We start from the raw sequence: 57,671 nt of genomic DNA, 5'->3' as shown, positions 1-57,671 counted from the left end.
TCAAGTACAAATGTTTACAATACGCTTTTTTGGGAAGTTCTTACACGCATTCAGCGATTGAATCTCTAGTTTACTTTCGCCATTTTAAGCTCTATAAAAAGCTTGTCTTTCATTTTCTAGGAAGAACTTTATCTTTTTTTAACCTAGTTCAATCGTCCTTTCCTATTCTTTATTAAAAAGCGGCGACAAAAATAGAAAATAACATAAATGGCACTTCGTGGGGCGGTCGAATGAGTTATCCACAAAGTTTTATAAATCATTCAGGTATATTTAATGGGAATGACTGCTAAAAATTGTATAAGTTAGTAAGAAATTAATAACTGCGAGCATCCTTGAAGATTATTTAAGAAATAATAGTAAAAAATTATTCCTTTATATAAACAACCTCCACTCTAACTTTAGAGTGGAGGTTGTTTATATAGAAGTTTCTATGAATAATGAAGAACGCTTCATTAGAAAGCAAATAATATCTTTAATAAATTAACTATTTATCTTTTTTGGGGGTGGAAAAGATGAGGGATATACCGATTTTGTAAGAAAGTCAAAAGAAAAGCGACAGGAAAAACGATGAAGAAACGTAAAAGCCAAGAGTCTCTTTCGACAAAGAGATTAAAATATATAATAGGAAAGAGATGCCAATAATATAATTCCAAAGAGTGTTGGGATAACCAATTGATACCAGGAGTTTTCTCAAGTAATTTTCTAATTGTTTGGAAACTAGTCAATTGAAAAAGAAGCAAAGAACCAGCCAAACCGTAACTTATAAAATAGATTGTAGGGGGATATTTGTTATCTTCGATCGAAGGGAGTGTCTGATAAGTTGCTATAATAAAAAATAGAATGGAAAAACAAATGAGCAAAATGGAGTTTTCTTTGTTATTTTGTCGTACTGCCCACATTCCTACAAGTGCTGCCAAAAAATAGCCAAATGAGATCGCCCCATATTGTTCAAAGATCGCTTGCTCCGTACCAGATAGTAGAGTAACTAGTGCGTTCAGACCGTTTTGTAATAATAGAAATAATCCAATTACTCCTAGCTGTGGCAACAAATGTGTTGTTTTTTTGGCCAGCCAATATAAAAAGGGGGATAAAATAGCGATAATAAAAAATACGCGGATAATCCAAATATATCCAATTCCCCAAATTAAAGAATAAGAAGTAAATATTGTTCTCAAAGAGAAAGGAAAAGGTTGGTCAACAATTGAAGTGAAACCAAATAAGACAAGAAAAAACAATGTTAAAAAGATCCAGACCGGAATAATCAAGCGCAAAAATCGCTCTTTTAAATAAGAAAAATAGGGCTTGGGTTTCTTTTTTCGTTCCGTACTTAAATAATAGGAAGCACCAAGAATAAACGTCATTAAAATGACATCAAAATTACGTAACTCATAAAGCCACTGCGGAGGTCTAGTGTGAGCGTACATGATTAATAAAATAGCTAATGCTCGCAGCGTATCAATTCTTACATCTCTTTTCATTGAACCCCCCTTAAAAAACAACTTGTATGATTAATATTTCCTTTAAGTATAGGAAATATTTTATTATTTTAAGTAGAAATTATCAAAATAGTTTCTAAATAAGGCGTCTAATACGATATGCAAGGCGGTAAATAAGTTATATTCCGCTGAAGGATCTTGAGAGATCCCTTCTAACTGACTGGCTTGATAATATAAATTATTCGAAGACAACGTAGATAAATGATTTTTTGATAAAGGTGTGACTGAAACAATTTTTACTTTTTTTAATTTCAAAAGTTGGGAAATTTCAGTCACATCTTTTCCTTCGCCACTATAAGAAATAATGATGATTAAATCTTCTTTCTGGACTTTTTGTGATACCCAACGCAGTTCAGTAACGGAGGGGATTATCGTCATATAGATTCCTACCGCTATAAAATTTCGCACAAATAGTTCTGCTGTATTACGCTCTCCCCAATCTGTACCGAAAACAAAAATAGTTTTTGCTTCAGCGATTAACCGACTAATAGGCAATAGATTAGCCTCATCCGTTAGGTTAATCGTTTTTTCAATATCAGATTGTAGAAGATGCCAGCTTTTGTTCTTATTTGCTTTTAGTTCATTCACTTCTTGTTTTAAAAAGAATTTGAATTCATTGAAACCGCTAAAACCTAATTTTTGTGAAAGACGTGTAACACTAGCAGGAGAAGTAAATGTATGCTTTGCTAGTTCTGCTGCTTGCATATTGATTACCTTGCTTTTAGACGAAATAAGATATTCTAATAGTACATATTCTGTATTGGAAAAACTATCTACTTGGTTGATTCGTTCTTCTAACCGCATAAGAAAGATCCTTTCTGAAATCACTTTCATTTTACGAAAATAAAATCATAAAATCAAATAAAAATTGAAATGAATGAAAATGCTTGGTAACCCTTACATATTCTTTTATCATGAAAGTGATCATAAAAGAAAGGACGGGGAAAGTATGAAAAAAGAGCATTTACAGGTTGTTATTGCTGGAGGAGGGAGCACATATACACCAGGGATTGTACAGGCAATGATTTCGAGTAGAGAACAATTTCCATTTTCTTCATTAATACTTTATGATATTGATGAATCGCGTAATGACGATATGTTTGAAATTATTAATTATATGTTAAAAAAAGAAAAATTAGCCGATAAAGTAAAACTTTCGCAAACTTCCGATCCAAAAAAAGCATTTACTGGCGCAGATTTTATCTTCTCACAATTACGAGTTGGCGGTATGAAGATGCGTGAGTTGGATGAAAAAATTCCAATGAAATATGGTCTTGTAGGACAGGAGACGTGCGGTTTAGGAGGTTTTTCTTACGGTTTACGTTCGATTAAAGGTTTGTTAGAGATTGTCTCTTACGTGGATCACTACGCCCCAGATGCCTGGTTGTTAAATTATACGAATCCAGAAACACTAGTATCAGAAGCTGTAAGGCGCGCTTTTCCGGAGGTCAAAATGTTAAACGCTTGTGATATGACGATCTCTATTGAAGAAACGATTGCGACAAATTATGGTTATGATCGCAAAAATTGGATACCAATGTATTACGGATTGAATCACTTTGGTTGGTATAGCTCAATTTATGATAAGTCCGTTGAGCGTGATATTTTGCCAGAAATCCTTGAACGTTTGGAAAACGAACGATTGCATGTTGCTGATTTTAATGCGGGCGATGATACTTGGCAAGAAGCTTGGGATATGATGCGATTAATGACCCAAAATTTTCCAGGATACCTGCCTAACAATTATTTAGAGTATTATTTGTATCCGAATCGTACAATTGAATACACAGATCCTAGTTACACGCGAGCGAATATTGTCATGGACGGTCGTGAAAAAAAGACAAAAGAGATGGCTCGTAAAGTGCGTGAACAAGAAAAAGGCGAAATTTTAGATTTTAATTTTGGTGAGCATGGACAATATATTATGGATATGGCAGTTTCTATTTTAAACGATAATCATGATCGGTTCATGTTAATTGTTCCTAACAAAGGAGCGATTCCCAATTTGCGGGAGGATGCGATGGTAGAAGTTCCAGCTTATGTTGGTCGTACTGGCGCTGAGCCTATTTCTTTCCGTTTTGGCATCAATGATTTTCATAAAGGATTGATGGAAGCTCAAAATGCCTCGGAAAAATTACTCGTAGATGCTTATTTTGAACATTCTTATCCAAAAGCATTGCAAGCGTTCACCCTAAATCAAACCGTATATTCAGCTGATCCAGCAAAACAAATTTTGGATGATTTTATTGAAGCAAATGGTGACTACTGGCCAGAATTGAATTGATGATGAGATGGAGGTAATGAAATGAGTAACTTTAAGAAATTTTCAATCACTGTCATTATTGGCATTATAGCGTTATTAACGGAGTTTGGTTTTAATCAGCCGAGAATCGCTTTTATTATTATTGCTTTAGCAGGCGGTGTTATGACCGTTTCAATGTTTATTGGTATGATTCAGACTCTACGTTCAGGTAAATACGGCGTGGATTTATTAGCCATTACAGCCATTATCGCTACATTATTAGTTGGCGAATACTGGGCAAGTTTGGTTGTATTGATTATGTTAACTGGTGGAGATAGCTTAGAAGATTATGCAAGCCGTTCAGCAAGTCGTGAATTACGTTCCTTATTGGAAAATGCTCCAGAAATTGCTCATCGCCTCAAAGATGGACAAATTGAAGATTTGAATGTAGATGAGGTTTCCATCGGAGATTTACTTTTGATCAAACCAGGAGAAGTTGTACCGATTGATGGGACAGTAGTTAAAGGAGATACTTTTGTCGATGAATCTTCTTTAACAGGAGAATCACAACTCATTGAAAAAACGATAAACGATTCATTGATGTCTGGGACGATTATTAAAGATACGTCCTTACAAATAAAAGTAACTAAAAAAGCAAATGACAGTCAGTATCAAACTTTAGTCAAATTAGTAAGAGAATCTGAACAAAAACCAGCGCATTTTGTGAGATTAGCGGATCGCTACGCGGTGCCATTTACTATCGTTGCTTATGTCATAGGAGGTATTGCTTGGGCATGGTCACAAGATCCGGTGCGCTTTGCTGAAGTCCTTGTCGTTGCTTCTCCTTGTCCTCTAATTTTAGCAGCGCCAGTTGCTTTGGTAGCAGGGATGAGTCGTTCTAGTAGAAATGGCATTGTAGTAAAAACTGGAACTACTATTGAAAAATTAGCTAAAGCACGAACAATCGCTTTTGATAAAACGGGTACATTAACAAAAGGTGAACTCGCAGTCAATACAATTCAATTTGACGATGGACGTTTTTCCGAAAACGACTTACTCCAACTTGTAGCTAGTGCTGAGCAAGAATCTACTCATATTTTAGCACGTTCGTTAGTGGCTGAAGCTAAACAACGTCGCTTAACTTTATTGCCTGTTTCCCATCTAAAAGAATTTACTGGACAAGGAATTGAAGCTGTTATCAACCAACAAACATTACGAGTTGGCAATGCGAAATTTATAGAGGTAAACTCAACTGAATTAACGGAAGATACGACCGTTTATTTTTCATTAAATGGAAGTTACCTTGGTTATATTACTTTTGAAGATATTTTACGTTCAGAAGCCAAAGCGACTGTAGAGCAACTTCATCGTTTAAACATTGCTAAAACCGTCATGTTAACAGGCGATCACGCCCATATTGCTAATCAAATAGCCGAAAAAACACACATTTCAGAGTCGTACCCGGAATGTTTACCGGAAGATAAAATTCAAATATTAAAAAAATTAGAAGAAAAAGATCGTCCCGTCATTATGGTAGGTGATGGCGTCAACGACGCGCCCGCATTGGCGGTGGCAGATATTGGAATTGCTATGGGTGCTCATGGTGCAACCGCAGCAAGTGAAAGTGCAGACGCTGTTATTTTAAAAGATGACCTCAGCCGCGTTTCAGAAGCTGTTCGCTTGTCCCAAGATACAATGAAAGTGGCGCAACAGTCGGTATTAATTGGTATCTTTATTTGTATAGCTTTAATGTTAATCGCCGCAACTGGTGTTATTCCAGCACTAATTGGTGCAGCTTTGCAAGAAGTTGTTGACACTGTTTCGATTTTATCTGCTTTAAGAGCACGAAGATAATTTTATTTAGTTTATACGAACTACCTGATAATAAAAGGAATTAATGAAGTCATTTCTATTTTGATAATAGGGATGGCTTTTTTATTTTATGTGTAGATAATGTGCTTATAACAGTAATAAATTTTTGTTATTAAAATAAATTGTAGCGCTTACTTTTTTGCCAAAAAATGTGGCAAAGATCTCTACTAACATTTATCTGTGTTTCCCCCTATAATTTATATATACAAGGAGAGAGTGATATGAAAGATCGAACAGCTAGATTGTTAAGTGAGCTAGTTTTTGCGGAATTTCCAATCAGTATGAAAGCGCTTAGTGAACAATTTCAATTAAGTGCTCGTACTATGAGAAATGAAATTAACGAAGTGAATGATTATTTACAGCAACAGAAACTTCCGCTAGTTCATTCACTCAGAGGAAAGGGGATGAAGTTAGAACTTAATAGAAAGGAAAAAGAACAAGTGTATGTTCTTTTAGATGCAGATAAAAAAATGAAGTTTTAAGACGAGAAGAAAGAATTCTGGATTTGATATTAGCGATTGCTTTAAGTAAAGATAAAATTTTTTTATTTCATAAAGAAGAAGAATATCAAGTTTCAAAAAGCACTGTAGATGAAGACATGCGGCGAATTCGCGAGTTATTAAAAGGCTATGGCATTCGTGTTTTAAGTGTTCCTAAAGAAGGACTGATTTTAGAAGGAAAAGAAAAAAGCGTCCGTACTATGATTTACTCGATCGTTAATAAAGCAATTGGTTCTGTATCATTAACTGAGCAATATAAAAATCAATCGATAAAACAAAAAATTATTTTTGACTATATACCTATAAATATGATTTCTGAAGTTGATCGTATCTATGACTCATGTATTTCTGCCAGTGAAGATAATTACTATCGTAAGAACTTAGTTATTTTTACTAGTATTTGTATTACCCGTTTCCTTAACAAGAAAAAGATAGAGACACGAACTTGGCTAAAAAGAAACGTTTATATTAGCGAATCAATCGAAAACTTTGTAGAAACAGTTTTTAGCCATTTTGGTATTACTGATGCTTTAAATGAATTTAGTTATTTATCGTTTATATTGGAAACTCTTAACCAGCAAGATATGAATACTTCTATTGACTGGGTCCAAGCTCAATTATTGTCTATACAATTAATACAGCATGTTGAAAAACAGACACATATTCCCTTTAGTAGAAAAGAAGAAGCATTACAAGAAGGTCTGTATCAACATATTGCTGGGTTGCTCAACCGTATTAGATATGATGTACAGTTTGCTAACCCTTTAAAAGAAAATATTCAAAAAAATTATGATGTCATATATCGTGCAGTCCAAAGTTTTGCACCAATTATTAATCAATTAACAGGTAAAAAAATATCACAGGATGAATTAAGCTTTTTAGTGATACATTTTTCTACTTCGTTAAGTGAACTTAACCAAGAAGTAACTTATTATTATCGTGCAGTTGTCATTTGTAACCACGGAATGGCTACAGGAAAACTGTTATCTGAAAATCTTAAAGAACTATTCAATATTGAAGTGCTAGCTGTACTAAGTTCACGCGAAATTGGATTAATTGAGAAACTGGATGTTGATTTGATTTTTTCTACTCTGCCACTAAGAGAATTAAAAAAACCGTTATTAGTTTTAGAACCAATAATAAAAGAAGATAGTAAAGAACTGATCCGTGATTTTTTACAGCAAAATAAAGAACATCGCAGGATTAATAGTAATTATCAAGACATGACTCATGTTTTTCACTCACTATTACAAGTTGTAGATAAACAAGTAGGAAAAGTAAGCAAAGAAGCTTATGAAGAATTAACTGATGTATTTAAAAAAAACCAATTTTCAGTCAATAAGAGGGAGTTGCAGCCTATGATTCAAGACATTTTAGAAGATGAACACATTATTTTACAAGCTGACGCAAATGATTGGCAGGATCTAATTCAAATTGTTTCTCAACCATTAATTAAAGACGAAACTATCACACAACAGTATGTACAGGCGATGATTCAGTCAGTGAATGATTTTGGGCCTTATATTGTGATTGGTAAGCATTTAGCTTTGGCGCATGCTCGACCAGAAGATGGAGCGAATAAATTAGGGTTAAGCGTAGCTACAGTTAAAGATCCAGTTCGTTTTGGGAATACCGAAAATGACCCAGTAAAAATCATTTTTTGTTTATCTGCTATAGATTCATTCTCTCATCTTAATATTATGAAGTACCTTGTACAGTTGATTAATGATGAGGAAAAAACAAAACAGTTAGATGAAGTAACCACCATCGAAGATTTCAAAAAAATACTACTCAACGGTTAAAAGGAGAAAAAGTTATGTATAACAGCGTTATTTTTGATATGGATGGCGTATTAATCGACAGTGAACGATTTTATTTTGATCGTCGTATGAAATATTTTGATTCGATCCAAATGGAGCCAGCTTCTAGAGATATAGAAGATTATGTAGGCTCAACAGAAGAAGATACTTGGCAAAAATTAGTTCAAGATGAACAATTACGAAAAGAGCTAAGAAGAGAATATGTGCTATTTCGACAAGAAAATCCAATTGATTTGCAACAAGCACTAAGGACAGAAGCCCCACGAGTAATACAAGAATTAAAAAAAAGGGGGAAAAAGATTGCTATTGCTTCTTCTTCAAAAAGAAAAGATATTGAGCAAATGGTAGAGCAATGTGGTCTAGGAGTTTTTATAGATTTTTTGATTAGTGGGGAAGAACTACAAGAGAGCAAGCCTCATCCCGAGATTTATCAAATTAGTGCCAAGAAACTTGGAGGTAGAGCGATGGCTGTAGAAGATTCATTCGTCGGTATTGCCTCGGCAAAAGCTGCTGGACTTTATACTGTCGCGTTGAAACAAGACTATGACATCGATCAAAGTAAAGCCGACTGTCAAATACCTTCACTGTCAGCACTGTTGACTATTGTATAAAGATGCCTCCTTAGTATGATATGGGCTGTTAAGAACAGATTAAAAAATTTGCGTTAGGCTAAGAATTGAAATAACCGCCATTATGTACTATCGTAAATAAGGGAAATTATAAAAATAAAGAACTTATTTTTCGAGGAGATGTAGTGTTGGATATTCGTATTATTGGTTTAGGAAAAATGGGATTAAATTTGGCTTATAACTTGTTAGATCATGGTTATAAAGTTTCTGGTTTTGATCAAAATAGTGGAATAAAAAACGAATTTGAAGAAAATGGTGGACAGTTTTACTCAAGTTTTGACGCCTTAATGGAGGATAAAAAACGGTCTTCAGTTATTTGGCTCATGCTACCAGCAGGTGAAATTACCAATAACCAAGTTACTTCCTGTGTTCAGGCAATGAACCAAGGTGATATTTTAGTTGATGGCGGAAATTCTAAATTTACTGATAGCCAAAAAAATGGTGAGAAAGCCAAAGAACAAGGCGTTTATTTCTTTGACGTAGGCACCTCTGGCGGAACTTCTGGCGCTCGTGAAGGTGCTTGTATGATGATCGGCGGAGATGCAGAAAAGTTTGAAGAGATTCGCCCCTTATTTGAAGCTCTTTGTGTAAAAGACGGCTATTTTTATTGTGGACCAGTCGGCAGTGGTCATTATTTAAAAATGATTCATAATGGTATTGAATATGGTATGATGCAAGCCATTGGTGAAGGATTTAATCTCATTCATCATGGAGAATACGATTACGATTTAGCAGGAGTTGCCAAGGTATTTAATAATGGTTCTGTGATCCGTAGCTGGTTGATGGGTCTGACTGAAGACTTATTACAAGAAGATCCCGACCTTAAAGATATTGAAGGCGTGATCCCATCTTCAGGTGAAGGCAAATGGACAGCTGAAGAAATGCTACGACAAGAATTATCGGCTCCTGTAATTACACAGGCTTTACTGGCTAGATATGCTAGTGTTGATGAAGAAAAATATGGCGAAAAGGTTGTTGCTTCTTTAAGAAACCAATTTGGTGGACATAAAGTTTCGAAGAAGTAATATAAAAAGTGTAAGTAAAAGTATGTAAGGTGTGAAAATTTTTCATACTAGATGATAGAATATGTATTAAGCAAATTTCTGATATAATAAAAATCTATGAACTTTAGGAGAAATTATGAATACTTTTATATTTGATATGGACGGCGTAATCGTTGATTCTGAGTATACTTATTTTAACTCAAAATCAGATATCCTTCATGAAGAAGGGCATGATGTTCCTGATAGTTATCATTATCAATTTATGGGGACAACCCCTAATTTTATGTGGCAAGGCATGAAAGATGAATTTGATTTGCCCAAAGCAGTAAATGAATATGTTATGGAAATGAATAGGCGCCGTGAAGAAATTATTCAAAAAGATGGTGTGCAGCTGATCGCCAATGTAAAAGATTTGATCAAGCGCTTGTATCAAGCTGGTTTTAAATTAGGGGTAGCCTCTGCTTCGCGTAAAGAAGAAATCATTTATAATTTGCGGGAATTAGGATTGGACGCTTACTTCAGTCAAGCTGTCAGTGCGGAAGAAGTCGCTCATTCAAAACCGGAGCCTGATGTTTTTTTGCACACTGCAGATTTACTTGGTGCTGTTTCTGATGATTGCGTTGTGATTGAAGATACGAAAAATGGGTCACGCGCTGCTAAAGCAGCTGGCATGTATTGCATTGGATTTGCCAATCCGGATTATCCAAAGCAAGACTTGTCTTGTGCAGATAAGGTTGTAACAGACTTTCGCGAGATTGATGAGAAACAATTTCAATGAAAATAAATAGTAAAATAGCAATCTATCATCTGAAAATGCCATTTGGATGATAGATTGCTATTTTTTTATCAGAAAACGATCTGTAACTTAAATCATTACTTAGTGTTATTTTTTATTTCTTTAAAATTGAAAAATAGGTTCAATATAATGGCTGTTAAAGAACCTGCTAGAATACCACTGCCAAAAATATTTTGTACAACTGCAGGAAAGTTGGCGTAAAAGTTTGGATAGACAGAAGGTAACATACAAACACCAACACTTAGACCAATAATTAACATATTTTGATTACCTTCAAAACTTACTTGTTTCAAAATATTAATCCCACTGCCAATAATAATACCGAAAATAGCAAAGCCAAGTCCACCTAATACTGGATCTGGAATAGCCGAAATTAAAGCAGAAAATTTTGGAATAAAACCGATGAAAACAAGCATGAAACCAGCAGTCGCAATAGCAAACCGACTTTTGACTTTGGACAGATCTAAAATACCGACGTTTTGCACAAAGGCTGTGGGTTGTACACCGTTAAATAAACCAGATATAAATGTCGTAATCCCTAAAGATTGTAAAACGCGTCGAAATTGGCTTTCTGTCATCTCTTTATCTACAATATTATGAATTCCCATCGCTGTACCGGAAATTTCCACCATACCTAAAATAATGGCTATTAAAAAGGATAGTGTAGCGGTCATGTCAAATTTAGGAAGCCCATAGTGAAAAGGCAAATTGAGTCCAAACCAAGGAGCTTCTTGCACTGGTGAAAAATCTACCATACCTAAAGATAACGCCAATAGTGTACCGAAAATAAGAGAAATGAGAATAGTTAAGTTTCCTAATAAGCCTTTAAAGTATTTACTGATAATGACATGAAAAATAAAAATTGCTAAAGCCATCAGTAAGGTTTTATAATCTATACTTTCAGTTAGGTTATAGGCTTTATCGCCCATTAACCAATGAAAAGTATTTGGTAATAAAGAAACACCAAGGACAATTAAGTTTGTTCCAACAACTACAGGTGGGAAAAAACGTTGAAGTTTAATCCAAAAGGGAGCAGCTAAAAAACAAAGAATTGCTACAATCATGGTTGAACCAGCGATGATTTGAAAACCTGTTTCAATATTAGGAGCATCATTTAATGTCGTACTTGCAATAGGGACTACGGCAAAATTTGCGCCCATGACCATTGGGATTTTAGGGCTTGTCTTAGGGATAATATTTAAAGCCATTAATAAACTAGAAAGACCTGCGCCAAAGATGACCGCGTTAATAAAAAAACGGGTTTGTTCTGGAGATAAACCGACATTTGTGGCTATTAATAAAGGGACAGGTATAGCGGCTAAAACAGCAATTACTGTATGCTGCAGGCCTAAAAGCAAGTTTTGTCTTAAGGGAAGTTTCTCGTCAACTTCTGGTAACTGATCATTTTGATTCACGTATTCTCGCTCCTTTGTATAAAATTAGAAACAGCAAAGATAAATTGCTTACTGTTGTTAAAAGACGAACTTACGCTTTCATTTTATGTTTTATATCAAGTGATTTTCAATAGAAATTTTACTTTAACTTAGAAAATCTAAAAGAATGTTTGTCTTTGAGGCGCTAACATTTGTGTATAACTTCTTTTGTTGAAATATATCATCGTTTCTCATTTTCTATGGGGTATTTATTTAAATAGAACGTTACTTTTTATTATCTATGTGCTATTTACATTTATACAACATAGTTTTCCAATTCTTATGTTGTATTTATTATAATACAACATAAGTTTCGTTTTTCTTTGTTCTATCGATCTCATAAATTTATCAAAATTATGTTCTAAATTCGCTTTTAGGCCATAACTTTACTTAATGAGCGTTCTGAAAATAAACTCAAGACCTTATTTGCAATGTTAATATACTATGAAAAATCTTTTACAGTGGCATCTCAAATCAATATCTATTACAATAAGAGAAATGAGGCTGTTTATGTTTTTGTTGGTAAAAAAAGAAGTTGTTCGTTCAAATGCTAGGAAATTGTAGGAAAGGATTATCCATGGTATGTATGTAGGTGTAGATATTGGCGGTAGTTCAATTAAAATTGGATTATTAGATGAAGATGGCGCAATGAAGGATAAGAAAAATTTTCCTACGCCTAAAACTAAAGAAGAAATTTTAGACGATATTGTTCAAATTATTTCTGATTATAAAACAAAGTATGCGATAAAAGCTGTAGGTATGTCTGTCCCAGGTGTAGTTGAAGAAGATGGTTATTTAACGACTGCTGGTGCTATTAAGTGTTTATATGGGATTAATATTAAAGAAGAAATGGCTAAACGCACAGGGATATTTGTGCATGTAGAAAATGATGCAAATGCAGCTTCAATTGCGGAAAAATGGGGCGGTGCAGCTCAAGACGTTGCGCACTATCTTAGTTTAGTGGTTGGTACAGGTATTGGCGGATGTCTAGTTGTTAATAATGAGATTTATCGTGGTGCCCATGCGCGGGCAGGTGAATTTGGTTGGATGCTTTTAGATGATAATCAAGATGATTTGAATTTAAGTACGATGAATTTACAAGCAGCTACCATCATTGGTTTATTGCGAATTTATAATTTAAAATCTGGTGAGAAAATCGATGATGCTCGTGTGATCTATGATCGTGCTGAAGATGGTGAATATTTAGCACAAACCGTATTAGCTAAATTTCATCGCAAACTAGCGCAAGGTATTTTAAATGTTGCAGTTGTATTTGATCCTGCAATGGTTGTCATTGGCGGCGGAATTAGCGCTAATAAAACCTTTTTAAAAGAGTTGCAGATGGCTTATAAACAACTACAAAATGAACATAGTGCACTGGTAGATATGGATTTTCCTGAAATTGTTCCGGCAAAATTCGAAAATGAAGCGGGAATTATCGGTGCCGTTTATAGTTTGAAAATCACTTTAAATAAAGAAGAGAAATAGTTAAGATAAATGTTTTATTAAAGGAGAGGCTCATATTGGAAAAGATTGCAGCTTCATTGATGTGTGCGGATATGTTAAATATTCAAAAAGAACTAGACTACTTAGAACAAGCAGGTTGTGACTTATTACATCTAGATGTCATGGATGGTGTATTTGTTGATAATTTAGCATTAGGCCCTGAGTGGATGACAAGCGTGCAAAAGAAAACATCTTTACCTTTTGATATTCATTTAGCGACTGAAATGCCAGAAAAATTTGTTGAAATGTTTCGTTTTTTACAGCCTGAAACGATTTCTTTTCATGTTGAAACAGCAGCTCACCCAGTTCTTTTAATCAAACGATTGAAAAGTTATGGCATTAAGCCTTCACTAGCATTAAATCCAGCGACTCCTTTGGAAGATATTCTACCTTATATTGATGAAGTAGATCAGATTCTGCTAATGACGGTTCCCACTGGCTTTGCGGGACAAAACTTTCATCAAGAAACATTGGAAAAATTACGTGAGCTAAAAAATATTTTAGCTCAAAGAAACATCCAGCCGTTAATCGAAGTAGATGGCAATATAAATACACAAACGATTTCTTGGATGAAAGAAGCTATGCCAGATGTTTTTGTGCTGGGAACATCGGCCTTATTTCAAGGTGATGATGCGAATAGTTATCAAAAACGTATTCAAGCAGTTCGCCAGGCGATTAACACTTATAGATAAGTTTATTAACATAAGCGTGCGTGTTTAAAAGAAGACAAAAATGAAAGAATCAATGTGATAATAAAAAGCGTTGACGTAATAAAACGAGGTCAACGCTTTTTATTTATTCTAATGATTCTTTAACATCATCTAACATCTGAGTATAGGCAATAGGTCCGTTATAAAGCCAGCTGCTATCTGGACCAAATTCAAATAGCTGATCATTTTCTACTGCAGGAATATTATTCCACAAAGGATCGTCAAACATTTCAGCACTTTCATCGCTATTGACCAAGAAAAGGTAATCAGCATCCAATTGTGACAAGCTTTCTAAAGAAACTTGCGTCCAGTCAGCTTCGGCATCTTCAGAAATTTCTTGTGTTAATTCGGGCACTTCAAAGCCTAAATCTTCGTATAATAATCTTCCGCTTGACCGGTCTTTGGCCACCATAAACGCTGAGTTATTGGTAACCCAAATTACGGCTACAGAGTTTCCGTCAATTTCATTTTGCAGTTGGTCTTGTGCTTTTGTTACCTCTTCTTGGTAATTTGTTTCGACTTTTTCTGCTTGTTCTTTTTTATCAAATACTTGGCCTAAATCTTCCAGACGCTCTTCCCAGGATATGTCTTCACCATTTTTTACAACATAGGTGGGAGCAATTTTTTCATACTCTTCATACTTGCCGCCTTCGACAGTAGCATCTGATTCAATAAGTAATAAGTCCGGTTCAAAGTTTAAGACATCTTCATAAGGTAAATCAAAATTAATTGTCGGAATATCTTTTAAATCATCTTGCAGATACTCTTGAATTTGACCTTCTCCGACTGTCCATTGAGCGACTGGTTGTTCATCCAAAGCGATTAAGTAATCTTCTAAATAAGGAGCGATGATTCTTTCTGCTTGATCAGGAATTTCGACCTCGTTATCCTGCGCATCGGTTAAAGTTCGAGTTTGAGTTTCAGCATTAGTGTCAGAGTCGGTTGATGAGTTCGAATTTTCACAAGAAACTAAAAAAACAGCAAATAAACATAGCATAGTAAATGGTAGAACCCTTTTTATCATAATTTTTCTCCTTTTTTACAAATGATAACCGTTATCAGTTAATATTATCACAAATCATCTATTAGAAGTCAACAAAGTTTTAGTTAAAGCAAAAATTTTTTTGCTCAAAGGTTGACGAAGTCACTAGAAAAAGAGATAATTGAGAAGAGTTATCACTAGAAAGAAAAGAGTGGGGTTTATGACAAAATTAGCGACAAATAGCATTTACTGTGGCTATGAAAAGCAGATAGTTTTGAAAGATATAAGTTTAGAAATTCCTGATAAAAAAATCACAAGCATGATCGGTCCTAATGGAAGTGGAAAAACAACGCTGCTTAAGACATTGGCACGAATTTTATTGCCTGAAAATGGAAGCGTCCACATCAATGGAGAAGATATCAATACGCTAAATACTAAATCTGTGGCGAAAAAAATCGCTTCTTTATCGCAAAAAAACAATGTAATCAATGGATTGAGTGTCGCAGAAATCGTTGCTTATGGACGTTTCCCTTATCAGAAGAGTTTTGCTGGTTTGCAAAAAGAAGATCACGAATTGATTCAATGGGCACTGGAAGTAACCGGCTTGTTGGAATTAAAACAACGAACATTAAATACTTTATCAGGAGGACAACAGCAACGTGTTTGGATTGCTATGGCCTTGGCTCAAGATACAGATATTCTAATTTTAGATGAACCTATTTCTTCTTTGGATCCTGCCCATCAGTTGGAAATCCTTTATCTATTAGAAGATATTAATCGACAAGGTAAAACGATTCTAATGACGATTCATGATTTAAATCATGCGGCGCAATTTTCCGATTATATTATAGGGCTAAAACAAGGTCAGCTAATATTAAAAGGGGAACCGCAAGAAGTGTTCACAGCAGAACGTTTATTAGAACTGTTTGATATTCAGCCAGAAGTTGTGCTTTCAAAGAAAAATCAAAAGCCATTTATTCTTTCTTATGATTTAGTGAGGAGTTGATCATGAAGAAAAACTGGTTTTTCTTTTTACTAATCATTTTATTGATTATAGCAACAGTATCTTCTTTAAAATATGGTGCTATTGAAAATTCTTGGCAAGAAGTAAGAGATTCTTTTTTACGATTTGATACAACTAATCAAACGCATCAATTAATATATTATTTACGCTTTCCGCGTACAATTGCCTCCTTAGCTGTAGGAGCGGCTTTTGCCGCTTCAGGAGCTTTAATGCAAGGAATTACGCATAACCCTATCGCCGATTCGGGACTTTTAGGGATTAATGCTGGCGCTGGTTTGGGCCTTGCTCTGGCTTTTGCTTTTTCAACTACACCCACACCCTTTGTAACTATTCTGTCTTCTTTTATTGGCGCTGCAATCGTATTAGCTGTAATTTATGCAGCATCAAATCGAAGTATTTTCGCGCGCTCGCCTATTTATATGGTACTTTTAGGCGCTGCGATCGGATCGTTTTTTACAGCTTTAAGTCAAAGTATCCGTTTGTTGTTTAACTTAAATCAAGAGATCACTTTCTGGTTTGTAGGAGGTAGTGGAAATGTTACCTGGCCACAGCTTAAAGTGGCTCTTCCTGTAATATTAGTGGGCCTTATCGGTTCTTGGCTGATCACTAAGCAAGTGACTTTACTAGAGATGGGAGATGAAACAGCTGTTTCTTTAGGGAAAAAACCACAAAGAATTCGCGAAAAGAGTATGCTTTGTGTGTTGTTACTAGCAGGTACTGCTGTTTCTTTAGTGGGGACGATCAGCTTTTTAGGTTTGATTGTTCCTCATGTCGTACGCTTTTTTGTGGGTCATGATTACCGTTTTGTTATTCCTGCTGCTACTTTATTTGGTGCTCTATTTTTTGTTGTAGCTGATATAGGCTCTCGTCTGTTTACTCCACCTTTAGAAACTCCGGTAGGCGTCATCATTACATTAATTGGCGTGCCATTATTATTGATTCAAATCAGGAGGGGCAATGTATGAAAAAAGGAGCTTTTTGGCTACTATTGGGCATTTTATTAGTTACTGGGCTAATTTTAAGCCTTATTATTGGTACGATTCCTTTATCTTTTAAAGAACTTTTAGCCGTGTTAGCAAATCAGGGAACACCAGCTCATCAGTTAGTTGTCCTAGATTTTCGTCTGCCTCGTACACTGGTTTCTATTTTGGCTGGCGCTGGACTGGCGGCTTCAGGTTATTTATTTCAAGGAGTTACTCATAACGATTTAGCCGATCCGGGGATTTTAGGGATCAACGCTGGTGCTGGTTTGACTGTTTTACTTTATCTAGGCTTTTTTACAAGCCAAACATCAAGTCATTTATTACCGCTGATTGCTTGTTTAGGTAGTTTTCTCGCTGCTTTTCTAGTTTATTTTTGTGGCAAGCAAAAAGAAAAATTTGATCCAAATCGTTTATTACTAGCTGGAATAGCAGTTAATGCAGGTATTTCAGCTTTAACATTAATTGGTACTGTTCGTATTTCACAAGATAGTTATCGCTTTGTAACTTCCTGGTTAGCAGGAACGATTTGGGGAACAACTTGGAACCATGTTCTTATGATTTTTCCTGCTTTGCTTATTTTATTACCCTTTATTTTATTTCAAGGAAAAAGTTTAGAAGTGATCAGCTTGGGAGATGAGGAAGCTATCGCTTTAGGCGTTCCTTTGAAGAAAAAACAACTTTTTTATCTTATTAGCGCGGTGATTTTAGCAGCAGTCAGCGTGTCTGTTGCCGGAAGTATTAGTTTTATTGGTCTAATTGCACCTCACTTAGCAAAAAATATTGTGAATCGAAAAAATAATCATGCTCTTCTCATGTCGGTTTTTATAGGCAGTTTGCTTTTATTATACAGTGATATTTTAGGACGTGTTATTTTAACTAATGGAGAAATGGCGGCTGGTATTATTGTATCGATTATCGGTGCTCCTTATTTTATTTTCCGTTTATTAAAAAAGAATCAAGTAAGTATAAATTAAAAGAGCAGCGGGATTGCCGCTGCTTTTTTAATTATGTGTGCCAGGCATGGCATTTATCTAGCTAGTGAAAGTCTAGTCACGGGTAGTTACCGCCAAGTGTAGCGAGCCACAAGCCGAAATCAGCGATGATGGGGTGAAGGAAGTGGTGGCGCAAATCTCTTGAACCTACGCACAGGAACTTGATGAGGCTAAATGGGGGATAAGGCTGCATATCAAGCCGAAGTCCAAAAGGTAAACGTAAAACCAAGACAGTAAATCAAGAGGTTGTGGAGAGAAAGATAAGTGTCTTACCCTGGGAGATCTTACGGACGTTTGCGAACGGTCGAAAAAGGTTTGTCGTAAGAAGTCAGCCGAGGCCATAGTAGCTATGATATTACATGTAGTGAAGGGCTGAATGTTTGTATAGTGTGAATCGCTAGAAGAAAATATCCAAGCAGTCCGGAAACGAGGATACCCTAGAACGGTAGAACGTAACTATCGATGGGAAAAGTAGTGAGGACGATCTTGGATCCATCTACACCTAGAGGAGGAACAGCGCATGAGATTCATTGAAAAGATCACGAGCCAGCAAAACATGAGACAAGCCATCGAGCAGGTCAAAAAGAATAAAGGCGCTCCGGGTGTTGATAAAATGACAGTCGACGAACTTGACCATTATTTCTATCAACACGGACATTCCCTTGTTCAAGAGATTCGATCGATGACTTACCGTCCGAAAACAGTCAAACGAGTTTATATCCCTAAGCCCGATGGAAAACAAAGACCTTTAGGGATTCCAAGTGTCGTGGACCGTGTGGTACAACAAGCAACCGCGCAACAGCTGAGTCGCATTTTCGATGTTCACTTCAGTGAAAGCAGTTATGGTTTTCGTCCCAATCGAAGTGCACATCAAGCGATTGAAAAAGTTCTTGATTACTTGAATGAAGGTTATGAATGGCTCATTGATATGGACATTGAGAAATATTTTGATACGGTTCATCATGATAAATTAATCTCGACCCTTAGAGAACGGGTCAAAGATAGAGAAACGCTTCACTTAATACGTGTTTTCTTAAAAGCAGGGATTATGGAAAATGGCTTTGTTCGTCCGAATGAAACGGGCGTTCCGCAAGGCGGACCTTTAAGTCCCATTTTAGCGAATATTTATCTGGACAAATTGGATAAAGAACTAGAAGCAAGAGGACTCTATTTTGTCCGTTATGCGGATGATACGGATATCTTTGTCAAAAGTGAGCGGGCAGCCAATCGTGTAATGAAATCTATTACGAGTTGGATTGAAAGAAAGCTTTTCTTACGAGTGAACGTCACAAAAACCAAGGTGGTACGACCGACACAGAGTCAATTTTTAGGGTTTACCTTCTGGAAGAACCAGAAGGGTTGGCAGTGTAAACCGAGCAAAGTCAGTAAAACAAAGCTCTATGATAAAACGAAAGCCATCCTTAAAAGAAAACAGGCTGTGTCACGACCCTTAGCGGTGACATTCACGAAACTCAACCAAACGATAAGAGGCTGGATCAATTACTACCGTATCGGGAATATGAAAACCTATCTAGCAAAGTTTGGGCAATGGTTACGACATAAAGTCCGAGTGATCATCATAAAGCAATGGAAACTGCCACAACGAATCTATACGAATCTACAACAATTAAACCGATTATTCAAATGCCATTTTACCAAAGAAAATATTTATAAGGTGGCAAATTCGAGATTAGGTTGGTATAGGAAATGTGGCATGGACGTCGTCAATTTTACCCTAAGTCCGAAAGTTTTAGCCATAAAGAAAAAGGATCGACCTGGATTGGTCAATCCTTTAAATTACTATCTTAATCAAGCGTGAAAACAATACAAATGGAGCGCCGTATACGAGAACCGTACGTACGGTGCGACGGGAGGGGCGGAAATCTTATTTCCCCTCTACCCTATTCTTAGCTGGTCGAAAATGAATGATGCAAGCAATAATTATGATTAAAAGTAAAGTTAGTAGAATAAACATCGCCACTTGCGCGCCTATAGTCGTGCCTAGCTGGTAATCAGCGTTATTCTCTTGAAAGATATTAATAACGCTTGCCACGATAGAAGTAGCGACTGCACCGGAAAATTGTTGTAAGGTGTTAAAAAGTGTATTTCCATCTCCATACTCTTCTTGTGTTAAAAGATTCATACCGCTTGTCATCATATTACTATAAGCAAAACCAAGGCCAATCATATAAAAGACATGACCAGCTACAAAGCCTGCTAAACTAGGTTGTTTTAAAAGTAGTGTTAAAGCAATCCAACCGATGGCAGCTAATATTAATCCGATTAATATAGGCTTTTTAGCCCCGTATTTATCTAAAACTCTTCCAGAAACAGGGGCCAAAATGGCACCAACTGTGGCCCCTGGTAACATCACTAAACCAGCGATAAAGGCGTTTTCTTCAGAGACGATCTGTACAAAGTTTGGCAACACAAAAGAAATACCTAAAAGTAAGAACTGACAAACAAGAAATCCACATAAAAATAGGACAAAAGCTTTGTCTTTTAACACATCAATTTTTACTAAAGGAAAAGGGGACTTGACGCTACGTTGTAAGAAAATCACTAAACCAATCATTCCTATGAATAGCGGGAATAAACTTTTGATACTTCCCATCTGATTGAGAAAGACTAGTAATCCACTAAATAATAAAGCAATACCCAAAAGACTGGTAATATCAAGTTTGCTATTTTTTTCTACGCTTATCTCTGGAATAGCATATAAGCCTAAGACAAGAGAAAGAAGTAAAATAGGAATTAAAAATAAAAAGATATAATGCCAAGAAAGAACTGAAGTTAACAACCCGCCATATGTAGGTCCGACTGCTGGTGCAATGGAAGTTGTTAGCATACCGACACCCATCATCCCGCCTCTTTTTTCTAAAGGAGTAAATGTTAAAATAATATGAAACATTAGCGGTAAAGCGATACCTGTACTAATCCCTTGCAAAATGCGTCCTAAAAGTAAAACGAAGAATGTTGGAGAAATAAAGTCGGTTATAAGTCCAGCGATGAAAAAGAAATTTGCGATCATAAATAATTTTCGAATGGAGAAGTTTTTAATTAAATAATTCGAAAAAGGGACCATAATAGAAATAACCAGTAGATAAATAGTTGTCACCCATTGGACCATCGAAGTTGAAATATTAAACTCTGAGGTTAGAGTGGGAAAGGTGACATTCATCGCTGTTTCAATCAACACCCCCGAAAATGACATGATACCAGCTGCTAGAACGGCCGGTAATAAATGAATTTTTACTTTTTCCATTGTGCGTATGCTCCTTTAAAATCATTAAAAAAGAGACTGCTTCTAAATCAATAGAAACCGCCTCTTTTTCGACACGGGAAGTCCCGTGTTATCTGTACGATTAGTTCAAAAATATTATAAAAGGGTTTTTGATTTGGGTCAAGATAAAATATTAATGCATCAATTGATCTGCATTATCGGGATATTGGTGGGCTAAACGGCTGGCACCAGAAGCAGCGATTGCTCCTACGATATCATCCAAGAAGGTATGAATACGCGGTCCCTCGTGATCATTTAACATTTGTAAAATTCCCGGTTTTACTTTATCAATATAACCGTAGTTGGTAAATCCGATCGATCCATACACATTGACAATAGAAAGTGCCAGAATTTCATCAATACCATAAAGTCCTTCATCTTGAGCAACAATTTCTTGTAAAGGTTGCAACAATTTATCTTCTTCGGCCAGAATATCTAATTGAATGCCGGTTAAAATCGCGTTGTGCACTTCTCTTTTCGATAAGACCGAGTCGACACTATCTACACAATTTTCTAGTGATAGCCCAGGAATATAATCTTTTTGTAAATACATGACTAGTTTAGCAATATCGATAACGGAAACGCCGCGTTCTTTTAATAATTGTCGTGCTTTTTCTTCCAATGTTTTTGTTTCTAATACCATAAATGAACCTCCTGATTATCTTTGTTGAAAAAGACTTGTTGAATGCATAGGCTGTGTTCGATTTTTAGGGTCAATATAGTGGAGTGCGTTATTGACTGCTGTAGGGGCTTCCCCAAAGCCGGTTGCAATTAAATCTACTTTTCCATCGTAGGAAGTAATATCGCCGCAGCAATAGATACCATCTTGTGAACTTTTCATATCAGAATTTACCGGAATACCGCGACGGTTACTGGTGATTTTCCAATCTTTTAAGTCCAAGTTGGTGGAAAAACCATAATTGACGATTAAGTAATCGATGGCTAAATCAACTGTCTCCTCGCTTTTAGCTACTTGTAAGTGTAGACTATCTAAATTCTTATCACCTGATACGCCTCTAATGATGTAAGGCGTTAAAATTTGTACAGATGAATTTTTTAACTGTTGCATACTATGCTCATGCGCTCGGAAATTTCCTCTACGATGAATAATAGAAACTTCTTTAGCGATGGGCTCTAACATCAATGCCCAATCGACGGCTGAATCGCCTCCACCTGCGACAGCAACTTTTTTACCGGCATATTTCATAAGGTCGGTAATAAAATAATCGATACCGTTATTTTCAAAGCTTTCAGCTTGTTCTAACTTTAACTTTCGCGGTTGAAAAGAGCCATTACCTAAAGCTAAAATCACAGCTTTTGAATAATGTGTACGTTGATTGGTAACAATTTCAATAAAATCCTCTTGATAATTGAGGTTTATCACTTCTTCTTCCAAACAATAACGGTGATTAAACATTGTTAGTTGCTTTTCCAAATTTTGTGCTAATTCATCCGCTTTTATTTTCGGAAATCCAGGAATATCATAAATATATTTTTCTGGATACAGGGTGGTTAATTGACCGCCTAGTTGTGGCAGTGTGTCGATAATTTTAGTTTTCGCATTGCGCATGCCTGCATAAAAAGCAGCAAACATTCCCGCAGGACCAGCGCCTACGATCGTAATATCATATATGTCCATTTTCTGGCCCCCTTTATATAGAACTCTCTGGATTTTTTAATGCAGTTAGATGTATTATAACAAAGAAATGAAGAGCTGGCATTCCTATTTTTTTCTGCTATGATAAAAGAGTAAGAAGTTAATTATTAACAAGGAGGAATTTTTTTGACTGAATTTCCACAAATGAATTTAGCAAAACAGGAAGGTCCCCAGGCGATTATTCAAACCAATTTAGGGACCATTAAATTGCAACTATTTGATAAACAAGCACCAAAAACAGTAAAGAATTTTATCGAATTGGCAAAAAAAGAATATTATGATGGCGTCATCTTTCATCGGATCATCCCCGATTTCATGATTCAAGGCGGCGATCCAACAGGAAGTGGCGCTGGCGGACAAAGTATCTATGGTGAAAACTTTGAAGATGAATTTAGTAGTGAATTGTTCAACTTACAAGGCGCTTTATCGATGGCTAATGCTGGCCCTAACACTAATGGCAGTCAATTTTTTATCGTAACAAATAAAAATCTTCCTGAGAACATGATATCTCAAATGCAAGAAGCAGGCTATCCTTTAGAGATTGTGGAAGCATACAAAAATGGCGGGACACCTTGGCTAGATTTTCGTCATACAGTCTTTGGACAAGTGATTGAAGGTATGGATATCGTTGACACTATTGAAAAAGTGCCAACAGGCTCGCAAGATCGTCCAGTAGATGATGTGATTATTGATAGTATCGAAATAAAAGATTAAAAATAAGACGTATAGTGCAAAACTCTATCAGAATTTGCACTATACGTCTTATTTTATTTAAAAGCCGTAGCGATCCTTTGTAAACCTTCTTTTAAAGTAGCGCGAGGACAGGCAAGATTGATCCGCATATGTTGTGAACCTTTTGGACCGTAAGAAATTCCCGGATTTAATACTACTTTTGCTTCATTGATAAATTTTTCTTCTAGTTGTTTGTCTGTTAAGTGGTAAGCAGAAAAATCTAACCACATAAGATAAGTGGCTTCTGGTTTACTTACTTTCACATTAGGTAGTTCATTTTGGAAAAAGTTGTAGGTAGTATTGATATTTTCTTTTAAGTAGACTAATAGGTCATCTAACCAATCTTTACCACCTTCATAAGCTGCTTGTGTACCAATGACACCAAAAGTATTGATATCGTCCTGGCAGTTTTTCTTTTGAAAACTTGCAAAAGCTTGTCTTAATTTTTCGTTTTTGATAAACACCATCGAATTTTTAATACCTGCGAGGTTAAAGGTTTTTGTAGCTGCGGTTAATACGATAGAGAAATCCTTAAATGAAGGGTCCGCATTTTGAAAGGTCGTAAACGTTTCTGGCTGATAGACAATATCTTGATGAATTTCGTCGCTTACCACTATAACATTGTATTTTTTACAAAGCTTACCGACAGCTTGCAATTCTTCTTTGCTCCAAACACGACCGCCAGGATTATGTGGGTTACATAAAATAAATAAACGAATATTTTCTTTTTGAAACAATTTCTCCATTTCCTCTAAGTTCATGGTAAATTTATCGTCTGTGTTTAATTTACTACGAACCAGCTTGCGGTCGTTTTCTTCAACTACTTGAGCAAAAGGTGGATAAACCGGGTCATGGATTAAAACTGCCTCTTTAGGTTTAGTATAAGCTTGTACACTAAGCGCAAGACTGGGGACAACACCGCTATTTAACAAGATCTCTTCTTTTTTTATAGTGAAATTGTGGCGGTTTTTTTGCCAGTTAATAATTGCTTCATACAAAGAATCTGGGACTATTGAATAACCGAATACGCCTTGCTCCAGATAATTTTTAAAGGCTTTCTGAACCGCTTCAGGCGCCTTGAAGTCCATATCGGCTACCCACATAGGTAATAGATCCTTTTGTTTATAGTTTGCTTCTATAGTATCCCATTTCACGCTTTGTGTTTTTTTACGGTCAACAATCTGATCAAATCGACTCATATTTTTCCTCCTCAATAAGTATTGTAGTCAATACTTCATTTTTCTTCTATTTCCTAGTATAATAAAATTTGCGAAAAGAGGGAATAAAATGGACTATAAAATTGGAGAAATTTTAGAAGGAACAATTACTGGTATACAAACTTACGGTGCTTTTGTTTCTTTGGATGATCATACCCAAGGGTTGATTCATATATCAGAAATCCAGTCAGGTTTTACTAAAGATATACGAGAAGTGGTTCAAGTTGGCGAAAAAGTGAGAGTACAGATTATCGACATAGACGAATATACGCAAAAAATTAGTCTTTCAAAGCGTACACTTGAGTCTCAATTTGTTCGTCCGCCTTATCACAAAAAACGTTATTTTACGAACAAAAATAAAGATATTGGATTTCAATCAATAGAAGAATGTTTACCTGAGTGGACTGATGAAGCGATGGATATGCTTTTATCTGGTAAGACTTCACAAAGTAAATAACTTCATGTTAAAATATACGATACTGTTAAAAAGGATAACTAGCCGAGGTGAAAGATTTGAGTAATAAAAAAGTTGCTGGTACGGTGATTCTTCATTTAGAGGATGGATCAAAGAAGTTCTTAATAAGAACAACAGAAGACAGATTTACTTTGGCATTTACAGACTTTTCTGATGAGCAAACAGGTTTAGCAAACATTCTTCATCTTTTAAAAGAAGAGGTAACACTTGATATTAAAAATATTCGATTAGTTGAACTGACAAATGGACAAGCGCAAGATGCTAATGTTCCTTTATTTGTTTTTGAAACTCAAGAAAATCAACAGCAAAGAGAACTGCCTAACCAATACTATTGGGCAGAGGCACAAACCTTTCGTGAAATTATCCAAGATATGGATATCGAAGGAATGCCTTTCTTTTAATTAAAATCGATAAAGAAAAGTCATTATTCTTTATTGCTTTCAAGATTCATTCGTGATAAATTAGTTGAGGTCAATTATTCGACAGATATTATATATAAGTTAAAAAAGTTATTGACGTTATTTTAGTGAAGTGCTAAGATATTTAAGTCGTTGATTTTTGAATGAATCAAATTTATGAAATTAACGAAAGTTAAAAAAAGATATTGACAAACACTTGTCGAATTGATAAGATATAAAAGTTGCTACGGCAACAAGCAGTAGACCTTTGAAAACTGAACAAAGCAAGCAAACGAACCAATGTGTCGGGCGCTTCTTTGAAAGAAGAAGCAACCAAGCAATAAACGCGAACAACACGCGAGCAAAAAGTTGAAGAGCTAAGTACGATCAACGGTGTTGATCGATCAAATTCAAGATGAGAGTTTGATCCTGGCTCAGGACGAACGCTGGCGGCGTGCCTAATACATGCAAGTCGAACGCTGCTTAAGAAGAAACTTCGGTTTTTTCTTAAGTGGAGTGGCGGACGGGTGAGTAACACGTGGGGAACCTATCCATCAGCGGGGGATAACACTTGGAAACAGGTGCTAATACCGCATACGGCTTTTTTTCACCTGAAAGAAAGCTCAAAGGCGCTTTACAGCGTCACTGATGGCTGGTCCCGCGGTGCATTAGCCAGTTGGTGAGGTAACGGCTCACCAAAGCAACGATGCATAGCCGACCTGAGAGGGTGATCGGCCACACTGGGACTGAGACACGGCCCAGACTCCTACGGGAGGCAGCAGTAGGGAATCTTCGGCAATGGACGCAAGTCTGACCGAGCAACGCCGCGTGAGTGAAGAAGGTTTTCGGATCGTAAAGCTCTGTTGTCAGCAAAGAACAGGAGAAAGAGGAAATGCTTTTTCCATGACGGTAGCTGACCAGAAAGCCACGGCTAACTACGTGCCAGCAGCCGCGGTAATACGTAGGTGGCAAGCGTTGTCCGGATTTATTGGGCGTAAAGCGAGCGCAGGCGGTGATTTAAGTCTGATGTGAAAGCCCCCAGCTCAACTGGGGAGGGTCATTGGAAACTGGATCACTTGAGTGCAGAAGAGGAGAGTGGAATTCCATGTGTAGCGGTGAAATGCGTAGATATATGGAGGAACACCAGTGGCGAAGGCGGCTCTCTGGTCTGTAACTGACGCTGAGGCTCGAAAGCGTGGGTAGCAAACAGGATTAGATACCCTGGTAGTCCACGCCGTAAACGATGAGTGCTAAGTGTTGGAGGGTTTCCGCCCTTCAGTGCTGCAGTTAACGCATTAAGCACTCCGCCTGGGGAGTACGACCGCAAGGTTGAAACTCAAAGGAATTGACGGGGGCCCGCACAAGCGGTGGAGCATGTGGTTTAATTCGAAGCAACGCGAAGAACCTTACCAGGTCTTGACATCCTTTGACCGCCCTAGAGATAGGGTTTCCCCTTCGGGGCAAAGTGACAGGTGGTGCATGGTTGTCGTCAGCTCGTGTCGTGAGATGTTGGGTTAAGTCCCGTAACGAGCGCAACCCTTATTGTTAGTTGCCAGCATTGAGTTGGGCACTCTAGCAAGACTGCCGGTGACAAACCGGAGGAAGGCGGGGATGACGTCAAATCATCATGCCCCTTATGACCTGGGCTACACACGTGCTACAATGGGAAGTACAACGAGCAAGCCAAGCCGCAAGGCCTAGCGAATCTCTGAAAGCTTCTCTCAGTTCGGATTGCAGGCTGCAACTCGCCTGCATGAAGCCGGAATCGCTAGTAATCGCGGATCAGCATGCCGCGGTGAATCCGTTCCCGGGCCTTGTACACACCGCCCGTCACACCACGAGAGTTTGTAACACCCAAAGTCGGTGCGGCAACCCTTAGGGGAGCCAGCCGCCTAAGGTGGGACGAATGATTGGGGTGAAGTCGTAACAAGGTAGCCGTATCGGAAGGTGCGGCTGGATCACCTCCTTTCTAAGGAAAAACACGGAAGGTCGACACATCGTTTGCGCTTTGTTCAGTTTTGAGAGGTTTACTCTCAATATTTGGTTCTTTGAAAACTGGATAGAAAAACAACAATCAACACCAACCGAGAATCCGCGTTGAACACGTTTTTTAACGAAGTTTACGCACATGTTCGAAGGGCTTTGATCGCTCAAAGCAAGAACCTTCGAGAAACCCTTGACCGCAAGGTCAAGTCAGGTTAAGTAAGAAAGGGCGCACGGCGGATGCCTTGGCACTAGGAGCCGATGAAGGACGGGACCAACACCGATATGCTCTGGGGAGCTGTAAGTAAGCTAGGATCCAGAGATTTCCGAATGGGGAAACCTCGCATTTTTCATCGAATGCGGCTTGTGCTGTGAATAGATAGCAGGCAAGCGGAAGACGCAGTGAACTGAAACATCTTAGTAGCTGCAGGAAGAAAAAGAAAAATCGATTCCCTGAGTAGCGGCGAGCGAAACGGGAACAGCCCAAACCAGGATGCTTGCATTCTGGGGTTGTAGGACGTTTATGAACGGATGGGAATGTTAGCCGAAGGCTTTGGGAAAAGCCGCCGGAGCGGGTAAGAGCCCCGTAGGCGAAAACAATCAAGTCCGTAAACGGATCCTGAGTACGACGGGACACGCGAAATGCCGTCGGAAACCGGGAGGACCATCTCCCAAGGCTAAATACTCCCTAGTGACCGATAGTGAACCAGTACCGTGAGGGAAAGGTGAAAAGCACCCCGGAAGGGGAGTGAAAGAGAACCTGAAACCGTGTGCTTACAAGGAGTTAGAGCCCGTTAATGGGTGATAGCGTGCCTTTTGCAGAATGAACCGGCGAGTTGCGCTGGCTGGCGAGGTTAAGTCTGAAAAGACGGAGCCGCAGCGAAAGCGAGTCTGAAATGGGCGTTGAGTCAGACGGCGCAGACCCGAAACCAGGTGATCTACCCATGTCCAGGTTGAAGGTGCGGTAAAACGCACTGGAGGACCGAACCCACGTACGTTGAAAAGTGCGGGGATGAGATGTGGGTAGCGGAGAAATTCCAAACGAACTTGGAGATAGCTGGTTCTCTCCGAAATAGCTTTAGGGCTAGCGTCAAGGAAGCAATGATGGAGGTAGAGCACTGTTTGGACGAGGGGCCCGTCTTGGGTTACCGAATCCAGATAAACTCCGAATGCCATTGATTGACCCTTGGCAGTCAGACGGTGAGTGATAAGATCCATCGTCGAAAGGGAAACAGCCCAGACCACCAGCTAAGGCCCCTAAATGTATGTTAAGTGGAAAAGGAGGTGGGGTTGCTTAGACAACTAGGATGTTGGCTTAGAAGCAGCCATCATTGAAAGAGTGCGTAATAGCTCACTAGTCGAGTGACCCTGCGCCGAAAATGTACCGGGGCTAAACATACTGCCGAAGCTGTGGAAAACACCTTAGGTGTTTTGGTAGGAGAGCGTTCTAAGGGCGGTGAAGGTCGACTGAGAAGACGGCTGGAGCGCTTAGAAGTGAGAATGCCGGTATGAGTAGCGAAAGACAGGTGAGAATCCTGTCCACCGTAAGACGAAGGTTTCCTGGGGAAGGCTCGTCCGCCCAGGGTTAGTCGGGACCTAAGCTGAGGCCGAAAGGCGTAAGCGATGGCCAACAGGTTGATATTCCTGTACCTGTTATCTTCATTTGAGTGATGGAGGGACGCAGGAGGCAAAAGAAAGCAGACGAATGGAAAGGTCTGTCCAAGCAGTAAATCGGAGAAAGAGTCAAAGGCTTTTTCTTGTCAACGACAAGCTGTGACGGGGAGGGAAATTTAAGTACCGAAGTTCTGGCGTCACACTGCCAAGAAAAACTTCTAGCAAGAAGGTAATGGCCCGTACCGCAAACCGACACAGGTCGTCGAGGAGAGTATCCTCAGGTGAGCGAGCGAACTCTCGTTAAGGAACTCGGCAAAATGACCCCGTAACTTCGGGAGAAGGGGTGCTGCTCTAACGAGCAGCCGCAGTGAATAGGCCCAAGCGACTGTTTATCAAAAACACAGGTCTCTGCAAAATCGTAAGATGACGTATAGGGGCTGACGCCTGCCCGGTGCTGGAAGGTTAAGAGGAGTGCTTAGCGTAAGCGAAGGTACGAATTGAAGCCCAGTAAACGGCGGCCGTAACTATAACGGTCCTAAGGTAGCGAAATTCCTTGTCGGGTAAGTTCCGACCCGCACGAAAGGCGCAACGATTTGGGCACTGTCTCAACGAGAGACTCGGTGAAATTTTAGTACCTGTGAAAATGCAGGTTACCCGCGACAGGACGGAAAGACCCCATGGAGCTTTACTGTAATTTGATATTGGGTGTCTGTGATGCATGTACAGCATAGGTAGGAGCCGTAGAATTCGGGACGCGAGTCTCGAAGGAGGCATCCGTGGGATACTACCCTTGCATTATGGCCACTCTAACCCGCGCCACTGATCGTGGCGGGAGACAGTGTCAGATGGGCAGTTTGACTGGGGCGGTCGCCTCCTAAAAAGTAACGGAGGCGCCCCAAGGTTCCCTCAGAATGGTTGGAAATCATTCAAAGAGTGTAAAGGCAGAAGGGAGCTTGACTGTGAGAGCAACAACTCGAGCAGGGACGAAAGTCGGGCTTAGTGATCCGGTGGTTCCGCATGGAAGGGCCATCGCTCAACGGATAAAAGCTACCCTGGGGATAACAGGCTTATCTCCCCCAAGAGTCCACATCGACGGGGAGGTTTGGCACCTCGATGTCGGCTCGTCGCATCCTGGGGCTGTAGTCGGTCCCAAGGGTTGGGCTGTTCGCCCATTAAAGCGGCACGCGAGCTGGGTTCAGAACGTCGTGAGACAGTTCGGTCCCTATCCGTCGCGGGCGTAGGAAATTTGCGAGGCGCTGTCCTTAGTACGAGAGGACCGGGATGGACCTACCGCTGGTGGACCAGTTGTCGTGCCAACGGCATCGCTGGGTAGCTAAGTAGGGCAGGAATAAACGCTGAAAGCATCTAAGCGTGAAGTCCCCCTCAAGATGAGATTTCCCCTTTCTAAAAGAAAGTAAGATCCCTGAGAGAAGATCAGGTAGATAGGTTCGAAGTGGAAGACCCGCGAGGGTTGGAGCGGACGAATACTAATCGATCGAGGACTTAACCACAAAGGTTTGTGGATTTTCGGTTCATTGAAGTTGTTTTTCATCCAGTTTTGAGGGAACCAAAAGGTTCACTCAACGTCAAGTTGTGTGGTGATGATGGCAAGAAGGAGACACCTGTTCCCATGCCGAACACAGTCGTTAAGCTTCTTAGCGCCAATTGTAGTGAGGGGCTTCCCCTTGTGAGAGTAGGACATCGCCACGCATTATTCCGGCATAGCTCAGTTGGTAGTAGCGCATGACTGTTAATCATGATGTCGTAGGTTCGAGTCCTACTGCCGGAGTTCTCTAATGAGAATATTATTTGAAGAGTTTGGGCTTCTTTGAGCTTGGAGAGTTGTCCGAGAGGCCGAAGGAGCATGATTGGAAATCATGTAGATGGTATTCACTGTCTCAAGGGTTCGAATCCCTTACTCTCCGTAACCAAGTTTGGTCCGTTGGTCAAGAGGTTAAGACACCGCCCTTTCACGGCGGTATCACGGGTTCGAATCCCGTACGGACCATTGACTGATAGTTGGAGGTTTAGCTCAGCTGGGAGAGCATCTGCCTTACAAGCAGAGGGTCATAGGTTCGAGCCCTATAACCTCCATACGGTCTGGTAGTTCAGCTGGTTAGAATGCCTGCCTGTCACGCAGGAGGTCGCGGGTTCGAGTCCCGTCCAGACCGTTGTTTTTAGTTTTACAGTGTTGGATCGATAGCTCAGTCGGTAGAGCAACGGATTGAAGCTCCGTGTGTCGGCAGTTCGATTCTGTCTCGATCCATTATGGAGGAGTAGCGAAGTGGCTAAACGCGGCGGACTGTAAATCCGTTCCTTCGGGTTCAAAGGTTCGAATCCTTTCTCCTCCATTTATAGGGACATAGTTCAATGGTAGAACAACGGTCTCCAAAACCGTCGATGCGGGTTCAATCCCTGCTGTCCCTGCCATGGCGAATATGGCGAAGTGGTTAACGCACCGGATTGTGGCTCCGGCACGCGTGGGTTCGATCCCCACTATTCGCCCTTAGTATTATTGGGATATAGCCAAGCGGTAAGGCAATGGACTTTGACTCCATCATGCGCTGGTTCGAATCCAGCTATCCCAGTTGGTTTGCCTATTGAAAAATGGAATTTTTAATAGTATGATGGCGGTATAGCCAAGTGGTAAGGCAGAGGTCTGCAAAACCTTTATCACCGGTTCAAATCCGGTTACCGCCTTAGTACTAATAGTATTTTGCCGGCGTGGCGGAATTGGCAGACGCGCTGGACTCAAAATCCAGTGCCCGTTAAGGGCGTGTCGGTTCGACCCCGACCGCCGGTATAAAAATTAAGCGACAAACATTGAATTATCCGTGTTTGTCGCTTTTTTGTATCCAATTTTATTATTTAATATACCATAAATTTATTTTAAAATGATTTTTCCGATTAACTCGTTCAAACCGACTTTTTTATCATCGATCAAGTCTAGTGATTCAATTAAATTCGGCAAGAGTGTAATAAAGAGAATATCTGTCGTTTTCTTTTTTGTAAGAATATAGTTTAAGTCTATCTCTGTTAGTAGATCACCGGCTTTGACATTTTGGTTTAATTTGACCGTATTATGAAAACCGTGTCCATTTAAATCAATGGTATCAATTCCTATATGAATTAAATATTCGATCTTATTTTCATCTTGAATACCAATAGCATGTTTAGTCGGAAACAAACTTACAATTTTACCATCAACTGGTGAGTAAACATTACCTTCAAAAGGCGTAACCGCAAAGCCATCCCCTAAAGTTTTATTAGAATAAACACTATCATCTACTTCCTCGATATATTTTAATTTTCCTTTTGCCAAAGGATAGAGAGGGATCGTAGTATTTTTCGTTTTATTATCATTTAGTTCTTTTCGGGTAATACTTTTGAACATTAAGCTTATAGGGCTTTTATTCGTTTCAAATAATCCAACAATGTTTATTGAAATACTTGGTTCTAGGCTATTAAATGTTCGTTTTTTATTTATATGATAAAAGATGAGACAAAACAAAATAGACAAAATTGTTCCTAAAAAGACGAAAGAGAATAAATTTTTATGATTCTTTTCTATTACTTCCCAAGAAAGCTGCAAACTTAATAAATAACTAGACAAAAGAAAAACAATACTATATTTTAACTGCTTAACGTGTGAAATAGTTGCTGTCCTGGTCTGAGGAAAACGTTTGTCTTTCATACTAACTCACCTTTCTCATAAATTTTAATCAAGTAATTTACTTATCATCTTTATTATAATTTAGCATAAATGGTTTCTAACGTAAAATATTTAGTTTCGTACGAAAATAGTTGTTTTTCTTTTAAAAACAAAAAGATGATTTACAAAATATCATAAAATAATTTTAAATGAAATTTGTGATACAATGATTTTAAACAAAAGATTAAATAAAAATGGGGTGGGCAAATGCAGTCATTTATTTTCGACTTTAATGGTACATTGTTTAGTGATTCGTCCTTACATGAACGGGCTTGGCAAGAATTTATTTTTGAACTTATAGGGCGTAAATTTTCTAAAGAAGAATTCGATCAAATTCATGGGCGTACCAATCATTTGAATATGGAGGCAATTTTAGGAGAGAAACTTTCGAAAGAAAAAGCAAATCAACTGTCAGAAAAAAAGGAAGCGATTTATCGTGATTTAGTTTTAAAAGAGCAACAAACCCAGTTAATTGAAGGTGTCACTGACTACCTTGATTTTTTAAAGAATAAGCAACAACTAATGAATATTGCGACAGTTTCACCTAAAGTAAATTTAGATTTTTATTTTGAATTATTTCAATTAGATCGATGGTTTGACTATCATCATGTGGTTTATAATGATGGAACACTAGCAAGTAAACCAGCTCCTGATTTTTACATTCAAGCAGCCCTGAATGTAGGCGCTGATCCTAGACAGATGGTGATCTTTGAAGATTCACCCATTGGTTTACAAGGCGCTTATAATGCACAGGCTAATAAAATTATTGCGGTGGCCACAGGCAATAACCACAAGAAATTAGAAGGAACAGGGCTGGTCGATTTTGTTATCGACGATTTTACTGAAGCTCGTATTAGAGAGATATAAAAAGACGAGTAAATAAATATATTTACTACATGGATAACGATTACAAGGAATGAAAATAATGAAACCGCATAATCCTGAAATCGATAAAGTCATTGTGCTTGTGTCCATGGAAATATTGAAACTTCGTTGTCTCTTTTTCAATTAGCTCAAATTGCTGCTTATAGACCCTATCATTTTTCTCGTATTTTTAAGCAGCAGGCAGGTCTGCCCCTTATGTCACTTCTTTCAAAATACAAAAAGCAAAGGAACTATTATTAACGGAGGTAAAAATATTATATAGTTTTATTGTTTAGATAGGCTTGATTTGCAAAACTACCCTCATTGTGATTATCATATTATAGTAGAACATTATTTACTATAAGGAGATAATATTAGATGGCACTAGACAAAGAGGATATTTTATCTGCAATTAAAAATGAAACAGAATTATTTTGGTTAAATGAGGAATTATTACCAATAAAAGAGGCAAATCAAAAAACAAAATATTCTTTTGATGATATTCAAGATGCGGAAGCACGTTTACAACGTTTTTCCAGTTTTATAAGAAAGGCATATCCTGAAACTGAAGAGGCGTCTGGCATTATTGAGTCAACGATAAGCGAAATACCCAACATGCGAAAATTCTTAGATGAAAAGTATCAAAATAAACTTAAAGGTTCTTTTTATTTAAAACGAGATGATCAATTACCCATTTCTGGTACTGTTAAAGCCAGAGGGGCGATATATGAGGTTTTGAAACATGCTGAAAAGCTGGCTTTAGAACACGGCATGTTGACTAGCACAAAAGAAGACTATTCTGTATTTGCTAGCCCAGAGTTCCAAAACTTTTTCTCTAATTATAATTTAACTGTAGGAACCACAGGGAATTTAGGAATTAGTGTTGGTACAATGGGAAGAAAGTTAGGCTTTGATGTAACTGTTCATATGTCTATAGAAGCAAAAGAATGGAAAAAACAATATTTACGTAATTTAGGCGTAAACGTTATTGAACATGAATCGAATTTTTCTTTAGCTGTTAATAAAGGACGTGCGCTTTCAGAAGCCGATCCTAAAAGCTATTTTGTGGATGATGAAAATTCTGAAACTTTGTTTTTGGGCTATACAGTTGGTGGCTATCGCATGAAAAATCAGCTTAATCAAAATGGAATTACAGTAGACAAAGAGCATCCGCTATTCGTTTATTTGCCTTGTGGTATCGGCGGTGCTCCTAGTGGAGTGACATTCGGTCTTAAACAAGCTTTTGGTGATAATGTTCATTGTATCTTTGCAGAACCTACTAAAATGCCAAGTATGTTGATTGGTTTGGCTTCTCATCGATTTAATAACGTTTCTGTAGAAGATATCGGTTTAGGCGGAATTACAGTAGCTGATGGTTTGGCTGTGCCAAGAACTTCTGCCCTTGTTTCTCAATTGATTCGCTATTACTTTAGTGCTGGTTACACGCTTCAAGATGAAACGTTTAAACGGTTATTGTGGAACCTATATAATACAGAATCTATTTTCTTAGAACCAGCGGCTGTTGCGGGAGTTGCAGGGCCTTATGCTTTGATGCTAACAAAAGCAGGGCAAAATTATATTAAGGCACACGACCTGCAAGACAAATTAGATAATGCTACCCATATTGCATGGGCAACAGGCGGTTCGATGGTTCCGGCAGATTATAGAGAAGAATTTATTGCAGAAGGAAAACAAGCAGAAAAAAATCAACCGAGTCCAGTAAGATAAAGCCATTAAACCTATATTTTAGAAAAAGCGCTAGTTCAGCTGAATTAGCGCTTTTTCTATCTTACAAGACATGAGATGTTGTGTTCTTTCATAATTTTTCTAAAGTAATCCAAGTCCTCAGTATGAAGCTGCGGGATACCTTGCATTTCATATTTACGATTTAAATTTTCATATTTTTTCTGCCCAAATTGATGAAAAGGTAATAGTTCTATATTTTCAACGCCCATTTGCTTAAACAAACGGGCAAATTGTCGGGCATCTTCCAAACTATCATTAAAGTGAGGGATGACAGGTATACGTACTGTTAGGTCCTTTTGTTTTTCTAAAGCTAAAGCTAGATTTTTTAAGATTAGTTTGTTGGTCGTACCAATGCCTTGGCGATGCTTATTAGGATCGTAATGCTTTACATCAAAATACAAAGTATCTACTTGTGCAATAAATTTTTCAAAAATGTGAGGATTAGCTTGACCTGTGGTTTCTGAAGCTGTATGGATTCCCTTAGCTTTTAACTGTTTTAACAGTTCAGTAGCAAATGCGGCCTGATACAATACTTCCCCTCCTGAAAGAGTGACGCCACCACCAGATTCTTCATAAAAAGGAAGGTCTTTCATGACTTCTTCTATGATTTCATCAATTGTTTTATATTCACCAACAGTGGTGTATGTTTTTTGCTGCTCATCCCACATTTTTTCTACCTTACCACTTTGTGATTCAGGGTTAGCACACCAGTAGCAACGTAAAGGACAGCCCTTGAAAAAGACCACTGTACGAATGCCCGGGCCATCATGGATACTGAACTTTTGAATATTAAAAATACAGGCCTGTGGTGGTGTTTTTGTTGTCATATAAATCCCCTTCTTTTTTTATCAAGTTTATAATATCACAAAAACTAACATACGTAAAATATAAATGTTACGAATGAAACCATTGTATAGAAAAATTGTTAGGTATTTATAAATATGGTATTCTTAATAAAATAAAAGTGAGGGATAGAGATGTCTCGAGAAGAAGAAATTATTGCCATTGTAAGTGAAAATAAAAAAATAGAAGTTAACGAATTAGCTGATCAATTAGAGGTATCACGGGTTACGGTCCGTAAAGATTTGGATAAATTAGAAGAAAGAGGGATTCTTCATCGACAACATGGTTTTGCTGTATTAAATAGTCAGGATGATATCAACTACCGTTTAGCAATTAATTATGATTTAAAAAGAAAAATTGCTAAAGAAGCAGCAAAATTGGTGAAAGATGGCGAAACCGTAATGATTGAATCTGGTTCAACTTGTACGTTGTTAGCAGAAGAATTAGCTTATCGTAAAAATGATGTAACAATTATTACTAACTCTAATTTTATCGCTTCTTATATTAGAAAAGCTGAAGCGGTTAAAGTATTATTGATTGGCGGGGAATATCAAAAAGATTCGCAAGTGAATGTAGGACCACTGGTAAAAAAAGTAATCAGTGAATTTCACGTTGATAAGTTATTTGTGGGAATTGATGGCTTTGATGAAAAAAGAGGGTTCACTGGCAGCGATGTAACCCGTTCTGATACAGCCAATACTTTGATGAATTCTGCTAACCACACGATTGTCTTAACTGATTCAAGTAAGTTTTTGCAAGTAGGCGTTGTCTCGGAATTTGCATTTGATAAAATTTCGATGGTATATACAGATAATCGTATAGAAAAAGAAATAATAAGATTTTTAGAAAAGCAAGCAATCCAAGTTATTACTGTCTAGTTAATTCAAAGGGCTGTGTTCAGCTCTTTTTTTTAAGGTTATTTTTGAGTTTTGTGAAGAAATATGCTATATTTATTACGAAAGAAAGTTAAATGGTTTCAAATGAAAAAAGGAGAATCAATATGGTGATTCAAACAACAGAAAAAGTAACTGGTGAGTCGCAGCATTTTGGATTATTGTCAAATCGTATGAATGAATATCGCGAATCTGTGTTAGAAAAGAAGCCTTATATTTGTGCAGAAAGAGCTTTGTTAGCAACTGAAGCTTATAAGAAGAATCAGAACCAGCCAAATGTTTTAAAACGTGCTTTGATGCTGCAAAATATTTTAGATAAAATGTCTATTTATATTGAAGATCAAACGTTAATCGTCGGTAATCAAGCAGGTTCAAACAGAGATGCACCGATTTTTCCGGAATACACATTAGATTTTGTTGTGAATGAATTAGATACATTTGAAAAAAGAGATGGTGACGTATTCTATATTACAGAAAAAACCAAAGAACAAATCCGTTCTATCGCGCCTTTTTGGGAAAATAATAATTTACGTGCCAGAGCAGGTGCATTGCTACCTGATGAAGTTGGTGTATTTATGGAAACTGGATTTTTTGGTATGGAAGGAAAAATGAATTCTGGAGATGCTCACTTAGCGGTTGATTACCAGCAATTACTTGAAGTTGGCTTGAAAGGCTATGAAATACGAACATTAAAGGCTAAAGCGGCATTAGACTTAACTGAACCAGAAAGTATCGACAAATATCATTTTTATGACGCGATTTTAATTGTCATTGATGCTGTGAAAAATTTCGCAAGGCGTTATGCGAAATTGGCAGAAGCAATGGCAGAAACAGCTGATACAAAACGGGGCGCAGAATTACTTGAAATAAGCCGCATCTGTAACAAAGTACCTTATGAGCCAGCTGAAACTTTTACCGAAGCCATACAAGCTACTTGGTTTATCCAGTTGATTTTACAAATTGAATCCAATGGTCATTCTTTGTCTTACGGACGTTTCGATCAGTACATGTACCCTTATTTGAAAGCGGATTTAGATAAAGGTACTATGACTGAAGATAAAGCGGTTGAGCTATTGACTAATTTATGGATAAAAACCTTAACGATTAATAAAGTACGTAGTCAATCACATACTTATAGTAGCGCCGGAAGTCCTTTGTATCAGAATGTTACAGTTGGCGGCCAAACAAGGGATAAAAAAGACGCGGTTAATAAACTATCATTTTTAGTTTTACGTAGTGTAGCTCAAACCAAATTAACACAACCTAATTTGACTGTACGTTATCATGCAGCCTTGAATAAAGACTTTATGAATGAAGCAATTGAAGTGATGAAGCTAGGTTTTGGTATGCCTGCTTTTAATAGCGATGAGGTGATCATTCCGTCATTTATTAAATATGGCGTAGCAGAAGAAGATGCTTACGATTATAGTGCTATTGGTTGTGTAGAAACGGCTGTTCCAGGGAAGTGGGGCTATCGTTGCACGGGGATGAGTTATATGAACTTTCCTAAGATTTTAATGATCGCCATGAACGATGGAATCGATCCCGTATCAAACCGACGTTTTACCAAAGGGCATGGCTATTTCAAAAATATGAAAACTTTTCCCGAATTAGAAGATTCTTGGGATAAAACTGTGCGCGAATTAACACGGATGAGTGTTATCGTCGAAAATGCGATCGATTTAGGTATTGAAAGAGAAGTCCCCGACATTTTATGTTCTACTTTGACAGAGGATTGTATTGGTAGGGGTAAGACGATTAAAGCAGGTGGAGCTGTTTATGACTTTATCTCAGGGCTACAAGTAGGTATTGCTAATTTAGCAGACGCATTAGCGGCCATTAAAAAGCTCGTTTTTGAAGAAGGAAAAGTGTCTCAAGATGAACTTTGGCAAGCTTTGATGACAAACTGGGAAAGCAAACGAAGTCAAGAAATCCAACAAATGATTCTTCGCGAAGTGCCTAAGTATGGAAATGATAATGATTATACTGATCAATTAGCGTCTAAAGCTTATGATAGCTATATTGATGAGATCAAAAAATATCCGAATACACGTTATGGACGTGGTCCTATTGGAGGAATTCGTTATTCGGGGACTTCGTCGATTTCAGCAAATGTGGGTCAAGGACGCGGGACAATGGCTACACCTGATGGGCGTAAGGCTTGGACGCCTTTAGCAGAAGGGTGCTCGCCTTCACATAATATGGATCAAAACGGCCCCACCGCTGTGCTAAAAAGTGTATCTAAACTACCGACAGAAGATATTGTGGGCGGTGTTTTATTAAACCAAAAAGTAAATCCACAAACATTGGTTAAAGAAGAAGACAAGCAAAAATTAATTATGTTGATACGAACGTTTTTTAATAAATTAAATGGCTACCATATTCAATATAATGTTGTATCTAGAAAAACATTGGTTGACGCGCAAAAACATCCAGAAAAACACCGCGATTTAATTGTGCGGGTAGCAGGTTATTCTGCATTCTTCAATGTGTTATCAAAAGCAACACAAGATGATATTATTGAACGAACCGAACATGCAGTATAAAAGCTTCAATGAGGGCAGCCAAAGATAGGTTGTCCTTATTTTTTGTTTAAAAATTGATTTATTGTGTTTTTAAGGTTAGAAATGTTGTTCGTTCCAATGAAAAAGAAGGAAAGTGTAGACTTTTTTCATTTAAGAAAGATCGCTGCTTTTTGTGAAATTCTCCTTATTTATGTATAAAAATGTTAGAATAAGGATAAGAAGATTAGTCCATAACGAGACATTTGCTAAGGATCATTAGTGATGTAAGAAGAAAGGAGGCAACGATATGTCAGAAAAACGATTTGAAGAAGTTTATAAGCAAGGAAAATTAACGGCGGAAAAAATTATACGTGATAATGAAACAGGCGTTTTGTATTTAGTCTATCAAGAAGGATATGGTATGGGACTGACTGTTATGGTTGATAAAGATGGAAAACCATTAGTGGATGAGTCTTTTACAGAAGAATGAAAGGATTAATAATTGTCAGTTTTAAATACTGCTAAGAGATTTTACGAACGTTTTGAAAAAACGCTTTGTGAAATCTCTTTTTTTATTTGACTATTGAGTTTAACGCTGCGTAATACCTTACAGTTTTAGATAAGAAATTCTTATTTATAATCAAAATAAAAGAGGGCGGTAGCGATGAAATTTTTAGTAGAAGATACGATTAAACAATATGAACAGTTGTTTTCTATGAATAGTGATAGAGATAGACAGAATTACTTTCGATATTCCATGATGAAACCATTTGAAAAAATGTGGGGAACAATTAATGTTCCTTTAGAGGCGAAAGAACTGAATGGATATGATGTAATCATGGCGACTAATATGTTGGGTTATCTTGATGTATCGGAAACTGGCACAGGGAAGAAAGCCTTAGAGAAGCTAAAAGAAATACAAGTGCTTGAAACAGCCAATAATACATTGGAGGATTGTATTTATTTTATGAAAGAAAATAATTTAAGTATAAATGCTGATAAATTAAGACTTGGAATGTATATAGCCGATCCAAAGAAACTTGAATTACAAAAAAACTATTGTGGATTTGGTGGCATTCCGGGGTTTATACAGGTGTCTATTTATCCCAATTCCTATAATATCCCTAAAATTCCTGCTGTCATTGCCCATGAGTTTAACCATAATATTCGCTTTTCTTATTTTGACTGGAATCATGGCGATGTAACCGTTGGTGACTATATAATTATAGAAGGATTAGCAGAGTCATTTGCTAAAGAGCTTTATGGAGCAGAGTTTTTAGGGCCTTGGGTCACCTCCTTTGATAAAGAAGATTTAGACTATTCTATTGAGGTAATAAAAGATGCATTAGATGTTAAAGGATTTGCGGAAGTTAGTAGCTATATGTTTGGTGATAAAATTTCAGTAAAACAAGGCTATAAACCTGTAGGGTTATCACCCTTTGCTGGTTATGCTGTAGGGTTTCAAGCTGTACAATCTTTTATGAAAGAAAACAATATAGGGATTGCAGAAGCAAGCTTGTTGGAAACAAAAGAAATAATGAATCATTGTGGAGTGTTTATCAAATAAAAATGTAATTATAGAAGACAAATAGAAAAACGACTTTGTTCCTAAAATGAAGGGAGCTAAGTCGTTTCTTTCTTTAAAATAAAAATTATTCGACTTTAGCAAAACTTGCCGTTGCGTCGATTTCTATTTTAAATTGCTCATTAATTAGTCCAGCTACAACGACCAATGTCACTGCTGGTTTTATTTCACCAAAGATTTCAGTCACTACAGACCGTACATCAGGTAGGTAGGAAGCATCAGTAATGTAAACATTCACTTTTACTAGATTCGTTAAGTCAAGATTATGTTCTGCAATAAGTGAATTAATCTTCTGTAGTACAATATGTGTTTGATCTTGAATACTATCTGGAATATTATTATTTTCTTCAGGGGTTTGTCCGGAAATAAATAAAAATGGCGCGTTAGAAACTAAAGAATTCGTATAAATGGGCATAGTAATAACCTCCTCCTATAATAAAGTTAGTATAGCATGAATTTGTTCATTTTTTTCATGTTCTATTGACAATTCCACTTATCTCCTGTAATTTTCAGAAAAATATAAAAATTCTGCGAAGAGAAAAGTAGATTTGAAAAACATTTAGAGAGATCTTGGTTGGTGAAAAAGATTTGTTGGAAGAGTTGAAAATGGTCTCTGAGAAGAACTGTTGATAAGTAAGCAGTTTCGGGTTAAGTCCACCTGTTAACAAAGGACACCGATAGTAGCAGGTTTGTCGGCATAAGAGAAGGAAACTTCTAAAAAAAGGTGGTACCACGATTATTCGTCCTTTTATCAGTATTTCATTGCTGGTAAAAGGACTTTTTTTATCTAAAAAAAGGAGGAGATGGAATGAAAAAGGGATGGAAAAAGGTAGTCACAAGTTTTTTAACAATTGGAGCAGTAACTTTATTAGGTGCTTGCGGATCAGGAAGTGATTCTGAAGAGTCACAAACAGTTAGGTTAGGTGTTGTAGGTGAAAATAATGAACCCTGGGAATACGTACAGGATGAACTCAAAGAAAATGAAAATATTGATTTAGAAATTGTTACCTTTACAGATTATCGTGGTCCGATTACAGCTTTAGAAGACGGTTCAATTGACCTACACTCTTCTTTAACGGAAATTTTTATGGATGAAGTAAATGAAGAAGGAGGTTTTAATAATACAACTATCGCTTATACAACGTTGAACCCATTAGGTATTTTTTCTGATAAAATGGATGATGTAGAAGATTTAGAAGATGGGGCGACTGTAGCGATTCCTAACGATGTTTCCAATGAGAGCCGAGCGTTATTATTGTTACAAGAAGCAGACTTAATTGAAGTGGATGAAGAAAAAGGGAATATGCCGACGGTAAACGATATTACGGCTAACCCTAAAAATTTACAGTTTGAAGAGCTGGATGCAAATCAGACCATTCGTTCATTAGGAGATGTAGATATCGCTTGTGTCAACAATAATGTTGCAGTAGATGCGGGTTTTACGCCAACAGAAGAAGCTATTTTCTTGGAACCTGTCGCAGAATCTTCTCAACCTTATTATAACGTAATCGCAGCACGGGAAGATGAAACAGACAATCAAGTATATCAGACGATCGTAGATTATTACCAAACCGAAGAAGTTAAAGAAGTGATTGCAGATACAACGGATGGTTCAAGTATACCTGTTTGGTAAGTTAAGATTAACTGTGATTGAATTAGCAAAGTAATTGAACACTATCTTATTAATAGCAAAGCAAGCCTAGCGCTTATTAAGTGTAGCTTGCTTTGTTTTAATATTTATATTTTTCCCATCGCTAAAGTTTGATTGATTAAACAAAAAAATTAGCATAATGCTCTTTTAAATAGCTAGTTAGGTTCTCAGCTGAAATTTCTTTGATTTCGTTTACGAACTGTTCAGTAATTATTTTTCTTTGAAAGTTATAAGAAAAGTTTAGTTTTGCTAAGTATTCAATGTCTTCTGAATGAAAGTAATAATTTACCTTAATGTTTGAGAAACCATTTTCGTCTAAAATAGTAGAGATCCGGTTGGAAAAAGTAATTAAATTATCGTACTTTAAATTTTTCAATTGGTAGATTTCATTAATATTCAAAATAGCTATTACTTTGGTGTCAAAAAAATAAACCAATTGTTGAGAAAAGAAATTTCCCTTTTCTTTGGCCGAATTTGTAATAACGACAACTTTTTTTAGATTTCTACCAGCAATTTTGTTTTTTAATACATGATTTCTAAAAAGTAAGGTTAACGTACTGAGCTGATATTGGTCTAGTTTGATACCCCTTGGCAGATACTCTTGGTAACAATAGTCCACTAGCTGGTATAAAAAAGAAAATTCTTTTTTTACGTCGTCCAATTTATTGTCATAAAAGTCATAATCTAAAAAATTGCGTACAAGACATTTGTACAAATACTGTTCAATCTCTTGATCTAGTTCTTCCCGAGAATAAAAGGTAGTAATAATACGCTCTTCAACATATTGTACAAATTGTTTACGTATACTAATGACAAGTTCATCTTTTGGATAAAAGTTTTCTCCATTGTTATCTAGACTTGCTAAGACATTACTAAAGGAAAAGTTTTCTTCAGCTTGGTTAAATAAAGAAAAAGTTTGAATTTTTACTGGAGACGCATGTTTTTTTGTAATAAAATAATTATTTTCGGTTCTATGTAGGCTGATGAAATAATAGACATACAGAAATTTCATTGAAGTATAATTAAAAGATAATTGATACTCACGTAATAAGTTATTTAAACGCTGTTTATTGCTGTCTTTTTTTAAGAGATTTTTTGCATATTGATATATAAGTTGCTGAACTGGATTGTTTGCTTGCCGAGAAATAATCTGATTCTCTTCGTTAAGTTCAATAACCTGGCTTAGAATTTGTGCAGTTTTTATGCGTAAAGTAAGCTCGTCACCAACGATAGTGACTCCTTTTCCTCTTAAAGAAAGAAGAGATAATTGACCTTTTTCAAGTTCTTTTGAAAAAGTCGCACGGTCCTTTTTCTTTGTTGATTGACTAATTTCAAGAGTTTGGTAAAGCTTTGTTAAATTGGCTTTATTATCGATCATAGTAATAATGTATAATAGTTCGAGACGTTCTTTCCAAGCGGGAGAAAAATCATTAATGGACAAACCTTGAATAAAAGAAACAAACGCATCATAACTCATTTGGTTTATTATTTTTGATTCGGTTACTACAAATTGTAAAGACGGTTGAAGACATTCGTTTAAGGAGTGAACTGTTCGACAAATAGTAGCAACAGAGCGCCCTGTTTTAATGGACAATTGATTAAGGGTTATTTGTTGGGCTTCTTGAATTCGATTTCCTAAATATAATGCAAAAGAACTAACTGTCATAAAATCAACTCCTGAGTTTAGTATAGCATTTTTTGCAAGTAGCTAATGGTTCCTTATTGAAACGCAGGAAAGACAAAAACGAACCTTGTAGCGAAAGCGATTTCTAACTAAACTGAAGTTATCATAAATTAGAAGGAAATGGAAGTGAAGGAGAAAATGAAAGACGGAATACAAAAATTTGGCCGTTCTTTATTGTTACCTATTGGTGTAATGGCACCTATTGGTATGGTAATGGGGTTAACGGGTGCTTTAACCCAAAGCTATATGATCGAAAATGTTTCGTGGTTAGGGAATTCAACAGTTCAAGCTATTTTAAATAGTTTACAGTCTATCACGGGCGTAATATTTGATAACATCCCTTTACTGTTTGCGATGGGGGTCGCCTATGGGATGTCAAAAGTTGACAAAGGGATTGCTGTGTTTTCCTCTGTTTTAGGTTATGTTACTTTACTGATTGTGGTCAATGTATACTTAACGTTAACAGGAGCCTTAGTAGATGAACAATCAATGGCTGAAGCAGGACAAGGTATTGTATTAGGAATCCAAACGCTTAAGTTGGATGCAGCTGGAGGTATTATTGCTGGTTTAGTTGCCGCTTATTGTACGGATAAATTCTATAAAACAGAGCTTCCTTTAGCTTTTGCCTTTTTTGGAGGCAAGAAGTTCCCTCCAATGGCTACGTTCTTCTTTATGATTCCGATTGGGCTAATTGTTCCAATTATATGGGGGTTGTTTACTAGGTTCTTACTGTTTATCTCTCCAGTATTTCTAAATGATGTATTTGGTGTAGGTGCTTATTGGTTTGCTCATAGAGCTTTGATTCCATTTGGTCTTCATCATGTTTTAGCTTCTATCGTACGTTTTACCGAAGCTGGTGGCGTATATATGATTGATGGTCAACAATATATCGGAATTTTGAATGCGACAAATAAAGTATTATTTGATTTAGGTCCTGACAACCCTGCTTGGAGGATGGCGCCCGACTTGTTCAAATATCTAGCTAGTGGGCAAATGTTAACTACTTTGTTTCGCGTACCAGCGATTGGTTTGGCCATGTATCATACGGCATTTAAAGACAATAAAAAACTTGCCAAAGGTGCCATATTAACGGTCGTGTTAACCGCATTTCTAGGTAATATTACAGAACCTTTAGAGTTTTCTTTCTTATTTATTGCACCACAGCTATTTATTGTTTACGCTGTATTATGTGGTGTAATGACGATTCCACTTAACTTTTTAAATGTAGGTATCGGCTACATTCGAGGCTCCATTTTTGATTTTGGTATCTTTGGTTTAATGTATGAAAACACCAATTGGTTAAATTTAGTTCTACTTGGATTAGTTAACTTCGTGGTCTTTTATTTTGTTTTTAAATATGCGATTAGGAAATTTAATTTAGAAACATTAGGTCGTGAAAAAGGGTTAAAAAGTAATACATTATTAGCAGAGAAAAAGTATGATGAAGTGGCTGGTGTTGTTCTTGCTGGTCTAGGTGGGAAAGAAAATATTAAAAATATCGATAATTGTGTCTCTCGCTTAAGAATTGACTTAAAAGATCAAGATCAAGTGGATGTAGAAGCGGTAAAAGGATCTGGCGCATCCGGAGTCTTTTTTCCACAAAAAAATCATATTCATATTGTATTTGGTCCTTATGTAGAATTCGTTAGAAATGCTGTCGACGATGAAATGAAAAAAGAATAGGTGAAAAGATGAGTGCATTGTATGATTCAAAAAGTAAAACACTTGATGATAGAGGAATTAGGAAACTGCTAAATAGTCGTGCGAAATACCAATCTTGGTTAGATATAGAAGCAGCTTTAGCACAAGCACAGGGCGAATTAGCAGTTATCCCTGAAGAAGAAGCAAAAAAAATTGTTAAACGAGCTAAAGTAGAAAACTTAGATTTCGAAAAAATGGATGAAATTTATCAAAAGGTAGGACATGGATTTGTGCCCTTTTTAAAAGTTTTTGTACTAGCATGTGGTAAAGAAACAGGGAAATATATCCATTTCGGCGCAACAACGCAAAATATCCAACAAACGGCGCAAAACTTGACCGCTAAAAAGGTACACGAAAGGTTTTTATCTTTTGTCAAAGATATTTTAGCAAACTTAGCAGACTTAGCTGAAAAAGAAGCAGATACTGTAGTGCCAGGAAGAACCCATGGAAAACATGCCATTCCGATTACTTACGGTTATAAAGTCGCGACTTGGATTTCTGAATTATTGATGTCTTTAGAACGTATGCAAGAGGTAGAAAAAAGAATTTTCACTACCATGATGGGCGGAGCTGTAGGTGCATTTAATTCCACTGGAGAAGTTGGTATACAGGTACAAAATAAAGTAGCAGAACTTCTAGGTATGCCTGCAATGGAAATTCCTTCAAGAAATATTAGTTCTCAAAAAATTGAATATATTAATTGTTTAGCTTTGTTGGCAAATAATCTCCACAAAATTGCAGAAGAAGTATTTCAAACTTCTATTGAAGAATTTGCGGAAGTTTCTGAAGGTTTTAGTAAAGGGACTGTTGGAAGCAGTACAATGCCACACAAAATTAATCCTAAGTTATCTAAAGGGATTATCGCGAACGCACAAAAGTTATACAGTTTAACTTCAGCAGGTTACGCTTCTGCTGCGCGGCCTTTTGAAGCAGATAGTACGAGTAATATGTTATTTGATGGGCTGATAACAGAATCATTAGAGTTAATGACAGAAATATTAATGCGTGCGGAAGAATTAACTCGTACTTTGACGGTTAATAGAAAGCAAATGTTGCAAAATGCCAATATTAACCAAGGAATAGATAATAGCGAATATATTATGATGTACTTTGCTAATCGAATCGGAAAAGACCAAGCACATGAATTAATTTATGAATTAGCTATTGAAGCAGAAACGTCAGAGAAAAGCTATCGGGAAGTTTTGTTAGCCAATCAAACCGTTCGCCAGTCTTTTACAGAAGAAGAATTATTAGAAATGCTAAAACCCGAAAACTACGTCGGTCTTTCAGCAAAGTTAGCTCATGATATGGCAGAAAAATGTCAATCCGTTGTTGCTACATTAGAATAACAAAAAAAGGACCGAAAGATAAATATAAACAAATTTTATCTTCCGGCCCTTTTTTTGATTTGTTATAAGCTAAAAGAACAATTTACTACACTAAAATTCACTCAACTCGAAAAGAAAAAAATGTCTTCCGGAAATTTCTCTCTTTCGTTTTCTCCTAATTTCCTATCTGTAACGATCATATCTATTTCTTCATAAGGAATGAAAGTATATAGCCCTTCTTGTAATACTTTTGAACTATCACATAAGATAATATTCTTTTTACTATGATCTGCAATTGCTTTTTTGATTTCCAATTCTTGATAGGAACGAATCGTAGGACCAGTTTCTGAAAAACCGTCACACCCAATAAAGGCGACGTCTACATTTAATGAACTGATGGCATTTAATGCCCAATTTCCCACATAAGAATTACTTTTTTTTCGGTAAGAACCGCCGGTAAGGAGAACTTGGTTTTCAGAATTAGACAAAACTTGCGCAATACGCAAAGAATTGGTAATAATTGTTAGATCGCTTCTCATGATAAGCAATTTGGCTAATTGTAAGACAGTGGTACTTGTATCTAGAAAGACAGCTGAATTTTCAGGAATAAATTTCAATGCGGCCTCGGCTAAATGAATTTTTTCTGTCAGTTGTTGGTTTTCTTTTGTAGTAAATTCATTTTCGAAAAACGTATTCGCTAAAGTGACATAGCCATGCTTTTTAGAAATAATATTTTTTTTATGTAAAAAATGAACATCTTTACGAATCGTTTCAGTAGTAACACCAAATTCATCAGCTAAAGCGTTTATACCTACTTTATTTTTTGTAATGACTTCATGTAAAATACGATTTTTCCTTTCATCACTTGTTAGTTTCATCGTTACATCCCTCACTTTTATTCCAGTATAACATATTTGTTTTTGGTTTATTCAGGTGAAAAGCAATTTTTTTCTTGGAAATACTTGTAAAAACAAATTCAACTGTTTATAATTTGAAATAGAAACGAAATCAAACAGAAAGGATTTGTTTTCTATGGAAAAACAAATTTTAAAAGTGCTTCCCTTTTTTGAAGCAAGAATTTGGGGCGGCAGACGTATATTGGAAACATTTAATTACGAAACAGATGTGTTTCCAGTGGGAGAGGTTTACAATGTTGTTGCTTTGCCTAATGGAGCGGATTGTCCGGTTGAAGGAACGGACATGACGTTATCGGCACTTTATAAGGATTATCCTGATTGGTTTAACTGTGATACTGAACAGTTACCTATTCGAGTTAATCTTTTAGATCCTTTAGCAGATTTATCGGTGCAATTACATCCAGATGATACGTATGCCTTACAATATGACAATTCCCGCGGAAAACCAGAAGCATGGGTTATTTTGGATACACCAGAAGATGGGAAGATCGAATTTGGTCATCACGCAAAAACAAAAGAAGAATTTGCTTATTTAGCTCATAACAAAAAATGGGGAGATTTGCTGAAATACTTACCAGCCAAAAAAGATCATTTTATTGATATTCCTGCTGGTACTTTACACGCTATCGGACGCGATGTTTTAACTTATAATATTTCAAGAAATGCAGATTTAACTTATCGGCTATTTGATTATGACCGTGTAGAACCAACAACAGATCAAAAACGTGAGCTACACATTGATAAAGTGGTTGATAATGTGCTTGTACCCGTTACATCACAAGGATTTGTTTGGTATGATTCTTATTTAAAAGATGGTTGTGAAATTACCGATTACTGGGACGAACAGGGACTTTATACATTAAGTAGGACAAAAGTGCAAGAACAAGGATATTATGAAATTGACCGTTTTGCTTTTATTACTATTGTTGAAGGTAAGGGGGAAATTAGTGGCACAAAGGTAAAAAAGGGAGAAACTATTCTTGTGCCAGAAGGGCTCGGTGAATTAAAAATCACTGGAAATATTGATGCTTTTATTGCTAGTTATAAAAATGAAGAAAAGGAGGTCAAATAAAATGAATTCGGTAGATACTGCTTATCAAGCAGCAATAGAACTTGCTGATACACTAAAACGTATGAATAAAAGCCAAATAGAAGAACTCACTACAGTTATTCGTAAAAGTAATCGTATTTTTGTTGCAGGCGCAGGCAGATCATTATTAATGTTAAAAGGTTTTGCAATGCGTCTTATGCATATTGGGTTTGAAGTATATGTAGTAGGAGATGTGACAACACCAGCTTTTCTTTCAGGAGACTTATTACTTTTAGCAAGTGCTTCAGGAGAAACAAATTCATTGATTTCTAATGCCTCAAAAGCGAAAGATTTCGATGGTATGGTTACTACACTAACCGTTTTTGAACAATCAACTTTAGCTAATTTATCGGACAAAGTCGTTCGAATTCCTGCTTACACAGATAAATTACCAGCAAGCCAAGAAAATAAAAAAGGAATTTTACCTGGCGGAAGTACTTTTGAAGAAGCTGTACTTGTTTTAGGAGATACCCTTATTGTTGAATTAGCTAAAGAAAATAAAATTGATACAGATAAAGCTTTTATAAAACATGCAAATTTAGAATGAGACAAGAGGAGGAGCTATATGAAATTACAACTAGCCATTGACGAATTAAGTCTAGAACAAGCATTAACACAAGTAGATAAGCTAAAGCAGTATATTGATATTGTGGAAATAGGAACACCATTTTTAATTGACGCAGGACGTAAAGCGGTTGAGCAGATGAAGCGAAAATTTCCTGAATTAGAAATTTTATGTGATGCTAAAATTATGGACGCTGGAGCTTATGAAGCACAACTGGCCTATGATGTAGGAGCTGATTACGTTACTGTTTTAGGAATTACAGATGATTTAACGATCAACGGATGTGTAGAACAAGCTAAAAAACAAGGACGCAAAGTTATGGTAGATATGATCTGTATAAAAGACTTTGCTACACGTATTCCAGTACTAGAAGAATTAGGCGTGGATGTTATTGCGGTTCATACTGGAGCAGATCAGCAACAGGCAGGTAGAACACCGATTGAAGATCTGATTGAGATGAAAAAATATGTTAAAAAAGCACAGATTGCAGTAGCAGGTGGCATTAATAGTAAAACAGTAGAAGATTATATTGCACTTCAACCTGATATTGTTATTGTAGGTAGTGGCATTTTAAATGTCGCAGATCCAGTATATGAAGCGAGTTTGATCCATTCGACGTTAACGAGATAAATAAAAATAATATATAAAATGACTGAGTAGAATGTCAGCTCAGTCATTTTTACATTTTATAAAAAGATTTTTAATTTTTTGTTATTACTTAATTGACTTAACGTTCGGGTTAAGTATTAAGCTAAAATTATGATAATTTATAAAATAATCAAAAAAACAGGAGGACGATTATGACGAATATACCAACAGTTACTTTAAATAATGGTGTAAAAATGCCAATAGAAGGCTTCGGGGTTTATCAAATTAGTAACCGCGAATGTAAGCAAGTTGTCTTAAAAGCGTTAGAAACAGGCTATCGTTTACTTGATACTGCACAAGCTTATCAAAATGAACGTGCCGTTGGTGAAGCAATGATTGAAAGTGATGTTAAGCGAGAAGACATCTTTCTTACGACAAAAGTAGACTTTACCAATTCTGGTTATGAACAAACGAAAGCATCTTTATATGAATCATTGGAAAAATTGCAAGTTGATTACATTGATTTAGTAATTATGCACCAAGCTTATGGAGATTATTATGGCGGTTATCGCGCTTTAGAAGAATTTTATCGTGAAGGGAAAATACGTGCTATTGGTGTTTCCAACTTTTTCCCAGATCGTTTGATTGATTTGTCTACTTTTGCTGATACAGTACCTATGGTTAATCAGGTGGAAAGCCATGTTTTTTATCAACAACCAGAAGCGCGAAAAATTATGAAGCAATATGGGGTACAGATGGAATCTTGGGGACCTTTAGCCGAAGGGAAAAACAATTTCTTCCACCATCCCGTTTTGTTAAGTATTGGAGAAAAATAGGGGAAAACGGCTGCACAAATAGGGCTGCGGTTTTTAACACAAAAAGATATTGTGATTATACCTAAGTCTGTTCATGCTGAGCGGATGCAGGAAAATATAAACATCTGGGACTTTAGCCTTACAGAAGATGAAATGCGTGAACTTGAAACGCTGGACATCGGTAAAAGCCTATTTTTTGATCATCGTGCTCCTGAAACAGTGGAATGGTTAATGGATATGTATCGCTATCGTTTTCATAAATAATAGACAAAAAATACTCACATTTTGGTTTGTGAGTATTTTTTACGCTTGTCGCGTGGTAAAGGATAATTTGGAGGATTGATTTTTCTTTTATTGATCCAACGTTAGCTGAACGCGTACGACAAGAATGCTTTGAACGAAACTTAATTATTGAAAGCGTAGGAAGCCAAGACACGGTATTAAAATTATTACCCCCACTAACTATTGAAAAAGAGCAATTGGAAGTAGTGTTACATATTATTTATGAAGTAGTTAAAGAAGTATTAACAATCAATTGAAAATAAAAGAAGAAGATCATTTTTTTGTAATAATATTTTTTTGCCATTCTAGTATGTCCTTTATGTATAGCAAGCATTTAACATAGGTATTTGATATTTCAAAAAAGCTAATTTATGATGGAGAGTACTAAAAATTAGACTATTTTCAAGGAGTGTGGTGTAAATGGATAATATAAAAAATAAGGTTATCGTGATCACAGGGGCTTCAAGTGGCATGGGAAAAGCAAACGCTATATATCTGGCAAACCAAGGTGCAAAAGTGATTCTAGGAGATATTCGAGAAGATCGTTTACAAGCTGTTGCGCAAGAGATTGAAGAAAATCATGGAGAAGTCGTGACCACCGTAGTAGATGTTACAAAGCGTGAAGATGTGCAAAATTTAGTAGATAAGGCAATAGAATATTTTAATCGTGTGGATGTAATGATCAATTGCGCAGGGGTTATGCCACAGTCTTATTTGTACGAAAATAATTATAAAGAATGGGATAAAGGAATCGATACGAATCTAAAAGGAATGCTTTATGGCATTGGCGCAGTTTTACCCATTATGCATGAACAAGAAACGGGTCATATTATAAATATTTCTTCTATTGGTGCGCATAGTGTAATGCCTGGCGGTGCCGTTTACAGTGCAACGAAATATGCTGTTAAGGCACTAACAGAAGGCTTGCGACAAGAAGAAGCAGAAATTGGGAAAAATGTTCGTGTAATAAGTGTTTCTCCTGGCTCTATCGATACTGAATTTACCCATTCTATTGCTGATCCAGAAATTAGAGCTCAATTTGACCAATTAAGTGAAAATGCCATCTCCCCAGACGCGGTGGCGCGTTTAATTGCGTTTGCTATTAACGAAGAAGAAGATGTAGGACTCAATGAAGTGATCATCCGACCAACAAATCAACAACTATAATTAGTGTTGTAGTTGTTTATCAAGAATCAATCCAATAACTAAGGATTTCTTTTTTTATACTTGACTTAAAGTTCAGGTGAAGCTGTAGGATGAAATTATAAAAAGATGCATATGAGAAGATGTTTGTTAAATTTTTGGAAAGGAATTTATCCTATGAAAAAATTTTTATGGTTGTTCTTATTCCCCTTGTTTTTCCTAGGCGCTTGTGCTTCCAATGATTCCAATAACTCTTCGTCCAATAACCAAAGTAGTGGAAATAATCAAGCAGCTACAAGTGAAACAACAGAAGACGAAGCATCGGGAGATAAAATGACTGTCACTATCAATGATGAAGAATTTCAAGCAACGCTTTATGATAATGAAACGACAGAAGCGTTCAAAGAATTGTTGCCATTAGATATTACGATGGATGACTTTAATAGTAATGAAAAAGAATATCAATTAGAAGATTCATTACCAACTAATGAGCAATCTGTTGATTCCATTCAAACGGGGGATTTAATGTTATATGGTCCAAATACAGTAGTTCTTTTTTATGATAGTTTTTCTACTAGTTATTCATACACAAGGCTAGGAACCTTAGACGATCCTGAAGATTTAGCAGAAACAGTGGGTAGTGATAGTGCAACAGTACATTTCCAGCTTGATGAAGAATAAATGGTGGTTAAAAACATAGGAGGATTTATCCATGAACAAAATCTTATTAACGGTAAATAATACAACTTTTTCGGCAACCTTACTAGATAGTGTTTTAACTGATAGATTTAAGGAACAGTTACCTTTAACGATAGACATGAGTGAATTAAATGGTAGCGAAAAGTTTTATAGCTTTTCCGAGAGGTTTCCAGTAAAAAGTGAGCGAGTAGGAAACATTAAAAAAGGAGACTTGATGTTTTTTGGGTCAGATACCTTAGTTTTATTTTACAAAAACTTTTCTACTTCTTATTCATATACTCGTTTAGGGACACTCGATCATCCGGAAAATTTGCAGGAGGTTTTAGGAAGAAAAGGAGTTACTGTTCGCATTGAAGAGGATCAAAAGTAGGAGGCTTGATGTATGACTAAAAACATAAAAATCGCTGGAACCTCAGTTTTTCCCATCGGTTTAGGAACTTGGAATATAGGGAACTCACCTTCAGAAGAAGAACAAGAAATTGAAGCTTTACAACAAGGCTTACAAGCAGGCGCGCAAGTCATTGATACGGCAGAAATGTATGGAAGCGGTGCTTCTGAAAAAATTGTAGGTCAAGCGATTAAAGATTATGCTCGTGACTCTTTTTATTTGGTTTCAAAAGTATCTCCCGGGAATGCTTCAAAAAAACAATTGCCTAAAAGTCTTGAAAAGTCCCTTAAAAGATTACAAGTTGATTATTTAGATCTGTACTTGCTTCATTGGAAAAGTCCTGTTCCGTTAGAAGAAACAGTAGAAGTAATGGAAAAAATGAAAAAGGCGGGAAAAATTAAAGCCTGGGGCGTTTCTAATTTTGATACACCAGATATGGAAGACTTGCTTTCATTGCCTAATGGGAAAAACTGTGTGACAAATCAAATTAAATATAATTTGATCGATCGTGGAAGTGAATATGGCTTGCTTCCCTATATGAGAGAGCAGCAGTTACCGATGATTGCTTACTCGCCTATTATCAAAAACAGTTTGCAACAATTTAATGAAGGGCAAAGTCAAGTCTTAGAAGAGCTTGCAGAAACCCATCAAGTAAGGTTACAACAAATCTTACTAGCTTGGAGTATTCGTGATGGAAATACCATTGCCATTCCTAAGTCTAGTAACGACGCGCATGTATTAGATAATATTAAGGCAGCTCAAATTCAATTCACAACTCCAGAATTAGAACAATTAGACAATGTATTTGAAAAGCCAACCGAAAAGCAACCCTTAGCCTTATGGTAGTCATCAGCAGTAGATGTTAAAAAAGGAGAATTATTTTGCAAAAACCTTATGTTATTATTCACACTCACACCTCTTTAGATGGAAAAATTAACGCAATGGACTTGCCGGAATTCCGTTCAGCAAGTCAACAATATCAAGAATTAGCACTTGATCCGGACAAGCAAGTTTTCAACATTCAAGGATACTTAAACGGACGAATTACAACAGATGATAATACCACACATTATCGTAAACCTGAATTAAACGAAGAGGTGGCGCCAGTTCCTGAAGGAGACTTTATTGCAAAAGGTGATGCTTCAATGTATTATATTTCAATTGATCCTTCTGGTAAATTAGGCTGGCAGCAAAATTTTGTTCACTATGGAAACCGTGACTCACACGTTATCGAAGTTTTAACGGAGCAAGCTAGCAATGCTTATAAAGATTTTTTAAGACGAATGGAGATCTCTTATATTATCGCTGGAGAGGACACTTTAGACCAACCGCTTGTGTTGCATAAATTAATGACATTGTTTGGGTTGCAACGTGTAATGATTGGTGGAGGCGGTACTTTAAATTGGGCTTATTTACAAAATGGCCTGATAGATGAGGTGAGTATCGTTAAAGCACCGATCGCAGATGGTGATCCAGATATGCAGACGTTATTTATGGCTAGAAAACCTCTTTCAACTATTCAACCGATATCTTTTTCATTAATAGAAGTTCGGCAGTTGGAAGAAAGCACTGTTTGGCTACGTTACAAAGTCAATAACTCTTAGGAGTGAGTCAAATATGAAAAAGAACATGGCCGCCTTTTTACCTCTCACTTTTTTATTTGCTAGTTGTTCAACAAATGAGACAAGCCAAGAAAACGAGATGACAGAAAATTCACAAACAGCTGAGAGTACAGAAGTTTTAGCGGAGAATTTAGAAATCCCTTGGTCGATTGAAAAAGAGGACGATACCTTTTACATGACCGAACGAGAAGGAACCATTGTGCAGTTAGAAGACGGTGATCTTAACCGACAACAAGTGGATCTTGATGAAGAGGTATCGACAGCTTCTGAAGCAGGATTACTTGGTTTTGTACTAAGTCCTGATTTTTCTCAAACAAACGAAGCCTATGCCTACTATACTTATGAAAATGAAGCGGAGCAATTTAACCGTATTGTACGCCTACAACTATCTGATGATCAGTGGCAAGAAGAGGAGATACTGTTAGATGAAATTCCTAGTGGTCCTTATCATCACGGAGGTCGGTTAAAAATAGGTCCTGATGATCAACTTTATGCTACCACCGGGGACGCAGCGGACCCTGAAATCGCTCAAGATACTGACTCGCTAGGTGGGAAAATTTTACGTCTAAATCTCGATGGAACAATCCCAGAAGACAATCCCTTCGACGATTCCTATGTTTATAGCTATGGTCATCGTAATTCACAAGGAATTACCTGGTCAGACGATGGACAAATGTACGCTAGTGAACATGGTGATGATGCAAATGATGAGATCAATTTAATTGAGGCGGGAGAAAATTATGGTTGGCCGCAAATCGAAGGAGAAGAAGAACAAGAAGGCATGGTTTCCCCATTATTTACTTCAGGTGAAGATGAGACATGGGCGCCTTCTGGAGTGACCTATCATGAGGAAAATTTGTATGTTGCTGCTTTACGAGGAAGCGCAGTATTAGAATTTGATTTAGAAAATGAGGAAGTACAAACGCTTGTTTCAGACTTTGGACGAATTCGTGATACTTATATTGAAGATGACGATTTGTACTTTATTACTAATAACTTAGATGGTCGTGGCAGTGGGGATCAAGAAGATGATCGGCTGGTCAGAGTAGAACTTACAGAGTAAGAGTTGTTTAAAAACTATACGATGTAAATTCGAATAAACTGACATATACCCTAGATACTGATAAAATTGAAAGTGAGAAATATCTAGCATAAAAAACTGCGACTACAATAAGTTCAGTACTAGGCCATGACTAAGTTAAAGGATGATTTTAGTTAAACAAAACAGGGGGCAAAGGAATGAAGATTTCCGAAGTTGCTGAACAAATTGGTGTGACAACAGTTACCTTAAGATATTATGAGCGAGTGGGACTAATCCCTCCTATCGAACGTAAAAATAATGTACGGACATATAGCCAAACGGATTTAAATTGGATTGAATTCATTAAATGTATGCGTGATGCTGGGCTATCCGTAGACTCGCTTAGCAAATATACTTCTCTTTATCAATTGGGAAATGAAACAATTGAGGAAAGAAAAGATATTTTGGTTGCAGAACGTGATAGTTTAGAAAAAAAGTATTTGGAAATGGGCAATACTTTAAAACGTTTAGATCAAAAAATTGAAGATTATGATAATGGGAAATTTTTTCAGTCGGAAGGCTGTTTTTAATTGTTAGTTCGAGTAATTTTTCCTTTAAAGGAGGTGACAAGAAACTCTTTTTCAAAATAGCTATAAGATGAAAACTATAAAATTATGATGCA

General features: G+C 36.9%; 49 protein-coding genes, 12 tRNA genes, 3 rRNA genes, 1 pseudogene and 1 other annotated feature (1 of these 66 cut by a window edge). Of the genes and pseudogenes, 52 read left to right on the top strand and 13 right to left on the bottom strand.

Features of this window, described 5'->3' with window-relative positions:
• Positions 1–69, top strand: partial view of an IS1380 family transposase gene (locus C7K42_RS05285; protein WP_103099885.1) — the 3' portion only. 1,254 nt of this gene lie to the left of the window's left edge; only the last 69 of its 1,323 coding nucleotides appear in the window; the start codon falls outside the window, past its left edge; it ends in the stop codon at positions 67–69.
• A 419-nt stretch (positions 70–488) separates the two neighbouring features.
• On the opposite strand, the gene C7K42_RS05280 is transcribed toward C7K42_RS05285, so the two are convergent.
• Positions 489–1,478 carry an acyltransferase family protein gene (locus C7K42_RS05280; protein ID WP_103099886.1) on the bottom strand — a complete coding sequence of 330 codons (990 nt, stop codon included), beginning with the start codon at positions 1,476–1,478 and terminating at the stop codon, positions 489–491.
• A 63-nt stretch (positions 1,479–1,541) separates the two neighbouring features.
• Entirely contained in the window at positions 1,542–2,300 is a 759-nt protein-coding gene (locus tag C7K42_RS05275) for a MurR/RpiR family transcriptional regulator (protein WP_028789731.1), read from the bottom strand.
• A gap of 145 nt (positions 2,301–2,445) precedes the next feature.
• Here C7K42_RS05275 and C7K42_RS05270 point away from each other — a divergent pair, with 145 nt between their 5' ends.
• The 7 genes from C7K42_RS05270 (at position 2,446) to C7K42_RS05245 (ending at position 10,341) form a co-directional block, all read left to right on the top strand.
• Positions 2,446–3,780 carry a family 4 glycosyl hydrolase gene (locus tag C7K42_RS05270; RefSeq protein WP_028789732.1) on the top strand — a complete coding sequence of 445 codons (1,335 nt, stop codon included), beginning with the start codon at positions 2,446–2,448 and terminating at the stop codon, positions 3,778–3,780.
• A gap of 21 nt (positions 3,781–3,801) precedes the next feature.
• Positions 3,802–5,592, top strand: coding sequence for a heavy metal translocating P-type ATPase (locus C7K42_RS05265; protein WP_103099887.1), 1,791 nt, complete (start codon positions 3,802–3,804; stop codon positions 5,590–5,592).
• A gap of 239 nt (positions 5,593–5,831) precedes the next feature.
• Positions 5,832–6,092, top strand: coding sequence for a helix-turn-helix domain-containing protein (locus C7K42_RS13060; protein ID WP_038023968.1), 261 nt, complete (start codon positions 5,832–5,834; stop codon positions 6,090–6,092).
• A gap of 23 nt (positions 6,093–6,115) precedes the next feature.
• A complete protein-coding gene (locus tag C7K42_RS05260; RefSeq protein WP_234976236.1) occupies positions 6,116–7,912 on the top strand; it encodes a BglG family transcription antiterminator in 1,797 nt (598 codons plus the stop codon).
• A gap of 14 nt (positions 7,913–7,926) precedes the next feature.
• On the top strand, positions 7,927–8,541 hold the full coding sequence (locus C7K42_RS05255; protein WP_028789737.1) for an HAD family hydrolase: 615 nt from the start codon (positions 7,927–7,929) through the stop codon (positions 8,539–8,541).
• A 146-nt stretch (positions 8,542–8,687) separates the two neighbouring features.
• Positions 8,688–9,584, top strand: coding sequence for a phosphogluconate dehydrogenase (NAD(+)-dependent, decarboxylating) (gnd, locus tag C7K42_RS05250; protein WP_103099888.1), 897 nt, complete (start codon positions 8,688–8,690; stop codon positions 9,582–9,584).
• 115 nt (positions 9,585–9,699) lie between these two features.
• Positions 9,700–10,341 (top strand): HAD family hydrolase, encoded by a 642-nt coding sequence (locus C7K42_RS05245; RefSeq protein WP_103099889.1) that lies wholly within the window; start codon positions 9,700–9,702, stop codon positions 10,339–10,341.
• A 95-nt stretch (positions 10,342–10,436) separates the two neighbouring features.
• Here C7K42_RS05245 and C7K42_RS05240 read toward each other — a convergent pair whose 3' ends face one another.
• Entirely contained in the window at positions 10,437–11,774 is a 1,338-nt protein-coding gene (locus C7K42_RS05240) for a uracil-xanthine permease family protein (protein ID WP_103099890.1), read from the bottom strand.
• A 600-nt stretch (positions 11,775–12,374) separates the two neighbouring features.
• Between C7K42_RS05240 and C7K42_RS05235 the strand changes: the two genes are divergently transcribed.
• Together C7K42_RS05235 and C7K42_RS05230 are read left to right on the top strand one after the other, a co-directional pair.
• Complete coding sequence (locus C7K42_RS05235; protein ID WP_103099891.1) at positions 12,375–13,280, top strand: ROK family protein; 906 nt, start codon at positions 12,375–12,377, stop codon at positions 13,278–13,280.
• Positions 13,281–13,315: 35 nt separating this feature from the next.
• Positions 13,316–13,990 (top strand): ribulose-phosphate 3-epimerase, encoded by a 675-nt coding sequence (locus tag C7K42_RS05230; RefSeq protein WP_014125431.1) that lies wholly within the window; start codon positions 13,316–13,318, stop codon positions 13,988–13,990.
• A gap of 103 nt (positions 13,991–14,093) precedes the next feature.
• Here the strand turns inward: C7K42_RS05230 and C7K42_RS05225 are convergent, their stop codons facing one another.
• Positions 14,094–15,032 carry an ABC transporter substrate-binding protein gene (locus tag C7K42_RS05225; protein ID WP_014125430.1) on the bottom strand — a complete coding sequence of 313 codons (939 nt, stop codon included), beginning with the start codon at positions 15,030–15,032 and terminating at the stop codon, positions 14,094–14,096.
• Positions 15,033–15,210: 178 nt separating this feature from the next.
• On the opposite strand from C7K42_RS05225, the gene C7K42_RS05220 reads away from it, so the two are divergent.
• The 4 genes from C7K42_RS05220 (at position 15,211) to ltrA (ending at position 19,808) form a co-directional block, all read left to right on the top strand.
• On the top strand, positions 15,211–15,996 hold the full coding sequence (locus C7K42_RS05220; protein ID WP_014125429.1) for an ABC transporter ATP-binding protein: 786 nt from the start codon (positions 15,211–15,213) through the stop codon (positions 15,994–15,996).
• A gap of 2 nt (positions 15,997–15,998) precedes the next feature.
• Positions 15,999–16,979: a FecCD family ABC transporter permease gene (locus C7K42_RS05215; RefSeq protein WP_014125428.1), complete on the top strand. Its 981-nt coding sequence runs from the start codon at positions 15,999–16,001 to the stop codon at positions 16,977–16,979.
• Complete coding sequence (locus C7K42_RS05210; protein WP_103083855.1) at positions 16,976–17,971, top strand: FecCD family ABC transporter permease; 996 nt, start codon at positions 16,976–16,978, stop codon at positions 17,969–17,971. Before C7K42_RS05215 ends, C7K42_RS05210 begins: the two co-directional genes overlap by 4 nt.
• Positions 17,972–18,509: 538 nt before the next feature.
• Complete coding sequence (ltrA, locus tag C7K42_RS05200; protein ID WP_014124169.1) at positions 18,510–19,808, top strand: group II intron reverse transcriptase/maturase; 1,299 nt, start codon at positions 18,510–18,512, stop codon at positions 19,806–19,808.
• A gap of 66 nt (positions 19,809–19,874) precedes the next feature.
• On the opposite strand, the gene C7K42_RS05195 is transcribed toward ltrA, so the two are convergent.
• The 3 genes from C7K42_RS05195 to C7K42_RS05185 all read right to left on the bottom strand — a co-directional run bounded on the left by C7K42_RS05195 (position 19,875) and on the right by C7K42_RS05185 (position 22,911).
• Positions 19,875–21,254, bottom strand: coding sequence for an MFS transporter (locus C7K42_RS05195; RefSeq protein WP_103084031.1), 1,380 nt, complete (start codon positions 21,252–21,254; stop codon positions 19,875–19,877).
• 151 nt (positions 21,255–21,405) lie between these two features.
• Entirely contained in the window at positions 21,406–21,915 is a 510-nt protein-coding gene (locus tag C7K42_RS05190) for a phosphatidylglycerophosphatase A family protein (RefSeq protein ID WP_014125424.1), read from the bottom strand.
• A 15-nt stretch (positions 21,916–21,930) separates the two neighbouring features.
• A complete protein-coding gene (locus tag C7K42_RS05185) occupies positions 21,931–22,911 on the bottom strand; it encodes an NAD(P)/FAD-dependent oxidoreductase (protein ID WP_014125423.1) in 981 nt (326 codons plus the stop codon).
• Between the two features lie 162 nt (positions 22,912–23,073).
• Here C7K42_RS05185 and C7K42_RS05180 point away from each other — a divergent pair, with 162 nt between their 5' ends.
• A complete protein-coding gene (locus C7K42_RS05180) occupies positions 23,074–23,643 on the top strand; it encodes a peptidylprolyl isomerase (RefSeq protein ID WP_180991199.1) in 570 nt (189 codons plus the stop codon).
• A gap of 53 nt (positions 23,644–23,696) precedes the next feature.
• Here the strand turns inward: C7K42_RS05180 and C7K42_RS05175 are convergent, their stop codons facing one another.
• Entirely contained in the window at positions 23,697–24,860 is a 1,164-nt protein-coding gene (locus C7K42_RS05175) for a MalY/PatB family protein (RefSeq protein ID WP_103084033.1), read from the bottom strand.
• An 88-nt stretch (positions 24,861–24,948) separates the two neighbouring features.
• Between C7K42_RS05175 and C7K42_RS05170 the strand changes: the two genes are divergently transcribed.
• From C7K42_RS05170 to C7K42_RS05090, 17 genes are all read left to right on the top strand, one after another.
• A complete protein-coding gene (locus C7K42_RS05170; protein ID WP_014125420.1) occupies positions 24,949–25,335 on the top strand; it encodes a CvfD/Ygs/GSP13 family RNA-binding post-transcriptional regulator in 387 nt (128 codons plus the stop codon).
• Positions 25,336–25,391: 56 nt separating this feature from the next.
• Positions 25,392–25,754, top strand: a complete 363-nt coding sequence (locus C7K42_RS05165) for a hypothetical protein (RefSeq protein WP_103084034.1) — start codon at positions 25,392–25,394, stop codon at positions 25,752–25,754.
• Between the two features lie 408 nt (positions 25,755–26,162).
• Positions 26,163–27,720 (top strand): 16S ribosomal RNA (locus tag C7K42_RS05160).
• A gap of 227 nt (positions 27,721–27,947) precedes the next feature.
• A 23S ribosomal RNA gene (locus tag C7K42_RS05155) occupies positions 27,948–30,859 on the top strand.
• Between the two features lie 83 nt (positions 30,860–30,942).
• A 5S ribosomal RNA gene (rrf, locus tag C7K42_RS05150) occupies positions 30,943–31,058 on the top strand.
• The 16S, 23S and 5S rRNA genes sit together here with 12 tRNA genes alongside, the layout of an rRNA operon.
• A gap of 5 nt (positions 31,059–31,063) precedes the next feature.
• Positions 31,064–31,137, top strand: a tRNA-Asn gene (locus tag C7K42_RS05145).
• A 47-nt stretch (positions 31,138–31,184) separates the two neighbouring features.
• Positions 31,185–31,273, top strand: a tRNA-Ser gene (locus C7K42_RS05140).
• 11 nt (positions 31,274–31,284) lie between these two features.
• A tRNA-Glu gene (locus C7K42_RS05135) sits at positions 31,285–31,356 on the top strand.
• Positions 31,357–31,369: 13 nt separating this feature from the next.
• Positions 31,370–31,442: transfer RNA gene (locus C7K42_RS05130), tRNA-Val, on the top strand.
• A 3-nt stretch (positions 31,443–31,445) separates the two neighbouring features.
• A tRNA-Asp gene (locus C7K42_RS05125) sits at positions 31,446–31,519 on the top strand.
• 22 nt (positions 31,520–31,541) lie between these two features.
• Positions 31,542–31,614, top strand: a tRNA-Phe gene (locus tag C7K42_RS05120).
• Between the two features lie 4 nt (positions 31,615–31,618).
• Positions 31,619–31,699 (top strand) — tRNA-Tyr (locus C7K42_RS05115).
• A 5-nt stretch (positions 31,700–31,704) separates the two neighbouring features.
• Positions 31,705–31,778: transfer RNA gene (locus C7K42_RS05110), tRNA-Trp, on the top strand.
• Between the two features lie 2 nt (positions 31,779–31,780).
• Positions 31,781–31,853: transfer RNA gene (locus tag C7K42_RS05105), tRNA-His, on the top strand.
• An 11-nt stretch (positions 31,854–31,864) separates the two neighbouring features.
• A tRNA-Gln gene (locus C7K42_RS05100) sits at positions 31,865–31,936 on the top strand.
• Positions 31,937–31,977: 41 nt separating this feature from the next.
• Positions 31,978–32,048 (top strand) — tRNA-Cys (locus C7K42_RS05095).
• Between the two features lie 18 nt (positions 32,049–32,066).
• Positions 32,067–32,151 (top strand) — tRNA-Leu (locus tag C7K42_RS05090).
• A gap of 81 nt (positions 32,152–32,232) precedes the next feature.
• Here C7K42_RS05090 and C7K42_RS05085 read toward each other — a convergent pair.
• Entirely contained in the window at positions 32,233–33,042 is an 810-nt protein-coding gene (locus C7K42_RS05085) for a PTS sugar transporter subunit IIA (protein ID WP_103097703.1), read from the bottom strand.
• Between the two features lie 225 nt (positions 33,043–33,267).
• On the opposite strand from C7K42_RS05085, the gene C7K42_RS05080 reads away from it, so the two are divergent.
• On the top strand, positions 33,268–33,927 hold the full coding sequence (locus C7K42_RS05080; protein ID WP_124175398.1) for an HAD family hydrolase: 660 nt from the start codon (positions 33,268–33,270) through the stop codon (positions 33,925–33,927).
• Between the two features lie 375 nt (positions 33,928–34,302).
• Positions 34,303–35,652 carry a D-serine ammonia-lyase gene (gene dsdA / locus C7K42_RS05075; protein WP_103084026.1) on the top strand — a complete coding sequence of 450 codons (1,350 nt, stop codon included), beginning with the start codon at positions 34,303–34,305 and terminating at the stop codon, positions 35,650–35,652.
• A gap of 56 nt (positions 35,653–35,708) precedes the next feature.
• Here dsdA and C7K42_RS05070 read toward each other — a convergent pair whose 3' ends face one another.
• The gene (locus C7K42_RS05070; protein WP_103084025.1) at positions 35,709–36,497 is read right to left on the bottom strand and encodes a glycyl-radical enzyme activating protein; all 789 of its coding nucleotides are present in this window, start codon (positions 36,495–36,497) and stop codon (positions 35,709–35,711) included.
• A gap of 150 nt (positions 36,498–36,647) precedes the next feature.
• Between C7K42_RS05070 and C7K42_RS05065 the strand changes: the two genes are divergently transcribed.
• The 4 genes from C7K42_RS05065 (at position 36,648) to C7K42_RS05050 (ending at position 41,477) form a co-directional block, all read left to right on the top strand.
• The gene (locus C7K42_RS05065) at positions 36,648–37,391 is read left to right on the top strand and encodes a DeoR/GlpR family DNA-binding transcription regulator (protein WP_103084024.1); all 744 of its coding nucleotides are present in this window, start codon (positions 36,648–36,650) and stop codon (positions 37,389–37,391) included.
• Positions 37,392–37,513: 122 nt separating this feature from the next.
• Positions 37,514–39,952: a glycyl radical protein gene (locus C7K42_RS05060; protein ID WP_103084023.1), complete on the top strand. Its 2,439-nt coding sequence runs from the start codon at positions 37,514–37,516 to the stop codon at positions 39,950–39,952.
• A gap of 265 nt (positions 39,953–40,217) precedes the next feature.
• Entirely contained in the window at positions 40,218–40,400 is a 183-nt protein-coding gene (locus tag C7K42_RS05055) for a DUF6440 family protein (protein ID WP_103084022.1), read from the top strand.
• A gap of 174 nt (positions 40,401–40,574) precedes the next feature.
• On the top strand, positions 40,575–41,477 hold the full coding sequence (locus C7K42_RS05050; protein ID WP_103084021.1) for a DUF2268 domain-containing putative Zn-dependent protease: 903 nt from the start codon (positions 40,575–40,577) through the stop codon (positions 41,475–41,477).
• Positions 41,478–41,562: 85 nt separating this feature from the next.
• Here the strand turns inward: C7K42_RS05050 and C7K42_RS05045 are convergent, their stop codons facing one another.
• Entirely contained in the window at positions 41,563–41,910 is a 348-nt protein-coding gene (locus C7K42_RS05045; RefSeq protein ID WP_103084020.1) for a RidA family protein, read from the bottom strand.
• A 106-nt stretch (positions 41,911–42,016) separates the two neighbouring features.
• Positions 42,017–42,246, top strand: a binding site (T-box leader).
• Positions 42,247–42,303: 57 nt separating this feature from the next.
• Here C7K42_RS05045 and C7K42_RS05040 point away from each other — a divergent pair.
• Positions 42,304–43,128 (top strand): MetQ/NlpA family ABC transporter substrate-binding protein, encoded by an 825-nt coding sequence (locus tag C7K42_RS05040; RefSeq protein WP_103097314.1) that lies wholly within the window; start codon positions 42,304–42,306, stop codon positions 43,126–43,128.
• 136 nt (positions 43,129–43,264) lie between these two features.
• On the opposite strand, the gene C7K42_RS05035 is transcribed toward C7K42_RS05040, so the two are convergent.
• Positions 43,265–44,812 carry a helix-turn-helix domain-containing protein gene (locus C7K42_RS05035; RefSeq protein ID WP_103099698.1) on the bottom strand — a complete coding sequence of 516 codons (1,548 nt, stop codon included), beginning with the start codon at positions 44,810–44,812 and terminating at the stop codon, positions 43,265–43,267.
• 144 nt (positions 44,813–44,956) lie between these two features.
• Here C7K42_RS05035 and C7K42_RS05030 point away from each other — a divergent pair, with 144 nt between their 5' ends.
• Together C7K42_RS05030 and C7K42_RS05025 are read left to right on the top strand one after the other, a co-directional pair.
• Entirely contained in the window at positions 44,957–46,513 is a 1,557-nt protein-coding gene (locus C7K42_RS05030) for a PTS transporter subunit EIIC (protein ID WP_200811702.1), read from the top strand.
• Between the two features lie 8 nt (positions 46,514–46,521).
• On the top strand, positions 46,522–47,880 hold the full coding sequence (locus C7K42_RS05025) for a class-II fumarase/aspartase family protein (RefSeq protein WP_103084016.1): 1,359 nt from the start codon (positions 46,522–46,524) through the stop codon (positions 47,878–47,880).
• Positions 47,881–47,981: 101 nt separating this feature from the next.
• Here C7K42_RS05025 and C7K42_RS05020 read toward each other — a convergent pair whose 3' ends face one another.
• Positions 47,982–48,737 carry a DeoR/GlpR family DNA-binding transcription regulator gene (locus tag C7K42_RS05020; RefSeq protein ID WP_103084015.1) on the bottom strand — a complete coding sequence of 252 codons (756 nt, stop codon included), beginning with the start codon at positions 48,735–48,737 and terminating at the stop codon, positions 47,982–47,984.
• Positions 48,738–48,891: 154 nt separating this feature from the next.
• Between C7K42_RS05020 and C7K42_RS05015 the strand changes: the two genes are divergently transcribed.
• From C7K42_RS05015 to C7K42_RS04965, 11 genes and pseudogenes are all read left to right on the top strand, one after another.
• Positions 48,892–49,848: a class I mannose-6-phosphate isomerase gene (locus C7K42_RS05015; protein WP_103084014.1), complete on the top strand. Its 957-nt coding sequence runs from the start codon at positions 48,892–48,894 to the stop codon at positions 49,846–49,848.
• Position 49,849: 1 nt separating this feature from the next.
• The gene (hxlB, locus tag C7K42_RS05010) at positions 49,850–50,413 is read left to right on the top strand and encodes a 6-phospho-3-hexuloisomerase (RefSeq protein WP_103084013.1); all 564 of its coding nucleotides are present in this window, start codon (positions 49,850–49,852) and stop codon (positions 50,411–50,413) included.
• Between the two features lie 18 nt (positions 50,414–50,431).
• A complete protein-coding gene (hxlA, locus tag C7K42_RS05005) occupies positions 50,432–51,061 on the top strand; it encodes a 3-hexulose-6-phosphate synthase (RefSeq protein ID WP_103099697.1) in 630 nt (209 codons plus the stop codon).
• Between the two features lie 212 nt (positions 51,062–51,273).
• Positions 51,274–52,098 (top strand): annotated as a pseudogene (locus C7K42_RS05000) (aldo/keto reductase).
• Between the two features lie 438 nt (positions 52,099–52,536).
• Positions 52,537–53,283, top strand: a complete 747-nt coding sequence (locus C7K42_RS04995; protein WP_103083802.1) for an SDR family oxidoreductase — start codon at positions 52,537–52,539, stop codon at positions 53,281–53,283.
• 153 nt (positions 53,284–53,436) lie between these two features.
• Positions 53,437–53,940 carry a cyclophilin-like fold protein gene (locus tag C7K42_RS04990; protein ID WP_103083803.1) on the top strand — a complete coding sequence of 168 codons (504 nt, stop codon included), beginning with the start codon at positions 53,437–53,439 and terminating at the stop codon, positions 53,938–53,940.
• Between the two features lie 31 nt (positions 53,941–53,971).
• Positions 53,972–54,328 carry a cyclophilin-like fold protein gene (locus C7K42_RS04985; protein WP_103083804.1) on the top strand — a complete coding sequence of 119 codons (357 nt, stop codon included), beginning with the start codon at positions 53,972–53,974 and terminating at the stop codon, positions 54,326–54,328.
• Between the two features lie 12 nt (positions 54,329–54,340).
• On the top strand, positions 54,341–55,192 hold the full coding sequence (locus C7K42_RS04980) for an aldo/keto reductase (RefSeq protein ID WP_103083805.1): 852 nt from the start codon (positions 54,341–54,343) through the stop codon (positions 55,190–55,192).
• A gap of 35 nt (positions 55,193–55,227) precedes the next feature.
• Positions 55,228–55,950 carry a RibD family protein gene (locus C7K42_RS04975; protein ID WP_103083806.1) on the top strand — a complete coding sequence of 241 codons (723 nt, stop codon included), beginning with the start codon at positions 55,228–55,230 and terminating at the stop codon, positions 55,948–55,950.
• A gap of 13 nt (positions 55,951–55,963) precedes the next feature.
• A complete protein-coding gene (locus tag C7K42_RS04970; RefSeq protein WP_103083807.1) occupies positions 55,964–57,031 on the top strand; it encodes a PQQ-dependent sugar dehydrogenase in 1,068 nt (355 codons plus the stop codon).
• A gap of 176 nt (positions 57,032–57,207) precedes the next feature.
• Positions 57,208–57,579 carry a MerR family transcriptional regulator gene (locus C7K42_RS04965; protein WP_103083808.1) on the top strand — a complete coding sequence of 124 codons (372 nt, stop codon included), beginning with the start codon at positions 57,208–57,210 and terminating at the stop codon, positions 57,577–57,579.
• Positions 57,580–57,671: the final 92 nt, after the last annotated feature.

The sequence above is a fragment of the Tetragenococcus halophilus subsp. halophilus DSM 20339 genome (genome assembly GCF_003841405.1).
GTDB classification, from domain to species: Bacteria; Bacillota; Bacilli; order Lactobacillales; family Enterococcaceae; genus Tetragenococcus; species Tetragenococcus halophilus.
This window is presented reverse-complemented; position numbering and strand designations above follow the sequence as displayed.

Coding starts and splice junctions, on each gene's coding strand:
- C7K42_RS05170 (WP_014125420.1), top strand. CDS start 24,949: ATGGACTATAAAATTGGAGAAATTTTAGAAGGAACAATTACTGGTATA.
- C7K42_RS05235 (WP_103099891.1), top strand. CDS start 12,375: ATGTATGTAGGTGTAGATATTGGCGGTAGTTCAATTAAAATTGGATTA.
- C7K42_RS04990 (WP_103083803.1), top strand. CDS start 53,437: ATGAAAAAATTTTTATGGTTGTTCTTATTCCCCTTGTTTTTCCTAGGC.
- hxlA (WP_103099697.1), top strand. CDS start 50,432: ATGAAATTACAACTAGCCATTGACGAATTAAGTCTAGAACAAGCATTA.
- C7K42_RS05060 (WP_103084023.1), top strand. CDS start 37,514: ATGGTGATTCAAACAACAGAAAAAGTAACTGGTGAGTCGCAGCATTTT.
- C7K42_RS05280 (WP_103099886.1), bottom strand. CDS start 1,478: ATGAAAAGAGATGTAAGAATTGATACGCTGCGAGCATTAGCTATTTTA.
- C7K42_RS04995 (WP_103083802.1), top strand. CDS start 52,537: ATGGATAATATAAAAAATAAGGTTATCGTGATCACAGGGGCTTCAAGT.
- C7K42_RS05180 (WP_180991199.1), top strand. CDS start 23,074: ATGAATTTAGCAAAACAGGAAGGTCCCCAGGCGATTATTCAAACCAAT.
- C7K42_RS05210 (WP_103083855.1), top strand. CDS start 16,976: ATGAAAAAAGGAGCTTTTTGGCTACTATTGGGCATTTTATTAGTTACT.
- C7K42_RS05055 (WP_103084022.1), top strand. CDS start 40,218: ATGTCAGAAAAACGATTTGAAGAAGTTTATAAGCAAGGAAAATTAACG.
- C7K42_RS05265 (WP_103099887.1), top strand. CDS start 3,802: ATGAGTAACTTTAAGAAATTTTCAATCACTGTCATTATTGGCATTATA.
- C7K42_RS05275 (WP_028789731.1), bottom strand. CDS start 2,300: ATGCGGTTAGAAGAACGAATCAACCAAGTAGATAGTTTTTCCAATACA.
- C7K42_RS05195 (WP_103084031.1), bottom strand. CDS start 21,254: ATGGAAAAAGTAAAAATTCATTTATTACCGGCCGTTCTAGCAGCTGGT.
- C7K42_RS05225 (WP_014125430.1), bottom strand. CDS start 15,032: ATGATAAAAAGGGTTCTACCATTTACTATGCTATGTTTATTTGCTGTT.
- C7K42_RS05025 (WP_103084016.1), top strand. CDS start 46,522: ATGAGTGCATTGTATGATTCAAAAAGTAAAACACTTGATGATAGAGGA.
- C7K42_RS05045 (WP_103084020.1), bottom strand. CDS start 41,910: ATGCCCATTTATACGAATTCTTTAGTTTCTAACGCGCCATTTTTATTT.
- C7K42_RS13060 (WP_038023968.1), top strand. CDS start 5,832: ATGAAAGATCGAACAGCTAGATTGTTAAGTGAGCTAGTTTTTGCGGAA.
- C7K42_RS05040 (WP_103097314.1), top strand. CDS start 42,304: ATGAAAAAGGGATGGAAAAAGGTAGTCACAAGTTTTTTAACAATTGGA.
- ltrA (WP_014124169.1), top strand. CDS start 18,510: ATGAGATTCATTGAAAAGATCACGAGCCAGCAAAACATGAGACAAGCC.
- C7K42_RS05070 (WP_103084025.1), bottom strand. CDS start 36,497: ATGACAACAAAAACACCACCACAGGCCTGTATTTTTAATATTCAAAAG.
- dsdA (WP_103084026.1), top strand. CDS start 34,303: ATGGCACTAGACAAAGAGGATATTTTATCTGCAATTAAAAATGAAACA.
- C7K42_RS05185 (WP_014125423.1), bottom strand. CDS start 22,911: ATGGACATATATGATATTACGATCGTAGGCGCTGGTCCTGCGGGAATG.
- hxlB (WP_103084013.1), top strand. CDS start 49,850: ATGAATTCGGTAGATACTGCTTATCAAGCAGCAATAGAACTTGCTGAT.
- C7K42_RS05085 (WP_103097703.1), bottom strand. CDS start 33,042: ATGAAAGACAAACGTTTTCCTCAGACCAGGACAGCAACTATTTCACAC.
- C7K42_RS05270 (WP_028789732.1), top strand. CDS start 2,446: ATGAAAAAAGAGCATTTACAGGTTGTTATTGCTGGAGGAGGGAGCACA.
- C7K42_RS04980 (WP_103083805.1), top strand. CDS start 54,341: ATGACTAAAAACATAAAAATCGCTGGAACCTCAGTTTTTCCCATCGGT.
- C7K42_RS05215 (WP_014125428.1), top strand. CDS start 15,999: ATGAAGAAAAACTGGTTTTTCTTTTTACTAATCATTTTATTGATTATA.
- C7K42_RS05035 (WP_103099698.1), bottom strand. CDS start 44,812: ATGACAGTTAGTTCTTTTGCATTATATTTAGGAAATCGAATTCAAGAA.
- C7K42_RS04965 (WP_103083808.1), top strand. CDS start 57,208: ATGAAGATTTCCGAAGTTGCTGAACAAATTGGTGTGACAACAGTTACC.
- C7K42_RS05015 (WP_103084014.1), top strand. CDS start 48,892: ATGGAAAAACAAATTTTAAAAGTGCTTCCCTTTTTTGAAGCAAGAATT.
- C7K42_RS05255 (WP_028789737.1), top strand. CDS start 7,927: ATGTATAACAGCGTTATTTTTGATATGGATGGCGTATTAATCGACAGT.
- C7K42_RS05050 (WP_103084021.1), top strand. CDS start 40,575: ATGAAATTTTTAGTAGAAGATACGATTAAACAATATGAACAGTTGTTT.
- C7K42_RS05175 (WP_103084033.1), bottom strand. CDS start 24,860: ATGAGTCGATTTGATCAGATTGTTGACCGTAAAAAAACACAAAGCGTG.
- C7K42_RS05220 (WP_014125429.1), top strand. CDS start 15,211: ATGACAAAATTAGCGACAAATAGCATTTACTGTGGCTATGAAAAGCAG.
- C7K42_RS05020 (WP_103084015.1), bottom strand. CDS start 48,737: ATGAAACTAACAAGTGATGAAAGGAAAAATCGTATTTTACATGAAGTC.
- C7K42_RS05065 (WP_103084024.1), top strand. CDS start 36,648: ATGTCTCGAGAAGAAGAAATTATTGCCATTGTAAGTGAAAATAAAAAA.
- C7K42_RS05190 (WP_014125424.1), bottom strand. CDS start 21,915: ATGGTATTAGAAACAAAAACATTGGAAGAAAAAGCACGACAATTATTA.
- C7K42_RS04985 (WP_103083804.1), top strand. CDS start 53,972: ATGAACAAAATCTTATTAACGGTAAATAATACAACTTTTTCGGCAACC.
- C7K42_RS05245 (WP_103099889.1), top strand. CDS start 9,700: ATGAATACTTTTATATTTGATATGGACGGCGTAATCGTTGATTCTGAG.
- C7K42_RS05080 (WP_124175398.1), top strand. CDS start 33,268: ATGCAGTCATTTATTTTCGACTTTAATGGTACATTGTTTAGTGATTCG.
- C7K42_RS04970 (WP_103083807.1), top strand. CDS start 55,964: ATGAAAAAGAACATGGCCGCCTTTTTACCTCTCACTTTTTTATTTGCT.